Origin of the sequence: Erwinia pyri (genome assembly GCF_030758455.1) — a bacterium.
Taxonomy (GTDB): Bacteria; Pseudomonadota; Gammaproteobacteria; order Enterobacterales; family Enterobacteriaceae; genus Erwinia; species Erwinia pyri.
In genome coordinates, this window is the sequence record NZ_CP132354.1 from 115,343 (window position 1) to 170,034 (window position 54,692).

60 protein-coding genes and 3 pseudogenes (2 of these 63 running past the window's edge) are annotated in these 54,692 nt (G+C 51.2%); 26 read left to right on the top strand and 37 right to left on the bottom strand.

The window, feature by feature from the left end; translation table 11 throughout:
* From Q3V30_RS22005 to Q3V30_RS22015, 3 genes and pseudogenes are all read left to right on the top strand, one after another.
* Positions 1–374 carry the 3' portion of a TetR/AcrR family transcriptional regulator gene (locus tag Q3V30_RS22005; RefSeq protein WP_306213396.1) on the top strand. Its footprint begins 205 nt before the window's first position, so only the last 374 of its 579 coding nucleotides appear in the window; its start codon lies beyond the left edge, outside the window; the stop codon is at positions 372–374.
* A gap of 179 nt (positions 375–553) precedes the next feature.
* Positions 554–1,729 (top strand): annotated as a pseudogene (gene umuC, locus Q3V30_RS22010) (translesion error-prone DNA polymerase V subunit UmuC); the annotation flags it as partial.
* Between the two features lie 124 nt (positions 1,730–1,853).
* The gene (locus tag Q3V30_RS22015) at positions 1,854–2,054 is read left to right on the top strand and encodes a hypothetical protein (protein WP_306213398.1); all 201 of its coding nucleotides are present in this window, start codon (positions 1,854–1,856) and stop codon (positions 2,052–2,054) included.
* Positions 2,055–2,169: 115 nt separating this feature from the next.
* On the opposite strand, the gene Q3V30_RS22020 is transcribed toward Q3V30_RS22015, so the two are convergent.
* The 4 genes from Q3V30_RS22020 to Q3V30_RS22035 all read right to left on the bottom strand — a co-directional run bounded on the left by Q3V30_RS22020 (position 2,170) and on the right by Q3V30_RS22035 (position 6,668).
* Complete coding sequence (locus Q3V30_RS22020) at positions 2,170–2,556, bottom strand: hypothetical protein (RefSeq protein WP_306213400.1); 387 nt, start codon at positions 2,554–2,556, stop codon at positions 2,170–2,172.
* 51 nt (positions 2,557–2,607) lie between these two features.
* On the bottom strand, positions 2,608–3,168 hold the full coding sequence (locus tag Q3V30_RS22025) for a hypothetical protein (RefSeq protein ID WP_122460079.1): 561 nt from the start codon (positions 3,166–3,168) through the stop codon (positions 2,608–2,610).
* A gap of 83 nt (positions 3,169–3,251) precedes the next feature.
* The gene (locus Q3V30_RS22030; protein WP_306213404.1) at positions 3,252–3,602 is read right to left on the bottom strand and encodes a DUF4145 domain-containing protein; all 351 of its coding nucleotides are present in this window, start codon (positions 3,600–3,602) and stop codon (positions 3,252–3,254) included.
* Positions 3,603–3,680: 78 nt separating this feature from the next.
* Positions 3,681–6,668, bottom strand: a complete 2,988-nt coding sequence (locus Q3V30_RS22035; RefSeq protein WP_306213407.1) for a Tn3 family transposase — start codon at positions 6,666–6,668, stop codon at positions 3,681–3,683.
* A 167-nt stretch (positions 6,669–6,835) separates the two neighbouring features.
* On the opposite strand from Q3V30_RS22035, the gene Q3V30_RS22040 reads away from it, so the two are divergent.
* From Q3V30_RS22040 to Q3V30_RS22075, 8 genes are all read left to right on the top strand, one after another.
* Positions 6,836–7,477: a recombinase family protein gene (locus Q3V30_RS22040; protein WP_306213408.1), complete on the top strand. Its 642-nt coding sequence runs from the start codon at positions 6,836–6,838 to the stop codon at positions 7,475–7,477.
* Positions 7,478–8,145: 668 nt separating this feature from the next.
* Positions 8,146–8,694 carry a PTS glucitol/sorbitol transporter subunit IIC gene (gene srlA, locus Q3V30_RS22045; protein ID WP_306213411.1) on the top strand — a complete coding sequence of 183 codons (549 nt, stop codon included), beginning with the start codon at positions 8,146–8,148 and terminating at the stop codon, positions 8,692–8,694.
* 14 nt (positions 8,695–8,708) lie between these two features.
* Positions 8,709–9,698 (top strand): PTS glucitol/sorbitol transporter subunit IIB, encoded by a 990-nt coding sequence (srlE, locus tag Q3V30_RS22050; protein ID WP_306213412.1) that lies wholly within the window; start codon positions 8,709–8,711, stop codon positions 9,696–9,698.
* A 14-nt stretch (positions 9,699–9,712) separates the two neighbouring features.
* A complete protein-coding gene (locus tag Q3V30_RS22055) occupies positions 9,713–10,081 on the top strand; it encodes a PTS glucitol/sorbitol transporter subunit IIA (protein WP_306213414.1) in 369 nt (122 codons plus the stop codon).
* Positions 10,082–10,094: 13 nt separating this feature from the next.
* Entirely contained in the window at positions 10,095–10,874 is a 780-nt protein-coding gene (gene srlD / locus Q3V30_RS22060) for a sorbitol-6-phosphate dehydrogenase (RefSeq protein ID WP_306213416.1), read from the top strand.
* Between the two features lie 45 nt (positions 10,875–10,919).
* Positions 10,920–11,282, top strand: coding sequence for a transcriptional regulator GutM (gutM, locus tag Q3V30_RS22065; RefSeq protein WP_306213418.1), 363 nt, complete (start codon positions 10,920–10,922; stop codon positions 11,280–11,282).
* An 89-nt stretch (positions 11,283–11,371) separates the two neighbouring features.
* Positions 11,372–12,139: a glucitol operon DNA-binding transcriptional repressor SrlR gene (gene srlR, locus Q3V30_RS22070; protein ID WP_306213420.1), complete on the top strand. Its 768-nt coding sequence runs from the start codon at positions 11,372–11,374 to the stop codon at positions 12,137–12,139.
* A gap of 3 nt (positions 12,140–12,142) precedes the next feature.
* Positions 12,143–13,105, top strand: a complete 963-nt coding sequence (locus Q3V30_RS22075; RefSeq protein WP_306213421.1) for a KpsF/GutQ family sugar-phosphate isomerase — start codon at positions 12,143–12,145, stop codon at positions 13,103–13,105.
* A 193-nt stretch (positions 13,106–13,298) separates the two neighbouring features.
* On the opposite strand, the gene Q3V30_RS22080 is transcribed toward Q3V30_RS22075, so the two are convergent.
* The gene (locus tag Q3V30_RS22080; RefSeq protein ID WP_187514471.1) at positions 13,299–14,048 is read right to left on the bottom strand and encodes an IclR family transcriptional regulator; all 750 of its coding nucleotides are present in this window, start codon (positions 14,046–14,048) and stop codon (positions 13,299–13,301) included.
* A 117-nt stretch (positions 14,049–14,165) separates the two neighbouring features.
* Here Q3V30_RS22080 and Q3V30_RS22085 point away from each other — a divergent pair, with 117 nt between their 5' ends.
* Complete coding sequence (locus Q3V30_RS22085) at positions 14,166–15,314, top strand: MFS transporter (protein WP_306213544.1); 1,149 nt, start codon at positions 14,166–14,168, stop codon at positions 15,312–15,314.
* A 14-nt stretch (positions 15,315–15,328) separates the two neighbouring features.
* Here Q3V30_RS22085 and Q3V30_RS22090 read toward each other — a convergent pair whose 3' ends face one another.
* Complete coding sequence (locus Q3V30_RS22090) at positions 15,329–15,709, bottom strand: winged helix-turn-helix transcriptional regulator (RefSeq protein WP_306213425.1); 381 nt, start codon at positions 15,707–15,709, stop codon at positions 15,329–15,331.
* A 79-nt stretch (positions 15,710–15,788) separates the two neighbouring features.
* On the opposite strand from Q3V30_RS22090, the gene Q3V30_RS22095 reads away from it, so the two are divergent.
* The 4 genes from Q3V30_RS22095 (at position 15,789) to Q3V30_RS22110 (ending at position 21,298) form a co-directional block, all read left to right on the top strand.
* Positions 15,789–16,796, top strand: a complete 1,008-nt coding sequence (locus Q3V30_RS22095) for a zinc-dependent alcohol dehydrogenase family protein (RefSeq protein ID WP_306213427.1) — start codon at positions 15,789–15,791, stop codon at positions 16,794–16,796.
* 133 nt (positions 16,797–16,929) lie between these two features.
* Positions 16,930–18,915: a CocE/NonD family hydrolase gene (locus tag Q3V30_RS22100; RefSeq protein ID WP_306213429.1), complete on the top strand. Its 1,986-nt coding sequence runs from the start codon at positions 16,930–16,932 to the stop codon at positions 18,913–18,915.
* A gap of 49 nt (positions 18,916–18,964) precedes the next feature.
* Positions 18,965–19,612 (top strand): TetR/AcrR family transcriptional regulator, encoded by a 648-nt coding sequence (locus Q3V30_RS22105; RefSeq protein ID WP_133824184.1) that lies wholly within the window; start codon positions 18,965–18,967, stop codon positions 19,610–19,612.
* Between the two features lie 219 nt (positions 19,613–19,831).
* Positions 19,832–21,298 (top strand): glycoside hydrolase family 1 protein, encoded by a 1,467-nt coding sequence (locus Q3V30_RS22110; protein ID WP_306213432.1) that lies wholly within the window; start codon positions 19,832–19,834, stop codon positions 21,296–21,298.
* Between the two features lie 159 nt (positions 21,299–21,457).
* On the opposite strand, the gene Q3V30_RS22115 is transcribed toward Q3V30_RS22110, so the two are convergent.
* The 3 genes from Q3V30_RS22115 to Q3V30_RS22125 form a co-directional block, all read right to left on the bottom strand.
* Entirely contained in the window at positions 21,458–21,832 is a 375-nt protein-coding gene (locus Q3V30_RS22115) for a hypothetical protein (RefSeq protein WP_306213434.1), read from the bottom strand.
* A gap of 90 nt (positions 21,833–21,922) precedes the next feature.
* The gene (locus Q3V30_RS22120) at positions 21,923–22,636 is read right to left on the bottom strand and encodes a tyrosine-type recombinase/integrase (protein WP_306213436.1); all 714 of its coding nucleotides are present in this window, start codon (positions 22,634–22,636) and stop codon (positions 21,923–21,925) included.
* A gap of 164 nt (positions 22,637–22,800) precedes the next feature.
* Positions 22,801–23,082, bottom strand: a complete 282-nt coding sequence (locus tag Q3V30_RS22125; RefSeq protein WP_306213438.1) for a phage tail sheath protein — start codon at positions 23,080–23,082, stop codon at positions 22,801–22,803.
* Positions 23,083–23,631: 549 nt separating this feature from the next.
* Here Q3V30_RS22125 and Q3V30_RS22130 point away from each other — a divergent pair.
* Positions 23,632–24,522, top strand: coding sequence for a hypothetical protein (locus Q3V30_RS22130; RefSeq protein WP_306213440.1), 891 nt, complete (start codon positions 23,632–23,634; stop codon positions 24,520–24,522).
* A gap of 58 nt (positions 24,523–24,580) precedes the next feature.
* Here Q3V30_RS22130 and Q3V30_RS22135 read toward each other — a convergent pair whose 3' ends face one another.
* The 5 genes from Q3V30_RS22135 to Q3V30_RS22155 form a co-directional block, all read right to left on the bottom strand.
* Positions 24,581–24,874: a hypothetical protein gene (locus tag Q3V30_RS22135; protein WP_128085370.1), complete on the bottom strand. Its 294-nt coding sequence runs from the start codon at positions 24,872–24,874 to the stop codon at positions 24,581–24,583.
* Complete coding sequence (locus Q3V30_RS22140; protein WP_306213443.1) at positions 24,874–25,698, bottom strand: ParA family protein; 825 nt, start codon at positions 25,696–25,698, stop codon at positions 24,874–24,876. Before Q3V30_RS22140 ends, Q3V30_RS22135 begins: the two co-directional genes overlap by 1 nt.
* Before the next feature lie 194 nt (positions 25,699–25,892).
* Positions 25,893–26,066, bottom strand: a complete 174-nt coding sequence (locus Q3V30_RS22145) for a hypothetical protein (protein WP_306213445.1) — start codon at positions 26,064–26,066, stop codon at positions 25,893–25,895.
* Positions 26,063–26,638, bottom strand: a complete 576-nt coding sequence (locus tag Q3V30_RS22150) for a type II toxin-antitoxin system RelB/DinJ family antitoxin (RefSeq protein ID WP_306213447.1) — start codon at positions 26,636–26,638, stop codon at positions 26,063–26,065. The genes Q3V30_RS22145 and Q3V30_RS22150 overlap by 4 nt, the downstream gene beginning before the upstream one ends.
* Positions 26,635–27,015, bottom strand: a complete 381-nt coding sequence (locus tag Q3V30_RS22155) for a hypothetical protein (RefSeq protein ID WP_306213449.1) — start codon at positions 27,013–27,015, stop codon at positions 26,635–26,637. Before Q3V30_RS22155 ends, Q3V30_RS22150 begins: the two co-directional genes overlap by 4 nt.
* Positions 27,016–27,667: 652 nt before the next feature.
* On the opposite strand from Q3V30_RS22155, the gene Q3V30_RS22160 reads away from it, so the two are divergent.
* Together Q3V30_RS22160 and Q3V30_RS22165 are read left to right on the top strand one after the other, a co-directional pair.
* Positions 27,668–27,955, top strand: coding sequence for a hypothetical protein (locus Q3V30_RS22160; protein WP_306213451.1), 288 nt, complete (start codon positions 27,668–27,670; stop codon positions 27,953–27,955).
* 116 nt (positions 27,956–28,071) lie between these two features.
* Positions 28,072–28,320: a hypothetical protein gene (locus Q3V30_RS22165; RefSeq protein WP_306213453.1), complete on the top strand. Its 249-nt coding sequence runs from the start codon at positions 28,072–28,074 to the stop codon at positions 28,318–28,320.
* Between the two features lie 257 nt (positions 28,321–28,577).
* Here Q3V30_RS22165 and Q3V30_RS22170 read toward each other — a convergent pair whose 3' ends face one another.
* From Q3V30_RS22170 to Q3V30_RS22180, 3 genes are all read right to left on the bottom strand, one after another.
* A complete protein-coding gene (locus Q3V30_RS22170) occupies positions 28,578–28,904 on the bottom strand; it encodes a hypothetical protein (protein WP_306213455.1) in 327 nt (108 codons plus the stop codon).
* A gap of 94 nt (positions 28,905–28,998) precedes the next feature.
* Positions 28,999–30,057 carry a hypothetical protein gene (locus tag Q3V30_RS22175; RefSeq protein ID WP_306213457.1) on the bottom strand — a complete coding sequence of 353 codons (1,059 nt, stop codon included), beginning with the start codon at positions 30,055–30,057 and terminating at the stop codon, positions 28,999–29,001.
* Positions 30,058–30,091: 34 nt separating this feature from the next.
* Positions 30,092–30,760, bottom strand: coding sequence for a DinB/UmuC family translesion DNA polymerase (locus tag Q3V30_RS22180; RefSeq protein ID WP_306213459.1), 669 nt, complete (start codon positions 30,758–30,760; stop codon positions 30,092–30,094).
* A 239-nt stretch (positions 30,761–30,999) separates the two neighbouring features.
* On the opposite strand from Q3V30_RS22180, the pseudogene Q3V30_RS22185 reads away from it, so the two are divergent.
* Together Q3V30_RS22185 and Q3V30_RS22190 are read left to right on the top strand one after the other, a co-directional pair.
* Positions 31,000–31,341, top strand: a pseudogene (locus tag Q3V30_RS22185) (TIGR03747 family integrating conjugative element membrane protein); the annotation flags it as partial.
* 125 nt (positions 31,342–31,466) lie between these two features.
* A complete protein-coding gene (locus Q3V30_RS22190; protein WP_306213461.1) occupies positions 31,467–32,225 on the top strand; it encodes a hypothetical protein in 759 nt (252 codons plus the stop codon).
* A gap of 144 nt (positions 32,226–32,369) precedes the next feature.
* On the opposite strand, the gene Q3V30_RS22195 is transcribed toward Q3V30_RS22190, so the two are convergent.
* From Q3V30_RS22195 to Q3V30_RS22210, 4 genes are all read right to left on the bottom strand, one after another.
* Positions 32,370–32,612: a DNA polymerase III subunit theta gene (locus Q3V30_RS22195; RefSeq protein ID WP_306213463.1), complete on the bottom strand. Its 243-nt coding sequence runs from the start codon at positions 32,610–32,612 to the stop codon at positions 32,370–32,372.
* 210 nt (positions 32,613–32,822) lie between these two features.
* Positions 32,823–33,731 (bottom strand): hypothetical protein, encoded by a 909-nt coding sequence (locus tag Q3V30_RS22200; RefSeq protein ID WP_306213465.1) that lies wholly within the window; start codon positions 33,729–33,731, stop codon positions 32,823–32,825.
* Positions 33,732–34,963: 1,232 nt separating this feature from the next.
* Complete coding sequence (locus Q3V30_RS22205) at positions 34,964–35,275, bottom strand: HigA family addiction module antitoxin (RefSeq protein WP_306213467.1); 312 nt, start codon at positions 35,273–35,275, stop codon at positions 34,964–34,966.
* 11 nt (positions 35,276–35,286) lie between these two features.
* Entirely contained in the window at positions 35,287–35,583 is a 297-nt protein-coding gene (locus Q3V30_RS22210) for a type II toxin-antitoxin system RelE/ParE family toxin (protein WP_306213469.1), read from the bottom strand.
* A gap of 1,613 nt (positions 35,584–37,196) precedes the next feature.
* Between Q3V30_RS22210 and Q3V30_RS22215 the strand changes: the two genes are divergently transcribed.
* From Q3V30_RS22215 to Q3V30_RS22225, 3 genes and pseudogenes are all read left to right on the top strand, one after another.
* Positions 37,197–38,213 carry a tyrosine-type recombinase/integrase gene (locus tag Q3V30_RS22215; protein WP_428979282.1) on the top strand — a complete coding sequence of 339 codons (1,017 nt, stop codon included), beginning with the start codon at positions 37,197–37,199 and terminating at the stop codon, positions 38,211–38,213.
* A gap of 212 nt (positions 38,214–38,425) precedes the next feature.
* Positions 38,426–38,827 (top strand): annotated as a pseudogene (locus Q3V30_RS22220) (recombinase family protein); the annotation flags it as partial.
* Between the two features lie 105 nt (positions 38,828–38,932).
* Positions 38,933–39,361 (top strand): hypothetical protein, encoded by a 429-nt coding sequence (locus Q3V30_RS22225; RefSeq protein WP_306213473.1) that lies wholly within the window; start codon positions 38,933–38,935, stop codon positions 39,359–39,361.
* Here Q3V30_RS22225 and Q3V30_RS22230 read toward each other — a convergent pair.
* Genes Q3V30_RS22230 through Q3V30_RS22250 form a run of 5 tightly spaced genes read right to left on the bottom strand, consistent with a single transcriptional unit; the run spans position 39,351 to position 44,071 of the window.
* Positions 39,351–40,859 (bottom strand): conjugal transfer protein TraG N-terminal domain-containing protein, encoded by a 1,509-nt coding sequence (locus tag Q3V30_RS22230; RefSeq protein WP_306213546.1) that lies wholly within the window; start codon positions 40,857–40,859, stop codon positions 39,351–39,353. The two genes, Q3V30_RS22225 and Q3V30_RS22230, sit on opposite strands and share 11 nt — an antisense overlap.
* The gene (locus tag Q3V30_RS22235; RefSeq protein WP_306213475.1) at positions 40,859–41,239 is read right to left on the bottom strand and encodes a hypothetical protein; all 381 of its coding nucleotides are present in this window, start codon (positions 41,237–41,239) and stop codon (positions 40,859–40,861) included. The genes Q3V30_RS22230 and Q3V30_RS22235 overlap by 1 nt, the downstream gene beginning before the upstream one ends.
* Entirely contained in the window at positions 41,239–42,693 is a 1,455-nt protein-coding gene (locus tag Q3V30_RS22240; RefSeq protein ID WP_306213477.1) for an integrating conjugative element protein, read from the bottom strand. Before Q3V30_RS22240 ends, Q3V30_RS22235 begins: the two co-directional genes overlap by 1 nt.
* An 8-nt stretch (positions 42,694–42,701) precedes the next feature.
* Complete coding sequence (locus Q3V30_RS22245; RefSeq protein WP_306213479.1) at positions 42,702–43,676, bottom strand: TIGR03756 family integrating conjugative element protein; 975 nt, start codon at positions 43,674–43,676, stop codon at positions 42,702–42,704.
* Entirely contained in the window at positions 43,676–44,071 is a 396-nt protein-coding gene (locus tag Q3V30_RS22250) for a TIGR03757 family integrating conjugative element protein (protein WP_306213481.1), read from the bottom strand. The genes Q3V30_RS22245 and Q3V30_RS22250 overlap by 1 nt, the downstream gene beginning before the upstream one ends.
* Before the next feature lie 192 nt (positions 44,072–44,263).
* Here Q3V30_RS22250 and Q3V30_RS22255 point away from each other — a divergent pair, with 192 nt between their 5' ends.
* Positions 44,264–44,644: a hypothetical protein gene (locus Q3V30_RS22255; protein WP_306213483.1), complete on the top strand. Its 381-nt coding sequence runs from the start codon at positions 44,264–44,266 to the stop codon at positions 44,642–44,644.
* Between the two features lie 15 nt (positions 44,645–44,659).
* Positions 44,660–45,214, top strand: coding sequence for a hypothetical protein (locus Q3V30_RS22260; protein ID WP_306213485.1), 555 nt, complete (start codon positions 44,660–44,662; stop codon positions 45,212–45,214).
* Between the two features lie 166 nt (positions 45,215–45,380).
* Here the strand turns inward: Q3V30_RS22260 and Q3V30_RS22265 are convergent, their stop codons facing one another.
* From Q3V30_RS22265 to qatD, 11 genes are all read right to left on the bottom strand, one after another.
* Positions 45,381–45,779 carry a hypothetical protein gene (locus Q3V30_RS22265; protein ID WP_306213488.1) on the bottom strand — a complete coding sequence of 133 codons (399 nt, stop codon included), beginning with the start codon at positions 45,777–45,779 and terminating at the stop codon, positions 45,381–45,383.
* Positions 45,776–48,640, bottom strand: a complete 2,865-nt coding sequence (locus Q3V30_RS22270) for a conjugative transfer ATPase (protein WP_306213490.1) — start codon at positions 48,638–48,640, stop codon at positions 45,776–45,778. Before Q3V30_RS22270 ends, Q3V30_RS22265 begins: the two co-directional genes overlap by 4 nt.
* Positions 48,640–49,056: a TIGR03751 family conjugal transfer lipoprotein gene (locus Q3V30_RS22275; protein WP_306213492.1), complete on the bottom strand. Its 417-nt coding sequence runs from the start codon at positions 49,054–49,056 to the stop codon at positions 48,640–48,642. Before Q3V30_RS22275 ends, Q3V30_RS22270 begins: the two co-directional genes overlap by 1 nt.
* A gap of 11 nt (positions 49,057–49,067) precedes the next feature.
* On the bottom strand, positions 49,068–50,603 hold the full coding sequence (locus Q3V30_RS22280; RefSeq protein ID WP_306213494.1) for a TIGR03752 family integrating conjugative element protein: 1,536 nt from the start codon (positions 50,601–50,603) through the stop codon (positions 49,068–49,070).
* Positions 50,593–51,510: a TIGR03749 family integrating conjugative element protein gene (locus tag Q3V30_RS22285; RefSeq protein ID WP_306213496.1), complete on the bottom strand. Its 918-nt coding sequence runs from the start codon at positions 51,508–51,510 to the stop codon at positions 50,593–50,595. Before Q3V30_RS22285 ends, Q3V30_RS22280 begins: the two co-directional genes overlap by 11 nt.
* Complete coding sequence (locus tag Q3V30_RS22290; protein ID WP_306213498.1) at positions 51,510–52,166, bottom strand: PFL_4703 family integrating conjugative element protein; 657 nt, start codon at positions 52,164–52,166, stop codon at positions 51,510–51,512. The genes Q3V30_RS22285 and Q3V30_RS22290 overlap by 1 nt, the downstream gene beginning before the upstream one ends.
* Positions 52,163–52,528, bottom strand: a complete 366-nt coding sequence (locus Q3V30_RS22295; RefSeq protein ID WP_013199769.1) for a TIGR03750 family conjugal transfer protein — start codon at positions 52,526–52,528, stop codon at positions 52,163–52,165. The genes Q3V30_RS22290 and Q3V30_RS22295 overlap by 4 nt, the downstream gene beginning before the upstream one ends.
* 13 nt (positions 52,529–52,541) lie before the next feature.
* Positions 52,542–52,943: a TIGR03745 family integrating conjugative element membrane protein gene (locus tag Q3V30_RS22300; RefSeq protein WP_306213506.1), complete on the bottom strand. Its 402-nt coding sequence runs from the start codon at positions 52,941–52,943 to the stop codon at positions 52,542–52,544.
* A 31-nt stretch (positions 52,944–52,974) separates the two neighbouring features.
* Positions 52,975–53,217 carry a TIGR03758 family integrating conjugative element protein gene (locus Q3V30_RS22305; RefSeq protein WP_306213507.1) on the bottom strand — a complete coding sequence of 81 codons (243 nt, stop codon included), beginning with the start codon at positions 53,215–53,217 and terminating at the stop codon, positions 52,975–52,977.
* Positions 53,217–53,540, bottom strand: a complete 324-nt coding sequence (locus tag Q3V30_RS22310) for an integrative conjugative element protein, RAQPRD family (protein ID WP_306213509.1) — start codon at positions 53,538–53,540, stop codon at positions 53,217–53,219. The genes Q3V30_RS22305 and Q3V30_RS22310 overlap by 1 nt, the downstream gene beginning before the upstream one ends.
* Before the next feature lie 495 nt (positions 53,541–54,035).
* Positions 54,036–54,692, bottom strand: partial view of a Qat anti-phage system TatD family nuclease QatD gene (gene qatD, locus Q3V30_RS22315; RefSeq protein ID WP_306213511.1) — the 3' portion only. Its footprint extends 141 nt past the window's final position; the window shows 657 of its 798 coding nt (coding positions 142–798); its start codon lies beyond the right edge, outside the window — the gene reads right to left on this strand; it ends in the stop codon at positions 54,036–54,038.

Genomic DNA, 54,692 nt, shown 5'->3' on the forward strand with positions numbered 1-54,692 from the left:
CTGGCGTACTGGAATCTGCCTCTTCCGCTGATGAAGCGCTGGTTGCCTGGCTGCGCGATGCGGTGGCGTTTGTTCGGATTTATAGTGGGGTAGTCACGTTGATGGCCACTGCGCTTTCAGACGCCAGTTCAGCCTTGCATGCTTCATGTGAAAACCTGCGCAGCGCTGGCACACGCCTCTTGACGCGCGCACAAGCTGAGGGAAGGGCCGACAAGAATATGACAGGCAGCGATATGTTCGCGCTGATTGGGGCGCTAGGCTGGATTGGCGATCAGGCCTCGTACTCCGCGCGCAGCGATTATCTGTTTGATGTCATCGCCAGCGCAATTCTGACAAATCGGCCAGGACGTGATGTTGCGATTGGTACGATCTAACCGTATCGCCAAACCACTCCAGGCCGGACGTTCGCTTTGGGCTGATAGCTGCCTCTGACTATGGCCTTCAGGAGAAGTTTGTAGCGTGGATGGAGCTGAAGTCGTGGAAATGTTAGTAGAAATATTTATTTAAAAATCAGTAAATTAATAATAATTAATAGTTAGTCTCATTCAGATACAATGACGGCTGTGTTATTGCCCGCAGCGCAACCGCAAAAAAATACATCAGAATGGGCGAGCCATGGTTTAAGATTAAAAACGAACATTATCCTGAGAAAATATTTATATTTTCAAGTAATTACGCTCTATACCACTCAATGTCTCAGCGCGTAATGACGGCACTGGAAGAAATGACGCCGCGGGTCGAGCAGTACTCAATCGACGAGATGTTCCTGGATCTGACAGGCATCGATTCCTGCGAGGACTTTGAGCACTTTGGCCGGCGCCTGCGATCTCATGTACTGGCCACGACCGGCCTGACAGTGGGATGTGGCCTGGGCCCCACCAAAACCCTCGCAAAATCCGCTCAGTGGGCAAGCAAAGAATGGAAGCAGTTCCGCGGGGTGCTGGCTCTCATGCCGGGGAATCCCAGACGCACTCAAACCCTTCTGTCCAGGCAGCCCGTAGAGGAAATCTGGGGTGTAGGCCGGCGCATCGGTAAACGCCTTAACCAAATGGGCATAGAAAATGCCCTGCAGCTGGCCAGCGCGCCCCCCGCCCTCATCCGTAAAAACTTCAGCGTCGTGCTGGAGCGCACCGTGCGTGAGCTCAACGGCGAATCCTGCATTCCTCTTGAGGAACTGCCCCCGGCAAAACAGCAGATAGTTTCCAGCCGCTCTTTTGGTGAGCGCATCACCCTGAAGTCATCTATGCAGGAAGCGCTGTGCCAGTACGCGACGCGCGCGGCTGAAAAACTCAGAAAAGAACGTCAGTTCTGCCGTCATATTGGCGTATTCATCCGCACCTCCCCGCACGCGCAGGGAGAGATATTTTACGGTAACAGCGCCGGAGAGAAGCTCTCTCTGCCGACCCAGGATACGCGTGACATCATTGAGGTGGCCATGCGATCGCTTGACCGCATCTGGCTGGAAGGCCGCCGCTATATGACGGCGGGCATCATGCTTGATGACTTCACGCCGAATGGCGTGAGTCAGCTGAACCTCTTTGATGACAGTCAGCCGCGGGCAAACAGCGCACAGCTAATGAAAGTGCTGGATGGCATAAATCAGTCGGGACTGGGAAACCTGTGGTTTGCGCGTCAGGGGGTAGATAATGAATGGAAAATGAAACGGGAGCTGCTTTCGCCAGCATGGACGACCCGGTGGGAGGATATTCCTGTTGCACGCGTATTGTGAGTGCTGGCAACCAGTTTCCTTTAGCTTCGTGAACATTGCGCTGATTTAATCCGCTGACCGTATACGATAGTAACCTGACAGAATATTATGAATATCAACTGACTTTATAAATGAGGAACTATAAATGAGATATAACCATGCGAGAGGACCCGTAAGCTTTGATATAAAGCGTAAACTGGTTGAGCTTATACAGACACATAAGGATGCAGATTCACTGGCAGAAGATATCATTGAACTGATTGCTGTAGGCAGAAGCGATCCAGATGGTTTCCGCGCTGTCAGTACTGAGCTGGACAGGATGAAAAGCCTTGACCTGAAGAAATAATGGTCAAAACCATTTTACTTAAAAGCCGGAAAACAAACCACAAATGTAATACACGTGTATTTCACAGGAAATACATTTGTGCGAAAATTAAAAACCCGCCGCAGCGGGTTACACATTAACCGATTCGTCGCAGCCTCGGTGAACCTGCCAGCATGCCGGACTGACGCTCAATAGCAGCCTGTGGCTTCCAGTCACTGTGATCGCGACGCTGACGTCCCGAGCCGGTCACCATTTCCCTGAGTCGTTCAACAGGCGTGCGTTGCTGCTGACCGACATACACAATACGCATGAGAGACTGCATCATCACATTGCTTACGCTGTCAGCACTCTTCAGGCCATGACGGTCCGGGCGTGAAGCAACCAGTTCATCAAGCACGGCGCGATATTCACTGGTAAAGTCACCGTATGTCAGAGAGGCAGGGACAGAACCAGCACTGCTCACATCGGGCGCTGCCGGCCCGGCATTACGCTCAATAGCAGTTTTCAGTTTCAGTATGGCCATAATCCCCCCTTAGTTATGTTTATTTTAGCACACAAGGTGCTCACAAAACACTCAGCCATCCATCCGTTTGACTAACACCTTCGCCCGAATTTTGCAGCCACGCTTTTCTCTGTTCTCATCAGCAGCACTGAGCTTATAACCCTGCGAACGGTAAAGCGGCACAAGCGCTCTGTCAGGCTGGCTGACCATTACCGTCTGTGCTCCGTATGCCTCCGCAAAGCTTTCCGCTACGATCATCCCTACCGGCAAAAGATAACCACTGAGCGGATTCGGGAACGGGTTAGATTCGAGGTAGCGCAAAGTGACGTTGATACGGCGGCGGGATACGCGGGCAAAAAGAAGGCCGCACAATTCATCACCACACCAGATACCGACATCAATTTTGTCCCGATTCTGAACACGTCTCGCCAGCCAGTTAAAATCTATGCCCAGAAAAGCACGGTCGGGATGCTGGCGCCACGCCGGATGTACAATAGCCCAGTCATCAGGGACTATCTTATCGAGACGGATAAGATTCACCGGCAACACGTGCCCAAAGTTATCGTCGATAGTCAGGATGGCCAGCGCCAGCGCCTGTGCCCTCTTTTGCCTGTGTTCCTGAAGTGTTGCCATTGCGACCTCAAACGCATATCAATACATACAATTGTATTACATTTGTATTCGAATTGAAATACATATGCACTGCAATTTTTATGTTATGCCCGCTTTGTAAACGCGGTTTCAAGCCTCTCCACGATATCCGAAAGGTCAGGTGATACGTGACAGAATTTTTTAACGATTGCCTCTAGTACCTGACAGGCTTCTTCAAGATCCTGGTGAGTAATATCATTTCCGTGACTGCCAGCGTTCCCGACAGCCTTAAGCGCATTAATGGCTGCAGCGTCATCTCCGAACAACTTCAGCCCGCTCTCAATACGGCGGTGAAGATTGTTTGCAACAGAGACACCCATGACATCCATCAGTATCTCAAGAAGGCGTCTGATGGCATTTGCCGCTGCGGCATTGCTAACCGTAAGCAGTGAAGAAATGACGTTCATCTGCTGCATAATTTCGGGCTGGCAGCCTGCAGGCAGCAAAAAAAGTGGCAGAGGGGGTGTAAAAGGGGTCAGTTTGGATATCGAAAATTATTGTACGTTAAGGTTGTTTTTTGACCTTTCTACTTTAGCTGGCCTCAGCCGACGAAACTTACCGGAAGCCGGTATCCGGTTACTCTTCCAGATATAATCGCCTGTCAGATTGATGTGTTCCCAGCCTAGCGGGGACAAATGCGACAGCAGTTGCTCGTTGATCTTCACCCCTTTACGCTTCAGGGCATCGACTGCTCTTTCCATATAGACGGTATTCCACAGCGAGATAGCTGCCGTCAGCAGCGTCAGTCCACTGGCGCGGTAGCTCTGATTTTCCGGTTTTCGGTCCCTGATTTCACCCAGCCGATGCAGGAATACCGCACGCGCCAGCGCGTTACGGGCTTCTCCTTTATTCAGTCCCGCCTGTACCCGCCGACGAAGTGCTGGATCGCGGAACCAGTCGAGCATAAACAGCGTTCGTTCAATACGGCCAATTTCCCTCAGTGCTTTGGCAAGTCCGTTTTGCTTGGGGTAGCTGGCAAGCTTTTTCAGCATCAGGGATGCCGTCACGGTTCCCTGCTTTATCGAGGTTGCCAGACGCAGCACTTCACGCCAGTGAATTTCGATCTCTTTCAGATTCAGGCCGGTTGTTGATATCAGTGACTGAAGCGCCGGGTATTGGCCAGCTTTCCCTTTGATAAACAGCTTCTTGTCATGGAGATCCCTGATTCGCGGACAGAACGCAAATCCCAGCAGATGCATCAGGGCAAAGACATGATCGGTGAAACCAGCGGTATCGGTGTAATGCTCCCTGATTTCCAGGTCGCTTTCGTGGTACAGCAAGCCATCGAGAACATGGGTTGAATCCCTGACCCGGCTGATTATGCAGGTGTAAAACGGGCTGTATTGATCCGAAATATGGGTATAAAACTGACGTCCAGGCTCCTGCCCATATTTCGGGTTAACCTGCCCTGCGTAGCGGCCTGAGCTACCTGTTCTGAAATTTTGTCCGTCTGATGATGACGTTGTTCCGTCACCCCAGAATGCCGCCAGCGGTCTTTTCCCCTGCGCATTTACCAGCTCGGCAAGAGCGGCTGAATAGGTTTCATCACGGATGTACCATGCCTGAATCTCTTCGAGTGATGATTTGGTGCTCCCGGGGCAGGCTTCTGCCATTCTGGTCAGGCCAAGATTGATGCCATCCGCAAGAATGGTGGTGAGGAGCAGGCGGGTATCGGGACGGATAGTGTCATTTTTTATATGCGAAAAATGTCGGGTAAACGTCGTCCAGCTGTTTACCTCATCGAGAATTTCCGTGATTTTAGGTCGCGGTAGCATGCTGTAAACCAGCTCTGCCAGCGGTGAAACCTGCGCCGGAACGCAGTTATCCAGCGGAGAGACTTTTACGCCCCTGTCGGATATTTTCACATCGGGCAGTTCACCAAGGGCAGCCATGGCATTGACCTCTTCAAGTCTGGACTGAAGCAGGGTCATACGGCTGGTAATGTACTCATGATAATCAGCAGATACAGGCAGTGGCAGCGCCGGTGTGAGTTTGTCAAAGTCCTTTTCGGGTATGAGGTAATCATCAAAATTTTTGTAGCGGCGCGAGCCTTTGACCCAGATATCCCCGGAGCGCAACGCCCCCTTAAGCTCGCTGAGCGCACAAAATTCATAGTACTGCCGGTCAATACCCGCAGGTGTAATCACCACCTTGCGCCAGCTTTCAGGGACAAAATCAAGCGGCGCTGCCGCCGGAACTTTACGTGACTGCTTCCGGTACATCTCCTTGATCACAACCAGTGCATCAGCCAGAGGTTGCGCTGCCGGGGTTGCGACTAACTGTAAAGCGGACAACATGCGCGGGGCATATTTCCGTAATGTGCTGTATTTCTCGGTAATAATATGCAGCGGGTCAAAATTATTTTTTCTGGCGAGATGGCGTGTTTCCTCCAGACTGGCGACAAATTCAGGCCATGGCAGTATGTTTTCTATTGCGAGCCAGGGATCGCCACCGGAATCACGGGCATCAGACAGCGCCTGACCGACATCGATATACTGCCTCAGTTTTGACTGGATCAGCTTTCCAGTCTGCTGAAGGCGCTCAGCCTGTGTTCTTTTGGCTTTGCTGAAAAGGCTGTTCAGCATTCGCTCATGCAGCTCAATCACTTCGTCTGTCAGTGTTGCTCTGGCTTCTTCAAGCACGCACACCAGAGTCGCATGACGCCGGGCTGCTGAAAATCGGGTCAAATCCCGGCTACTCATCTTTCGGCCTTCCCGCGCCAGTTTCAGCAACCGGTTCTGGTGAATGGCACGATCTATACCTTCAGGTAATGCCAGCGATTCAATGCAACTGAGCCGATCAAGATGTTGCAGCACGTTCTTACCATTGATTTTACCCGGCGGTTGCAGAAGCCATGTCAGCCTGGAAGGCTGATTATCTGATGACTCAAGTAAACGATCCAGGGCATCCCTGTGAGCCGGAGTTAACGGGGCATTCAGGGTCTGAAATACGATTTTATCGCCGCCTGTCATGGCCTCCGCACAGGTACGCTCCACGACATCAATCGCGGGGATTATCACGTTGTTCTGCCGGAGCCAGACCAGTAACTCTTCGGCCAGGAGAATGCCTTTATCGGTGCGTGTCGCCATCGACAGCAGGTGTCTAATACAGTCATGCTGTATTTTGCCTGTGAACGCCTTTACGCCAAGATAGCGGTACAGTTCAGTTAAATGCTCACGCCGGGTCGTTTCCCTGCCGGAAAGGTAAGCAGGCCAGAGATCCCCGGTAAGCTTTAGCCTGCTGGCGATATGCTTCAGCAGCGCATCAGAGGGTGGGATTTTTTTATCCGGGGCAAAGCCGACATTTTTCAGATAGCAAAGAAGGACGGCAAAACCAAAACGGCTGGCGGGTTTACGGTGAGCACTGATAAGCGCCAGATCATGCTCACTGAAATACTCCATTCGGGCCAGCGTTAACTCATCGTCCGGTAATGCCAGTAATGATTCTCTTTCCGACAGAGAAAGGATCTGCCTCCTTGCCATATAATTTCCCTCATAAATTATTCGATGCGGTATTTTTAACAAAAGTGGTTATCGCATAAGGGTACACCCTGACGCCATAACCAAAACGTGACGACACACAATGAATGACATAACCTATATGCGATAGATTAAATGCGATAACCTACATGCGATAACACGGTGAAAAAATGTTCATCAGAGCTTATTTGAGAGCATCGACGGAAGATCAGTTCGCCGATCGTGCTAAAGAGATGCTGGAGCAGTTCGTTCAGGAGCGAGGGCATAAAATCGGCAGTTACTACCGGGAAAATATCAGTGGCACAAAACTTGAGCGCCCGGAACTGGAACGCTTACTGAAGGACAGTCACCAAAATGATATTTTACTGGTCGAGCAGATAGACCGTCTGACACGTCTCAGCAACAGCGACTGGATGGCGCTAAAAAAACAGATAGAACAACATGAGCTGCGAATTGTCAGTCTTGATGTGCCCACATCATGGCAGGCACTGTCAGATAAGGACCCTTCGCAGGCCGACCCGATCACCCGCGCAGTAATAACCGCCATCAATAACATGCTTATCGATCTGATGGCCGCAATGTCACATAAGGACTGGCTGAGCCGCCGCCAGCGGCAAAAACAGGGAATCGAGCGGGCTCATACAATTGGAAAGTACCGGGGTAAGCAAGCCGATCAGGAACGGCATCAGAAAGTCCTGTACTACCGGCAGGTAAAGAAACTGAGTATCCGGGAAACGGCGGATGCTACAGGCTACAGTGCTTCACAGGTTTGCCGGATACAAGCGCTTCATAAAAATAATGAAACTGCCTGAAAGGCTGGAACGGTGTTTATTTGCAGTCATGGCGTAATAGTTAGCGCCCTGTAACAACTTTTGTGATTAGCAGCCTGACGCATCATCTATGTAAGGAAAGTCCGCTGTGTGCCAGAAGCTGACATTACAAACAGGAGAGTATGTCACTCAATGGTGAGCAGGTCAGCGGTGCTGGAAAATGGTACTCAGTATCAATCTGCTGCACGGCTATATGAATTTAAAGTCGACTCATCAGTCTGAGGCAGTGAACTGATAGCTCATTTGGTGGCTTGTCAATAAATCATGCTCATGACACATACCCACTCTTTATTAAAAATCATTTTTAAACAGTGGGTTAATTAGGGAAAAATATTAAATCTTTCGCTTCTGACTGCAGTGCGACAGCCAGCTTCATAACTTTCAACATACCACTCCGTTAGGTAATACCTACCCCGCAAAAGGTATCTCAAGGCACAAAACCTTTGCTGCCTCTATCACTCCTCCGGTAACCCCCCTCATTATTTTCCGATAAACAAATGAAAGCTTTAAGCTTTCATTTGTGCTTTCATAATGAAAGATTTTATAAGTGTTTTGTGATCTATTCGGCTTTTATTGTTCTCATTTCGATTTACCTTGTTCTCGCAGTGAATAAGAAAGTGAATCTGTTCTCTACGCGAAGGGGTTTCAAAATGATTGAAAGCATCACACACGGAGCCGAGTGGTTTATCGGGCTCTTTCAGAAAGGCGGGGAGGTTTTTACAGGCATGGTGACCGGCATTCTTCCGCTGCTTATCAGCCTGCTGGTTGTCATGAATGCTCTGATTGTGTTTGTCGGGCAACGCCGCATTGAGGCGCTGGCCCAGCGCTGCGCCGGTAATCCGGTGTCACGCTATCTGCTGTTGCCGGTTATCGGCACCTTTGTTTTCTGTAATCCCATGACGCACAGCCTGGGCAGGTTTATGCCGGAAAAATACAAGCCGAGCTATTACGCCGCCGCCTCCTACAGCTGTCACTCTATGAACGGGCTGTTTCCGCACATCAACCCGGGCGAACTGTTTGTCTATCTGGGCATAGCTAATGGCCTGACAACGCTTGGCCTGCCGCTGGGGCCGCTGGCTGTCAGTTATCTGCTGGTCGGCATGGTCACAAATTTCTTCAGGGGCTGGGTCACCGATCTCACCACGACCATCTTTGAGAAAAAGATGGGCGTGCAACTCGACCGTCAGGTTCGTTTATAAGAGCGGAGTAAAAGATGACTGACACCATTACCGTTAAAAAGGGCGAAAGTGGCTGGGGTGGCCCGCTCAACATTACCGTTACGCCCGGAAAAAAAATTGTTTACGTCACTGCAGGCACCCGGCCGGCGATTGTTGACCGTCTGAGCGAAGTCACGGGCTGGGAAGCCGTTGACGGCTTTAAAGAAGGCGAGCCACCGGTAGAAGAAATTGGCGTGGCGGTCATCGACTGCGGCGGTACGCTGCGCTGCGGCCTTTATCCCAAGCGACGTATCCCCACCATCAACATTCATGCCACCGGAAAATCTGGCCCGCTGGCGCAGTACATTACGGAAGATATTTATGTATCTGGGGTACACCCGCAGGACATTCAGGCCGGTAACGGTGCGTCTTCATCAGTGCCTGTACAGCAGCCTGATCCTGCATCCGCAGGCAAAGGCCGCGACTATGACACCAGTAAAAAAATCACCGAGCAGAGCGACGGACTTCTGGCGAAAGTCGGCATGGGAATGGGGTCAGTGGTTGCCGTTTTCTTTCAGGCCGGTCGCGAAACCATCGATACGGTACTGAAAACCATTCTGCCCTTTATGGCGTTTGTCTCAGCCCTGATCGGGATCATCATGGCCTCCGGGCTGGGCGATTTTATCGCGCACGGCCTGACGCCACTGGCCAACAGCCCGGTCGGGCTGGTCACGCTGGCGCTTATCTGTTCTTTTCCGTTGCTTTCACCGTTCCTCGGCCCCGGTGCCGTTATTGCACAGGTCATCGGCGTACTGGTGGGCGTACAGATTGGGCAGGGGACCATCCCGCCTTATCTCGCGCTGCCGGCGTTGTTTGCTATTAACTCGCAGGCGGCCTGCGACTTTATTCCCGTCGGATTGTCGATTGCTGAAGCCCGCCAGGAAACGGTCCGCGTAGGCGTACCCTCCGTGCTGGTTGGTCGCTTCCTTACCGGTGCGCCGTCGGTTCTTCTTGCCTGGGCCGCATCCGGGTTTATCTATCAGTAAGTGCAGGAGCAGTTATGAAAACCGTATATGAATCCACCTTTATTTCTGTCGGGTCCTGTGCGAACGAGTCCCTGGAAGACAACTTCATCATTACCTTCGGGGAGGGTGCTCCCCAGGACATTGCGGAGTACTGCTTTATTCACCGTACGGACGTGAACGACGGTAGTGCATTTGATGCCGGCTCCGTGCTGACTATTGGAGAACAGGAATACCCGGTTACGGCCGTTGGCAGCGTGGCCCGTGAAAACCTGCGCGACCTCGGTCATATCACCGTGCGGTTTGATGGCGCCGGACAGGCTGAGTTTCCCGGCACCGTTCATGTCGCAGGCAGTGCGCCGGCGTCAATTGAACCGGGCCAGAAGTTTCGTATGTTGAGTGAATAATCAGGAGATGAAAATGGATCAGGTTGCTGTAGTCATCGGTGGTGGCCAGACGCTGGGTGCTTACCTGTGCGAGGGGCTGGCTGAGGCCGGCTATAAGGTGGCGGTTGCCGACCTTAATGAAGACAATGCAAAGAAGGTTGCAGGCGCAATCAATGAGCGTCATGGCGCAGGCTGCGCGCTGGCCTTTCGGGTAGATGCGACAAATGAAGAGAGCGTGATCGCGCTGGCCCGTAAGGTTGATGCAGATTTAGGCCGGGCTGACCTGCTGCTTTACAGCGCCGGCATTGCCAAAGCCGCGCCGATCACGGAATTCGGACTGAGTGATTTTGACCTGTCACTGCAGGTGAATCTGGTGGGATATTTCCTCTGCGCCCGCGAGTTTTCAAAGTTGATGATCAGGGACGGGATCAAAGGCCGCATTATTCAGATCAACTCAAAGTCCGGCAAAGTCGGCAGCAAACACAATTCCGGCTACAGCGCGGCCAAGTTTGGCGGCGTCGGGCTGACGCAGTCGCTCGCGCTTGACCTGGCCGAATACGGCATCACCGTTCATTCGCTGATGCTGGGCAATCTGCTGAAGTCCCCGATGTTTCAGTCGCTGCTGCCGCAGTATGCGGAAAAGCTGGGTATCCGCCCTGACGAGGTTGAACAGCACTATATCGACAAGGTCCCACTGAAGCGTGGCTGCGACTACGAAGATGTGCTCAACGTACTGCTGTTCTATGCAAGCGACAAGGCGTCTTACTGCACCGGACAGTCCATTAACGTTACCGGCGGACAGGTAATGTTCTGACAGGAAAGCCGGCAGCGCTGGCTGTCGGCTTCAGGAGGAGGAAGTATGGATCCTGTGAATTCGCTGATATGTGTGGCCGCCCTGGCGTGGACGACACAAATAGCACTGGGCTGGCTGCAGATAAACCGTTTTAACCGGGCGCTTGCGTCGCTTTCCGACAGCGGGTGGGTGTGCATTGGCCGTTCGGCAGGGCGCTTTAAACCCCGTGTGGTACTGGCGATGGCCGTCAGTGATGATGGAAAAATTACCGGGAATTTTGTGATGAAGGGACTCACGGTTTTTGCGCGGCCTTATACCGAAGACAACCTGAACGACAAATTGCTGAGCGAAATCCGGCCTGAAGTCATATTTCCTGCGAACAAAGCGCTAAGTGAAGCCCTGGCGTTAGCGATTTCAAATAAAAGATGATAGCTTTCATTCTGAAAGATACTCTTTTGCATCAATGGTCATTTCGTACGGGATGCGAAGGGTATTCTGAAACAGAAAAGGAGCTCTCTATGAAACCGATACAACGTCAGGCGCAAATTCTTGAATACCTGCAGCAGAACGGGCGTACGTCAGTGGAAGCGCTTATTGCCCACTTTAATACGACCGGCACCACCATCCGAAAGGATCTGACCCGACTTCAACAGGAAGGGGCGGTGATCCGGACGTACGGGGGCGTGATGCTTAACCGCGATGAAGGAGACCAGCCTATCGACAGAAAAACGCTCATCAACACGGAAAAGAAAAAACGCATCGCCGCGCGCGCCGCATCGCTTATCAGTGAGGGGGATTCCCTGATATTCGATGCGGGCAGTACGGTTTTGCAGATGGTGCCGCACCTTGCGAAATTCAATAATATTACCGTGATGACCAACAGCCTGAGCATTGTCGTTGAGCTGAATGAACTGGATAACGATCAGGTTATTCTCATGCCAGGTGGCACCTATCGCCGTACTTCAGCATCTTTTCATGGGAGTCTTGCCGAGTCGGCTTTCAGCCAGTTCGGCTTCGATACGCTCTTTATCGGAGCTGACGGTGTCGATATGAATGCTGGCGTAACGACGTTTAATGAAGTCTTTGCCGTGAGCCAGGCAATGTGTAATGCCGCAAAAAAAATCGTCCTGCTCGTCGACTCTTCCAAATTCGGCCGGCGCAGTCCCAACGTGGTGTGCAGTCTTGATGCCGTCGATGTGCTTATCACTGACAGCGACATTAGCGATGACGTTCTGGCGCAGCTACAGGAAAAAGGTATTGAGGTTCTGATTGCTGGAGAAGAGTGACCGATGAAAGAGCTGATACTCAACGCGGCCCGCGAGACAATTGAAACAGAACTGCTCGAGGCGGCCAGCCTGACACAACGCCTGGACGATGATTTCCTGCAGGCCTGCCGTTGTATTCATGCCTGCAGCGGTAAGGTTATCGTCAGTGGCATCGGAAAGTCGGGCCATGTGGGCCGAAAAATTGCAGCGACGCTTGCCAGCACCGGTACGCCGGCGTTCTATGTTCATCCCGCCGAGGCGCTGCACGGCGACCTCGGCATGATTACGTCAGGGGATGTCGTGGTTCTGATTTCATATTCAGGACACGCCGCAGAGTTTCGCCGGATGATGCCGCTCCTGAAGGCGCTTCCGGTCAGCGTTATTGCGTTCACCGGTAACAGCGCTTCGCCGCTGGGTGAGGCAGCTGATTACTGCATCAGTATTCACGTGGAAAAGGAAGCCTGCCCGCTTGGCCTTGCGCCAACCTCCTCTGCAGTGAACACACTGATTATGGGTGATGCCATGGCTATCGCACTGATGCGGGCACGCAATTTCAGCGAGCATGATTATGCCCGGACTCATCCGGCGGGGAGCCTCGGCACGCGTCTTCTGTGCCGGGTCAGCGACATTATGCGTACGGAAACGAAAATCCCGCTGGTGACCATGACTGCCACCGTACATGACGCACTGTTTGAACTGACGCGTACCGGGCTGGGTCTTGTTGCCGTAACGGACGAAGGGCACAGGCTGTCAGGTATTTTTACAGACGGCGATCTGCGCCGCTGGCTGCTTAAAGGCGGCACGCTCAGCGCGCCGGTGCAGGATGCGATGACCTCGCCTGGTTTTGCCCTCTCAGCGGGTCAGCATGCAGCCGAAGCGTTGGCTTTTTTCCAGGAGCGGAAGATATCCGCAGCACCCGTGACATCTGATGCCGGACGGGTTATCGGTGCCATTAACGCGCATGATATTCGCGAAGCCGGGATCTGATCTCTTTGCTGATTCTTACAGAAATTAAAAAAGTAATGAATGCGGAATCGAAAACCAAAGCTACTCATCAGCTCAATGATTTCAAAGTCGATTTATCAGTCGGCGACTTTGAAATGATGACGCATTTGATACGTGCTTAGCCTGGCGGCTATGTGTCAGAAGCGGACGTTACTGACACTCTTATATAAAATAATCAGCCTGAAATCATAGCTTCAATTTCCGCTTTGCATTTCATCAGAGATACGATGAGAAACTCCTTTTTTTCCTCAAACCGCAGGGACGGCACGGCAACGGAGACAGCATACAACTCGCTCAGGGAAGACTGTATATGAACGCTGAGGCCGCATACACCCTGCGCATGTTCTTGATAATCTACTGCATGTCCCGCCTTTCGCACTTTGGCGACTTCAGCAAGAATATCTTCCACGCTGCTTAATGATTTTTGCGTCCTGATTTCAGGTGTATGGCTATAAAACGATACTATCTGCTCGTCTTCCAGACGGGCAAGCAGCGCTTTTCCCGGAGCGGTACAGTGGCTAGGGAAAGCGGTTCCAACCGGTGAAATGACACGCAACTCCTGATCGGAAGCATACTGACTGATGAGCAGCGCATGGGCACCACGCATAACGCTGAGATCGACGGTTTCCCGCGTCCGGCGCCCCAGCATTTCCATAGGCGTACGCGCCAGAGCAACCACATCCGTATGCGCTGAAGCCGCAAGTCTTGTCAGCGCAGGACCCAGCCGGATAAAACCTGCCGCACTCAGTAAAAGTTCTTCAGCCTCCAGTGAACTGACCAGCCGGTGTACCGTCGTACGCGGCATTCCGGTATAACGCGACAAAGCGGCGATCGTCAGCCCGCGAGGATGTTCTTCAAGCGTCCGCAGCAGCAGAGCTGCCCGAACGATAACACTTGTACCCGAATCAGCAGATTTGGCCGGCATGGAGACTCCTTACTTTCAACTTACATTTTGCGCATTGACATCATCGGATAGAAGTCAGAATACTATATCCGAATGGCGGACGCTATCGTCCGAATATCGGTCATTATGGAGCAATTTATGTTACAGATAAATAAAATTGGGGGGGTTACGCTTCTGGCCGTGGCCTGCCTGACAATTATGGTGGGATGCGTAATCGTGCCGGGACTGACCAGTATTTCTGATGCGCTGAACGTGAAAGGTGCAGAGAGCTGGCTTGTTACCCTACCGTCTCTGGGAGTGGTGCTGCTTGGACCGCTTGCCGGTAAATTCATCGAGCGGGCGGGGCTTTACAGGGCACTGTGCCTCGGGCTTTTCCTGTACGGCTTGTTAGGTTCAGCCGGTGCATTTCTTTCCGGTTACATTACAGTCTTTGCCGATCGCTTCCTGCTGGGAGGGGCGACGGCGCTGATCATGACTGCAGGAACGGGTCTGATTTCAGTATTTTATAATGGGCCAGAACGTATGAAGATGATTGCGCGGCAGGGTATGTCGATTGAGCTGGGCGGCGTCATATTCCTGTTTATCGGCGGGTTACTTGCCGCTGCAGGGTGGCGCTGGCCGTTCGCGCTCTATTTATTTGCCTGGCTGATGCTGCTGATGGTACTGATGTTTGTTCCGCGACCTGACAACAGAGCGGAGTCTGAACAGATTAAAATGGATGTCAGCCAGGGTACCACTTCACCAGCCGTTCTGATGACCTGGGCAGCCGCGCTGATGTCCATGATTGTCTTCTTTACCGCCATTGTTGTCTTACCCCTGCACCTGCATAAAATGGGAAACACCGAGTCTCAGACGGGATATTTTCTCTCATTTGTTTCTCTGGTTGCCGTCTGTGGAGCCTGGCTGATGCCGAAGCTGGTAAGCCGTTACAGTGATTTTTCAACCTTATCCATTGCTTTCGGCTTTTACGCGCTTGCTCATCTGATCTTTGCTTTTGCGTCTTCCATGCCTTTCCTGATCCCCGGGGGAATCGCACTGGGACTGGGATTCGGTTTTTCCGTTCCCCTGGTAAATCACCTTATTGTCGAGCTCAGCAGTAACGCTGTGCGTGGAAGAAATCTGGCACGGCTATCAATGGCTATCTTTCTTGGGCAGTTTTTGTCCGCGTTCATGGCTTATCTTCCGGGTACCACTTCAACCGTATTTTTATCCGCTGCGGTAATCGGTGCGTTATTTTCATTGTTTATAAAATTTCGCGCGCCGGCCAGAGTCGCATCCAATACATAATTCACCGTCCGGCTTCATGTGCCGTCAATGTGGTTACTGATCCAGTCGGTCAGCCTTTCAATATGTGCCGCCGCCTCACGTCCCGGAGCGGTGAGCGCATATTCAGTATGAGGCGGTAAAACGGGATAAACCTTTCTGTGGACCAGGGACGCGCTTTCGAGTTCCTGCAGCGTTTTTATCAACATTCTGTCGGTAATTCCGCCCATTTTACGTTTCAGCTCTCCAAAACGATGAGTACCATCCATGAGGGTTATCAGCGTCAGGGTTCCCCACCGGCTTGTCAGGTGACTGAGCAGCCTTCTGGAAGGACACGTCGCATCAAATGTTTCTCCGTTACGTAACCGGGTCGACAGCACATTTTTTTTTACATCAGCAGGTTCAGAGAATACAGACATTTTTGTAGGTACTTATCCTGGACGTTAAAGAGGGCTAAAGTCATAGTTTACTCTATCGGATACGGGGAAAACCTTCACGATGAAAGCTGTACTCCTTGGCAATGAAGCGGGCGTAGATAATATCGCCTTTACAGACGTTACCGATCCGGGCCAGCCATGCAAAGGTGAAATACGCGTCCGCATTCATAATGTCTCGCTTAACTTTCACGATTACAACGTCGCTGCGGGTACCCTGCCCGCGCAGGCGGGTCGTATCCTGATGTCTGACGGCGCTGGAACCGTCGAAAGCGTCGGAGAAGGCGTCACAGATTTTCAACCCGGGGATGCGGTGGTATCAACATTTTTTCCGGACTGGGACAAAGGAGAGTGCCCACTCGCCGGTTTCAGCCGAACGCCCGGAGACGGCATTGATGGATATGCCACGGAATACGTTGTCCGTCCCGCCCGTTTCTTCACGCATTCCCCCGCAGGATGGACGCATGCCGAGGCGTCAACGCTCCCTACCGCAGCACTGACGGCCTGGCGGGCTTTGATTACCGAAGGCGATCTGCGCCCGGGGGAAGATGTTCTTATCCTGGGCACCGGGGGCGTATCCGTTTTTGCCCTGCAGCTAGCAAAAATGACCGGAGCCCGGGTCTGGGGCACGTCTTCCTCTGAAGAAAAAATGGCCTGGCTGCGTGATCAGGGTGTTGCCGGTGTAGTTAATTATCGTAAAGAGCCGCATTGGGGTAAAAAAATCTTCGAGCTCACCGGTGGACGGGGGGTTGATCATGTAATTGAAATTGGCGGCCCCGGCACGCTGGCTCAGTCAATTGCCGCAGCGCGCATAGGCGGCCGGATTACGCTTATTGGCGTATTTACCGGCATTGCCGGAGAAGTCCCTACGGCGGCAATAATGAGCAAGCAGCTAACCGTCCGGGGCATCACCGTTGGAAGCCGTGAGCATCAGAAAGAGATGATCCGCGCTTTTGAAGCCTCTGATGTACGTCCCGTTATTGATAAAGTTTTGCCGCTCGGGGAGCTGCAGGACGCATTCCGGCATCAGCTTGCCGGTAAGCATACGGGTAAAATTGTCATAGAGATTTAACAAGTCAGGCCAGCGGAAGCTGGCTTTTTTTGCACAAAATGCGGCATGGATCGTGGTCCGGCAACAAGCAGATTGACTTGTAAACGATCCGCTTTAGAATTAAATCATCAATTGATGATTTAAAGAGGGTGTGATGAATAAAGTGAAACCAGCTGGCCCGGAAGTTTCACGACGCTCGCTACTGGCGGGTGCAGTGGGAATGGCCGTTACACATATGATGATGCCGCGACTGGCATTTGCTCAGAGCGGCAGTACAAACGGGAATCGTATCGTGCAAAATACAAAAATTTATGGCGACAGCGCTTATTCTGTCTGGTATCGGCGTCCGCTGCCTCTTAATGCTCCCCGCGCTCGCTATCCCGGATTTTCTCCCGGCACGACTCTGCTAAAAAAAGGGACCATCCGGCGTGAGGGGGCAAAACCACTGCCCTGTGACATCATTTTTGAGCGGGACGTTGCGCTTAAAATGCGTGACGGTACAACCATTTATACGGATGTATTCCGCCCGGTAGCGGAAGGGAAATACCCGGCCCTGGTAGCATGGAGTCCCTATGGAAAAGAGATAGGCGGTCAGTGGCTGGATGATATACACGAGCGCTCCGGCGTGCCGCTGGAGTGGGTCTCAGAACTTCAGAAGTTTGAAGGCCCCGATCCGGCTTTCTGGGTCAACGAAGGATACGTTATTCTGAATCCAGATCCACGTGGGGCTTATAAATCTGAAGGTCATATCTCTTACTGGGGACGGCAGCTGGCTGAAGACGGTTATGATTTTATTGAATGGGCCGCGCAGCAGTCCTGGTCAAGTGGAAAAGTGGGGATGGCAGGAAACTCCTGGCTTGCCGTCTCGCAGTGGTTTATTGCAGCCGAGCAGCCTCCTCATCTCACGGCTATCGCGCCCTGGGAAGGGTTTGTCGATCATTTCAGAGAGACGGGCAATCGTGGAGGAATACCTGCGCCAGCATTTCCTGAAGTCATACTGAAATCTTTCGCCGGTGAGAACCTTGTCGAAGATCAGCCCCGGATGATAGTGGAAAAACAGCTGATGGATGCCTACTGGGAAGACAAAAAGGCAAGGCTTGAGCGTATCAGCATCCCGGCGTACGTTGTCGCAAGCTATACCAATCACGCTCATACCCACGGATCGTTTGCCGGTTACCGTCAGATAGCTTCAGAAGAAAAATGGCTGCGGGTTAATAACACAAACGAATGGCTGGATTTTTATACGCCCGCCTATTCGCAGGAGCTTCTGGCATTTTTTGACCATTATCTCAAGGGCCATAACAATGGCTGGGAAAACACCCCTCGCGTGCGTATCTGCGTCCTGGATGACGGCGGTACAGATATTGTTGACCGGACTGAAGACAGCTGGCCACTGCCCCATACTCAGCTGAAAAAAATGTTTATTACTTCCGGCGCGCAGCTCAGCCCTCTGGGTCAGAACATACCGGCGTCTCTGTCCTATGACGTTTCCGGTGAAGGAAAAACGGAGCTTCACTTTACCTTCACGCAGGATACAGAGCTCACAGGCTACATGAAACTGAAGCTCTGGGTTGAAGCCCAGGGGGCTGATGATATGGAGCTTGAGGTTGGCGTTGAGAAACGAAGTAAAGACGGAAAACCGTTTGAACGTCTGCTGGGAGAAGGCGTGAAAGGACCGGTGGTCGCATCCGGTCTACTGAGGGTTTCCCAGCGCGCGCTTGATCCCAAGCTGTCAACTGAAACAGAGCCATTCCACACGCACACCCGTGAAGAGAAGCTGCACGCTGGGGAGATTGTACCTGTGGAAATAGGTATCTGGCCGATGAGCATGCTTTATCATGCAGGTGAAAAACTGGTGCTGACCATTGCCGCACACCGCCCAATACCCACAAGTATTGACATGGGGTTTGGCTCTGCCGTCATTGAACTGCCAGCTTCCGGAGGAACCTTTATGCCAGGTGAGAAAATTAAACGTATTTCCCTCGGCGGTCCGGCGTCAACGCTTCTGCCATTTGTCAGTGAACAGCAGGTAGCTACCCCGGTGAGCCGGAATGCAGGCCGGCATATCATTCATTTTGGTGGAAAATATGACAGTTACCTTCAGATCCCGGTTGTGAGTAAAATGGGCATGGTATTTTGATCAGTAAAAAGCACCGGCCTGGTCCGGTGCTTATCAAAAACGGAATCACATGAGCTCACAAGAAAGCAGACCTTCAGTACGGGGTCGCCGCCCCGGCGGGGCAGTATCAGGGCGGGATGCGCTTCTTCCCGTAGCTACACGTTTTTTTTCACAAAATGGTTATGACGGTACATCTTTACGAAAAATCGCAGCTGAAGCCGGTGTGGATATGGCTCTGGTGGCGCGCCTTTTCGGTTCAAAATCCGATCTCTGGAATGCGGTTCTTGAACATCTGCTGGATAAGCAACGGCATCATCTTGAAGAAATCAGTGCAATTGAACACTCGTTCAGTATCAATCCAGCTGAAGGGTTTCGCCGGTTTATCCGCCACCTGACCGCTATCAGCGTGGAAATTCCAGAGTTTCCCTCGCTGCTGCTGAACGAGGCGGCGAGGGGCGACGAACGGCTTGAATACCTTCTCCTGCATCTGGTTACGCCGTTTCGTGACAGCTGTCTGCCCGTCATCAGACTGGCGATGGAGAAAGGCATCATCAGAAGTAATCAACCCTCGCTGACTTTTGCATTAATGATTTCAGCAATTTCGTTGCCTTTGATCACTCCAGGTCTGATCGATCCGGATGCCCCTCAATCCACCTCTCTTTCCTCTGATATTGCTGATGAGGCTATACGTCTGTTCGTTGTCTCTGAACATTCCTGAACCACTGACCTGTCGCATAAGTGCGCCATGCTTTTAGCAGGTGGCGTCTCAAAGAGACCGGCGATGTATGCAGGCAAACCCGTAAAAAAGAAAACGCTCACGCAATATATCATCTGTTGATGATATATTGCTGCTATACATGATGCCCGTCCCGGTTTTACCCGTCGGGACATCATAAAATTTTTCGTTAGCCTGATTATGTCAAAAGAGGAGTAAGCGATGAAAAACGGAATGCTGGCGTTAGGTATGACTGCAGTGATGAACATGGCCACTGCAGCTGACGTTCCTGATAATTTTCTGTGGGGGGCAGCTTCTGCTGCCTATCAGGTTGAGGGAGCAACAAATAAAGACGGTAAAGGCCGGTCTGTATGGGATTACTATCTTGATGAGAAGCACCTGGCCGGCCCCGGCATATCGGGGAGCGTTGCTATAAACTTTTACGACCGTGATCAGTACCTAAAAGATATCCAGCTGTTTAAAGAGCTCGGGCTGAACAGCTACCGCTTCTCTATCGCCTGGACACGTATTATCCCGGACGGGCAGGGGCCCGTAAATCTGAGTGCGGTTGCGCACTATCGGCAGTTCATTACCGACTTAGAGGCTGCTGGAATAAAGCCTCTGGTAACTCTGTACCACTGGGATATGCCTGAGTCGCTGTCTGCTGCGGGAGGATGGGAAAACCGGGAGTCGGTGGAATGGTTTCAACGTTATGCTGAGGTTATCTTTGCTAACTTCTCCGATCAGGTTGACCAGTTTGTACTGATTAATGAACCAACCGTTGAAGTTGCAACAAAAATCATGGCCGAGAAGCGGCTGAAAGGTGAGGAGCTTACACTCCCTCCTATTGTTCCTGCTGGTCCCTATCTCGAAACTTCCCTGAAGTCCTATAACCATATTCTGCTGGCCTCCGCAGCAGCAGCGGAGAGTTTTAAAGTAAAAGGCTACAAAGGCCGGCTAGGAATTGCTCTGCCATTTTTCCCGGTACTGACGACAGAGAACGCATCGGATGAAGACAAAGCTGATGCCAGACTTGTTGACGGCATTCTTAATCGCTGGTTCCTTGATGCCATGTACAAAGGAAGCTATCCGGCCGATGTACTCAAGCTGGCAGCAGACCGACACCTGAATATTGACGTCCAGCCCGGAGATGCAGAACGCATTCATGATGCGGGCTTGGGTTTTCTGGGCATTAATTACTATGCACCTTTCTTTATTCGCCATCAGAAAAATGCTTCAGAAGTCTATTCGCCCGAAATAATCTTCCCGAAAAATGAAAAGCTCGCCTTCAATGGCGCAGTAAGACCCGATCAGTTTTCCGCCCTGCTTGAGCGCGTGCGTGATGAGTACGGCAATCCACCGGTCATCATTACAGAAAATGGTGCAGGGTTTGAGGGTGAAGATCAGTTGACGAATGGAAAAGTGAACGATGTAAACCGCTGCCTGTATCTGGTAGACCACATCCATGCAATGAAGGAGTCGATTGCAAGGGGCGCTAATGTACAGGGTTATCACGTCTGGTCCAGTCATGACAATCTGGAATGGTTGAGTGGCTATAAAAGCCGCTTTGGCATGATATACGTGGACTATTATACCCAGAAGCGTACACCAAAACTCAGTGCGGAAATCTATGGAAAAATCATCCGCGGTGAAAATATCCGCGATGCTGACTGTAAAGCGGCAAACTAACTTCTGAATCGAAAGCATTCTGTTAGCCTGGCTTGGTCAGCCAGGCATTGATTAAAATTAACTGAGTCTGATGAGCTGTAGCTTATTGTGAGCAGTTTCTGATGAAGGTCCGCTCCTCGCTGAAAGCTGCCTGTCAAAGTGGTCAAGCTTTACCACAGCTCAGACGTATAAAAAAACCACCTTAACGTACAATAATTTTCGATATCCAAACTGACCCCTAAAAGATCGGGCAATATATAGTTCGCGGAACCCAACATCTTCATCTTCCTTTGCCCACTCCCGATAACCCTCACCGCTGACTGAAACCTTCTCAGCGCATTCATCACGATCACATTCCAGGATGCAGGAAAATACAAACTTAACTTTGTCCGGGTGAAAATCATCCGGATCATCAAAATCCCGGGTCTTTGCAGTTTTATAACTTTTAAACGTATCACGTATAATTCTGAGTGACTGGTTTAAACAGGACGGGCAGCGCCAGTCCGGGCATTTACTTTTAGTGAAAGGAGCATACGGTGGAGGGGATTGCTTCATTCGATATCCTTGCTGATTCTTCCTTACGGAATCCGTTTCGGTGCTGAATTATGTCATACATATGAAATACACATGGAATACAAAAGTCATTCATTTTCGGGTAAGCATACCTGCATAATCCTGCGCATCCAGACTGAACCGGATCCCCAGCTGCGGCGCCACGTCCAGCGCAAAAACCTTCAGGTACTGCTCAGTGCTTTCATAGCGCTCGTGTCCCATATAGGTCTGGACCACTTTCGGCGGCACGTGATTCAGGAACAGGTGCATTGCAAAGCTGTGCCTCAGCGTTCTCGGGCTGACCGGCGTGACAGCAAAAGCAATGCCGGCCGCACCGGCTCTGTCAATCGCCTGCTGCAGCCAGCTCCATGCCGTTTTCCGCGTTACCGCAAACAGCGGGGTGCGCCGCCCGGGCCGGAACGTGGCAAGATAGCGATGCAGCTCCCGGACGAATGCGCCATCAAGGAGCGGCACCACGCGGGCGACCTTCTCGTCCTTTGCCGGACGTCCCCGGCCACGGCTGCGCTGCTTGAGCGTCCGCAGGCGGACAAACGGACGCGGACCGTCCAGCTGCAGATCTTCCGGGGTCACCATCAGCGCCTCGGTGATGCGCGCGCCGGTGTTCCACAGAAACGCAAAGAGCATGCGCTGGCGCTCGTCATAAAAGCAGCTGAGCAGCACGGCCACTTCCGGCGCCAGCAGGTACTTTGGCAGGTCGGGCTGCAGCAGCGCCATGCCGCGCAGGGCGAGTGCCGTTTCCCAGCTCTGCGCGGCTACCCCGGTGGTGCCGGCTGCAGGCATCAGCATGACATACTCCTGAACTGCATTTGTATTACCTCTGTATTACGGATGAACCACATAAGAAATGCAAAGGTCGTGTTACCGGGATCCGGTGCGTACCTGAATGCGTACACATATGCATGACAAATAGAATACTTTTGTCATACATAAATCACGGCTGGGCCCATGTTTCAGGGCGTGAAGCCGTCATCCTGTTCCGGTTCCTCATGAGCCGGGCGACCACCAGTAGCCTCCGGATACTCCTCACGCCAGCGGTCCAGCGCGGCTGCCGGCGCAGCCGGATAGCACTGCTCAGAAAGACCGCCGGACCCGTTCAGCCACAGCACCAGGGTGCTCCCGTCCCGCTGCGCAAGGGTGAGCACGCCGTTCTCCAGGAGCGTCAGGCGCTCTGCCGGGGTGAGCGTAAGCCCGCCCGGGCTTACCGCCGGGATGTCTTCCAGTGATAATGTCATAGATACCGTCCTCGTCTGAGACTGTCAGTGGCCGCAGGCGCCACACCATAAATGTAATACACGAGTAATACACCGGCGCGCTGGGCGAATTCTTTTACTTTCGCAGGGGCAAAGCCCGCCAGATTTCAAAATCCGTAAATCGTCCTTCTGACGCCTATTCTGCCCCCGCACAGGCACCGGCGCCACCGGAATAAATCGCGGGCGCGCAGAGGGCAGGGTAACAAAACCCGGTATATTCCGGTATCTGTTACGCAGTAAAAGCGCGGCTCCGGCACCGATCGGCCAGGATTAATGCGCAGAATGGCCCCGCGGGCCTTGCCGCGTCAGGGTTCAGGCAAAAAAGACCGGGAAGGGGAGGGCGGGTAACCGTATGCCTGTTTTGTTACATGAGTGAAATGTCGTACTATAGAAATGAGATGTCAGAACATGTATAGCCTCAGACCACAAAACCGCAACAAAAAGAAACTCACTTTCTAATAAAAAAGAGAATCAAAATCAGGTATTCCGCATATCTCTATCTGGGGATAATTTCTTATATTAAGGAGATCTATGTCAGGAAAAATCGCTATTACTATTCAGGAACTTAACACGAAGGAGATGGTTACAATACTTTCTCCCACACCGATCAGTTTACTTGATTCTGCATATCCCGGTTTAACTCCAGAAGCAAGAAAACAGATCCTGAAAGAAAAATATAAAAAAAGAGTTATAGCCGATGGTCTTGAAACCGGCCATATCAAGCTGACTGACAGGGGGTACACATTTAGTTCAAACCAGACAGCAAGTTCTTTTGCTGGCCTTGTGTTTGAAGCTTACCTTGTAGACAAATTCAACCAAAATGAGGTAAGTAGATTACGTGCTTTTCAGTGGTGTACAGAGAGGGCTGAGGGATGGTCTATAGCGACGTTTAAAGAATACAAAGCAGTAGGAACCGGATTACTCTCAACCAAAGCGAATTTACTCAGTCATTTCGAGCCACAAAGTAATGCAGATATATTATTTATACGTCGAAATCCGGCCAGCAATGTTATGGAACCCGCCTTAATCCATAATCAATCAAATACAGCTGCAATTCAGGTGAAAAGCATACGTTCAAATTTCACAGATGAGATCGTTAATAAAGTGCTTTCAGGTAAGTACCGTAGGGTCATTACCATGCTGAGTGACGAAACAGGCAGGCCTTCTTGGGTAATTTGTCATAACATATTGCTGCAGAAAATGCGGGCAGGGTACATTACACAGTATGAATATGCTGATGCGATAAGTCGGATTCAGGGACCAGAATACTTTAATTTGGTTCAGAGAGAAATCGATGAATACTACGAATATATTCGCGACTGGCACCGGGGCACAGTTCATCCAACGGAACATATTACTGAAGCAGCCTCACAAGAAATAGTTGAGTATAAGTATGAAAATGGCCTGCTTGTACCAGTATAAGCAATTCGTAAAGCTTTAAAAACAAGGCCGCAAACGCGGCCGTTAAATGCGAAAAAAGTTACAGGTATTCTTTCACCATTTTTACCAGCTTTTCAGGTCCGGCCTGGTTGGCCAGATAAAGTGCCGCACGCAGGATGGTTGAATCGGTAATGGTTTTGCTTGGCGCCAGATCCTGAACGGCACCGGTTAGCTTTGCACACATCAGTTTTTCATCCGCCGTCAGGCGAATCGTTTTCGGCGTCTCGCTGGTCGTTCTGTTACGTTTGGTTCTCACATTGGTCAGCCGGCTTTCCTGCTCTGGCTTTGCTGCTGCAGGCCTTTGTACCTGTGGACGTTCAAGTTTTCCGGCCATCAGTAGGCTCCTTCTTTAATAGAAATGATTTCTTTTGCCATCGCCCGGTAGTCGTTCAGTACCAGTGCGCCACGCTTGTAAAAATAGAGGGGTTTGCATACCACCTGAGCCTGAGCAATGTTTTCATCTGCGCGAATGCGGGTTTCCAGTACGTTATTTTTGAAGCGCTCATTGCCTTCAAGTTCATCCTGCAGGAAAGTGTTCATCTTCTTTTTTGAGCTGTTAAATTCGTTACGGAACAGGCTGTAGTGAGAGAACTGTTCTTCTTTAATCTCATCCAGATAGTCCAGCACGGTTTCGGCTCCGGTCAGTGAGAAAGAACCGCCATCAATTGGAATGATAACGTGATCGGCAACATACGCGGCATTGGTTGACGACAGGTTCAGCGCTGGCGAGCAGTCGATAAGGATAAAATCGAATTCACTGATAACAGGTTTGAGGTGACGCAGCAGAATCTTCTCGCGATGTGGTCTCGCCATACTGTTTTCCATGACGCGCTCAAAAGAGGGGTCTGACGGAATCAGGAAAAGGTCTGGAATATCCTCTTCCCCGTTTTTTGCAGGAATAATGACATCACGCACATCGAACTTTTGATTATTGTATAAATCGCATATTGTCGGACCAAACTGAGCATAGAATTTTCTGCCATGCGTCAGCACTTCTGTCGCGTTCGCCTGCTGGTCTGCATCGATGACCAGTACACGTTTCCCCATCTGCGCCAGAGCCACTGCAGTATTAGTCGTAGAGGATGTTTTACCTGGACCACCTTTGTTACTCATTGCGGCGATGACGAATGCCTGCCGTTCATTCCCGTTGTCAGCCATCTAAGACCCCCTTAGTGTAATTCTAAAGTAATACATTTGTAGTTCCACTATCCTGATTTCCTCTTATGAGGTCAAGAAAAATAACATACAAATGTATTACACATGAAATACACAAATTAGGAGCAATTGACTTTTATAGGCAGGCTTCAGACTTCTGGAATTGCGAACATTATACAGTCGTATCAGGAGGTGACTTAACGCCTGCGCCGGGCAGCAGAACGTCGTTGTGCGTTCTTTCTGCCTGACGGACGGCTGTCAGCAAAGATGAAGCAGAAAAACGCGGTCAGGGCGAAAATGACAAGCAGCCAGAATAAGAGGTCGCCGCCCGTGAACCCGGTGATGTCCTCTGCCGTTTTCTGAATAATCATACCGGCCTACCTGTTTCGTCAGACTCCGGGAGTTCGTACAGATCAATCCAGGTCGCCAGTTGCCAGTAGTAACGACTGAGCTGTCCCGAAACGGAAGTCAGCGTGGCGGACAGGTCAGGCGCCGGACTTTCAAGCGCAAGAACAGCCCGCTGCAGTTGTTCTGCCATCCACTGCCAGTAGATACCCGTATCCTCGTCGTCTGTGTGGGGCAGCGGATCGCGACAGCTGACGCCGGCCATAAATCCAATGTTCCGTTCAATGTCCTGCTGCAGCTGCCGGCAGCGGTGCAGACAGTGCCGGGCCATTGCCGGTCGTTCCGGCGCTTCGGCCGGCAGTCCGGCCACGCTGCTGAGCAGCCGACTGACGGCACGCATCTGCTGCAGCAGGTTACGGTAAACGTCCTCCGGGGATTCCGACACCGGCCGCACGCGGTAGGGCAGTTGCCGGTGCTGGACCAGGTACAGATAAAGATGGGTGATCGCCTGCGTCGAACTGACGCCAAGTTCGTCCAGCACAGCTTCGGCCTGCGCCTTCAGCTGATCGTCGAGCCGCACTGTAATTGAAGCTTTCATGGCGCTGTCCTCTCTGCTTTAGGGTACCGCCAGGCAGAAATAAGTTCACTGTCGGAGGCATCCGCATCCAGCCGGGTTACGGATCCCCATAAGGAACGAACCATAACGTCTTCATCCTTTTTACGCTGCTCTGAAACATAGCGCGCATAGAGGCAATCCCGAAGATCGTAGCGCTGCTGAATGCTCAGCCGCGCGTCTGCTTTCAGAGTCTTGAGCTGCCCGTTACACCAGGCTATTGCATCGGGCAGCCGGGGTGCGGTATCAGCCAGCCGGGTAACGCCATGCAGAGGCAAAACCTGGCTGTTACCGGTTTCCGCCGCTGCGGCCGGCAGCACGGTGGCGAGCAGAAGCGTCAGCAGTGTTTTGCTGTAAGTCATGTTCGTATTCCTGATAAGGGTCAGCTGATCGGATTAAGCTGCAGGGTTAAAAAGGTTCGCCCGAAAACATTGATGCAACCACCCGGAAGGCGATGTAGGTACAGCACGCCACCCGGATAAACAGGAAAACCATTCCCGGCTCAATTTTCGTCATAACGATCTCCACCTGTTTCGTACTGCAACATTGCAGTACAGCATCACCTTACACCCCGGCCGGATGTACTGCAAAATTGCAGTACAGGAAATTAAATACCAGATGCGGTTCTGCCACAGTGCGGAAAAAACGTAAATACCGGTAAAACCAAAATCAGCAGGGAAGGGAAGGCGGGGCAGCAACGGAGCCGCAGCGTGCGCAGACACTATATGTAGTGACTTGGCCAGCTGACGGAGCCACTACATATAGCGTTATCCACAGATTCTGGGGATAAGTAGGCCGGTTGCGGAGAATGCCGGAAAACCGCAACAGCCGCGAAAGGGACCAAAAAACGAGCGACTGGTGGTTTTGTCCTATGTAATACCGGTATGACACCAGACGCATACGTGAGGCTCACATGACACCCGTTACCCGGACACGGGACGAACCGGCTGCGGCCACTGAGGCGGCGTTAATGGCAGGCCCGGACACCTGCGCCCCGGACAGGAGGACTGCGCCATGACAACCAGCCACGCTGTGCGGGTCCGCACCGCAGACGCCAGATTTACGCTGGCCAGCACCCGGCCGGGTGACTATACCGCCCAGACCGCTCAGGCATCGGCTGTCCTTGAGAAACTGGCCGTCCGCCTGCATAACGACGGTGAGCGCATCCGGCCTGCGGTGCTGGCAGTTGCCGGCATGATGTACGAATGGTGGGAACAGGGCGCAGTCGGCACGCAGGACCCGCGCAAGGACGCTGACCGCGCCCAGTTGCAGGCGATGGCGGCCGCGCTGAGATCGTCCTGAACCATCGCGTGATGGTCCTGAAGCCGTCAGGAGAAGAAGCTCAGGCTGCGCCAGCGCAGGGTACTGCTACAATACTGTGATGCGGCTGTTTAACCAGAACCGGAACGGAGATAACCATGACCATACGATTTGTATTCAGCGGAACAATCCTTGCCGAATCCTCTTCGGATCGCGTGCCTTCCGTGGGAGATGAGGTGACGATCAGAACCGGAACGTATAAAAAGGGACTTGAGCCCGGCACGCTGATTTCCTTCATCGTCAGCGATGAATTCCCGCCACATTACGACTACAGCGCCGGCGGCGAACCGGTGATTTATATTGACGTAAATAACTATACCGTCAGGAGCGGACAGGCTGAGGATTAGCCTTCCGACACGGCTATCGTCTGCCTTTACATCCACGGCTGACGAGCCGGGCAGGCTGCTGGGGTCACTTAACCAGACGAACGCGCCGGCGTCAGCGCATGACCTATCATGTAAAGGCCACCAATATAGAAGACAGCGACAATAACGATGGCCGTCACGTCTGTCAGGTCGCTCTGCTGCATCACTTATTCACGGCGTACACCTCACCGCTCATCGGGTCACTGTTTCCCTTGTCTGATCTGTTCATAATGGTTTCCTTATTCCTGGCCGGAAGAGTTCGCCGCCGCCAGTTCGTCCGCGAACCGCTGTTCTGTCCGCCGGCGTATCAGTTTCTTTGTTGTGTTTTCCCAGCGGCTAACCGTCTGCGCCGTGCTCCAGTCAGGGTTATCGATCTTGTGCTGCACCATCTCTGGCGTAAAGGTTTCCAGCAGGACAAGAAACGCCTGCGGCGTACTGGCGCCACCGTGACGCGCGAGCAGCTCCGACACGCAGTGACGGGCTTCCATGTCGTAAAAGCCCTCTTCGGGGAAAAGATAATCGCCCAGCCTGCCTGAATAGCCCTGAAAATATTTTTCCGATTCCATTGCAGCCCTCTGGCCTGTAAACGCTGAGCCTGATTACGCTCTCATGAAGCATCTTATCTCAGTATGCAGCCCTTATCCAGGCTGCTACAGAAATTTAGCGTTCAATACTATTTTCATCGAGATACATTGCCCGCTTAGTACCCATGACTTCCATTACCAAAAGGTTTTGGATAAACCTCATAGTTTTATCTGTAGCCTCTGGTAAAAATAGAGAGGCGGGCACGCCAGAAAGCGTCAGCATAAAGCATAGGTTATTGAGAACATTAATTAACCTCAAATAGTTTCCCTTTGTATGGTATTCAGGCATAAAGCCATGCAGTATACTGTGACGATTAAGCTGACTTATACCTTTATCCCTGATTGAATTTTGATAAAGATGATTCGCAATATAATCCCTGCTATTAGCGACCATCTGATAGCGTTCATCAAAATTCAGATAAAGGTTTTTGCTTCTTACGCAATCTGGTGCCCAGTCATAATCTTTCAAAACAACACCATCTATATAATAACGCATCCAGCTATCATATATCCCCAGAAGATAAGAGACAGCCACCTCATTATCTCCGGCAACTCCAAGTTTTTCACCAAGTGCTCTAATAGCATATTCAATACACGGCAGCAGGGAGGTAATGGAAAGGCGATAAAATCCCAGGCAATAGGCTTCAACCGTCTCTCTTATCTGCACAAGACACGGGCTTAAATCGCTAAACTTACTATAGTGATCAATTGATAGTCTGGCGAGCATAGAAGGTGGGAACATCGCGGCAAGCGCCATATCACCCTGTTTTAATTTTTCTTCTTTATCTGTTACCTTGATAATTTCCTGTGATAACGGGCCAAGTACATTCATTGGAATATAGGTAGGTATAATGATTTCAGCCTCACTGAAAGCATCGGCGTAAAATTTTAAATTTTCTTTTTTAAGGTTTAAAGCGGATTGAGAGGGTATGAACATTTTATAGTCTAAACAGCAGATGCAAAAACCGTGCATTTCTTCCATAGCCCGGACTCGCGCGGGGTTAGATGAATATTTTCCTACACCAATAATTTTGTTCAGAACTTTGTCTAGTTTGTCTTTATCGTCACATCCGGGATTCACTTTCTTAAACTGGCGGTAAATTTCTCTAAATATTTTTTCTGTCTGAACATTCATCCAGTTTATCCCTCATCGTTTACATTCAGGTAACTCATTTGACAACAGGTAGCTCTGCAAGGCACGTAGTGTATCTAGGTAAGAGCATTTCACGTTTCATTAGCCATGAATTATCTGTCCCCTGACCGGCAAACCAGATTTTACCCAGACCGGATTTATTTATCTTATCAAGAGCAGCCATGAGTTCATCGGCATTCGCGCGCGGAAGCTGCTCACTGAACATATCGAGCTGCGCCACGCCGGACTGATAAAAATCACCCAGCATGATACCTGCCTTAGCGTAGCGATATCCCTGCCGCCAGATCGAATCGAGCCCTCGCATAGCGAAATTGATAATGTCGCGCGTATCACTGGTTGGATACTCACTGATGAGGGAGGCTGTATTGGCATACTGAGGCTCATGACCATAGCGGCCTGTGGCAATGAATATACTGATATGCCGGCATTTAGACCCCTGCTCGCGCAGTTTTTCTGCCGCCCTGGTCGCATACATAACTACTGCGTGCTGAATGTCTTCAAGCTCTGTTATGCGTTGTCCAAATGATTTTGAACAGACAATCTGTTGTTTAACGGGAGGCACCTCCCCAAGCTCGATGCAGGACTCTCCGTTCAGCTCCCGGACCGTTCGCTCCAGAATGACGCTGAAGTTCTTCCTGATCAGGTTCGTATTGGGGGTTCGAGGGCCAATGATGTAAAAAACCACGCTACGCGGTTTCAGAAATCTATGTTGATACGATCCAATCTCTAAATGACCAAAATACGATATTCGAAACCGATTTTGCGCCTCATATGTGCAGTTAAAAAAATTTGATATTTCATAGAGTAAGCCTCTTAACGTGGTTTTTCGCGCGGTTGGCCCTCAAACCCCTAAAAGCCTTTAAGTTAGACAGGTAGTTAGTTTTTCGTTCTTTATGATAAACAGGATGGCTTGCCCGGGGAAACTGGCTCGCCGGCTATCTGCAGCAGTATCTGCTTGCCAGCGTCTGGGTGACCGTCGTGACGCTTGTCCGGGTCACGATACTGACGCTTTCCATTCCGCTGTTTGTACTGGTCATCGCCGTTGCCGTGGTGGAGGGGCTGGGGCGCCGCGATCTGCGTCGCTACGGGGCGGGCTATGAGCCATCGTTTTTATATCATCGCGCAAAAAGGCTGATTAAGCCCGCGGTATACATACCGGTGATGGCATACCTGTCGTGGCCGTCAGCGGTCTATGCCAACCTGCTGCTGCTTCCTGCGGCCATTATGCTGGGACTTGCCATTACGTTAACCACCGCATCGTTTTAGAAATATCTTTAAAAATCAAAACTCTTCCTCTAAGGGCTTTTAGATTCGTTTGTCATTCATTAAAATATTAAAGTTTTCTTACTAAAAGTCGATTAAAAGTACAAATGTGACCATCTGGGTTATTTATGAAACGTGTAATTTTAGGGATTATTTTTTTTCTCACGCCGCTGCAATTATGGGCAGCGGAGAGCGAGTATCAAATAACTGATATCTGTCGCGCAACGTTGAACGATATGCTCCATCGAGATTTAGAAACAATGAAGGCTACGTTACTAAATGATGGCTCTGCACGAGTACAATATGTCCGGCCAAATGACGGGAAATCTTTTTCCTATCGTTGCCGTTCAATAGATGGCGTGTCTATTGGTATCCTGCATGAAGACATCACTGAACCCCGCTGGTATGGCGAAGAGCCTGAAGATGTACAGAGGAGCTATCGCATAATAAACGGCAAGCTTATTATCAGAACCATTACTAATATTTCCAAAACTGTGTCAGAAGAAGTCTACTCCCATGTTGAATTCCCTGTTGGCCCTAAGATTGAAAATAATAAGTCTGCATTTCTAGAAAGCTATGGGACCAAAATAGCTGAAAGCTTTGCAGGAAAAAAATTAAAATTAGGCAAAGCATACCAAGTTATTACTAAGCCATTAAATAGTTATAGAATTGATTTTGAAACCTCTGCGAAGGATTTGTTATCGCAATCTGGGGGAGGAGATGACGATGCCATTTATAGCGCTAATCAGATTAAAAATGAATCATGGCATCAAGCCTTTTGCACACAGGAATTAAAGAAATTTATGGCTTCTAATCATATAGATATGATTAGTGGCTTCATAAGTAACAAAGGCGAAAATGAATTAATCTCACCTTGTCTTAATTAATTTTTAAGAAGTTACCGGCAATAAAAACTGCCTTCGTGCGCTGCTATGATGCTGAGGATTGCAATTACTGTAATCACATCATCTTTTAAAACATACCTTTGATCTCCCTGGGCCCGCTATCGCGGGCCTTTCAGTCGGTTCAGGTCACTTGATTTCTTCTTTCTGATATACCGGGTCGTTACCCCGTGGATACTGCTGGCCTATTTTTCTGTAGTGCTGAAGTCGTTCATTAAAATATTCCCTGAGATCAGCAGGCTGTTGCTGCTCCACCTCTCGCGGGATCACCGGCTGGTTCAGACGCTCTTTGTAAGCCACTCCCGAAGCCGCTAAATCCACGTTAATACGCTCACGCTCTTCTTTGTTTCGGGCTGCCAAGTTATGCGACATGGATGTATCCTCGATAAGCCAGTTAATTTACCTGTGATGAATGCTTAACAGGGGTCAGTTTAGATATCGCAAGTTATTGTACGTTAAAGTGATTTTTGTACCTCTGAGTTGTGGTAGAGCTTGACCACGTTGACAGGTAGCTTTGAGCGAAAAGCGGATGTTATACCGAAGCATCAATGGTCAGAGCATATCTAAATAAGTCTTAGCGTTTCACTTGAAATATTTAGCATTAAAAAAATGAACTATTTCCAAATCACGTTTAATAAGTTCATTATTTAGTAGCTCAACAGCCTGTCGCCTTAGTTTATTCAGCTCGTCAGTAAGTTCACGCGAATGGATCTCTATTACATTCTGATGCTGAATAATTATCCCTTCAGTCATGCCTATTGTCGCAATTTCTCGAGATCTTTGCAGATAGGACCCTGCTATTGTTAGATTTTTTATTTTAGGTCTAGGAACTCTGCATTCATCGATAATATATCCAGTTCGATCTACTAAACGACCTGTAGCTATGGCGTTCTGTGTGTCAGCCATAGCTTGGATAAAGTCGGCGGACTGGTTTTCGCAATAAAAAGAGGTCCTTATCGCAGGTCTATCGAAAGCTTGACTAAGCAAAAGCAGATAATGATCCAATTCATTGTATTTATCGCGATACTCTAAAACATCCTTATAATATTTATACATTAAATCTATATGCTCGTTGAGGAAATCCTGGTAGTCATCCCAAAACAATAGCGATACCTTAAAAGGCAGGCCTGACTGGTTTTGCATACGAATATGGCCCTGTAAATCTGCATCCCGAGGTCCGGTTGTTGCAATGATAAAATGATCTAATTTGGGGAAAAATTTTTTCGCTGAGTCTATTTCTATATCAATTTCTGCAATGGTCAGTTGTTTAGACGGAACTTCGAAATGCTTTTTTTTCTTACACTGAATGCCTATTGATTCATGCGATATGTTATTGGTGCCATAGATATCAACACCTGCCTGAGCTTGGCCTTGTCGTCCGTGCCTTTGTGCATATTCGTCCTTCCATAGCTTTTTCGCATAATCAAGAGTGAGTCGTTCAAAGTCCTGCCAATTCGCAGGTGGTGCTATTTCTACTTCAATTCCTGACATAAATCCCTCCCATGAAAAATGATACCCGCAACTTACGGCAGCATTAGTAAAGCATTTTTGTGAAGCTCTATACCAGTCCAACCTTCTTCCACGTGATCTATGCAATGTAGAATTAGCAACGCCCGCTATTGGCACTAAGCGGACTTGGTCATGATCTCAAAAGAGTTTCATCGTCTTAGCTAATAAGACGGGCGAGCAGTGCGCAGTCTGTCCCTGAATGCCGCTTCAGCGGCATGGAGGCGCCAGCTGGTGCTGAAGAGAATATAATTGCTCACTGGCGCCGTGACGCGGCACAGCCGCCCTGTATTGACAGATTCCACCAATCCAACCTCCCTCCCTGCAAAGCCAGACCCGCTAACCGCCATGAAGAAGTCTGTAGTGCGCCGTCGGAGTGGTCCGGTCGCAGACCGGGCGTATCTCCGCGTTAGCGCCTCTGGCGCTTACGGGCGTGTTCTCATTCCTCCCAGCAATATCTCTCAAAGCGACACTGGAGCTTAGTTACAACACCCATTATAAAGCCACACTGTTCCGGGCCTTTGGCCCGGGGCGGGGCGGCTTCTCAGTGGGGGGAGAGGGGGTCTCTGAAGTCTCCCGTGACTTTCTCAGGCTGCCACGCAATTCATTTGCTGAAACGATGTATGCCTTGTGCCACGAACCCGCTCGTGGAGCTACTAGACGTTTTGTTCTGGGCTGAAGCAGTGGGAGAAGTTGCCCTGAGTAAAGCGAAGGGAGCTATCCCGATGCCTTGCGTAGCGGGCTCCGGATACTTTTTCTTTAAAAAGCATGTTTTGTTCAGAAGTAATATTCGAAATTAATGCTTTAGAAGAAATACTTTTCGAAGTTAATGAGGTTGTATGAAAGGTTTAAAGTTCTGCTTCGAAATTAATTAAGTAATGAAAAGGATTGTTCCCTATTCTTCGGAATTAATTATATAAATAATGTTCAGTGGGATCAGAAAGTAGTTTTAAAAAGGCAGAAAAAAGTACCGACAGGTATCAGGATGGCGGGTTCCCCAGATTATGGGCCGGGGGTATGAGGTTATGCCAGATCCGTGTATCAATAAGTTTCTTTATCGCTTTTCAGCACGCTCCGGGTTTTTGTCCCAAAGAAGTGCGGTGCTGACAGCCTGCCAGGCATGCGAGCCTTTTTCCTGTCCGGCAGGCTGAACGCGTGCAAACTACCAGGATGACAAATCAGAGGGTCAGATAACGCCTGTGCCTGACCCTTAACATTCATCCCGCCAGAGAGTTAAGCATCAGCGTGATCGGCTGAAAATGTCGCTGAGCTGTGATCTGACGCGCTTCCCAGCGGTCATGTGCTGCCTGGACATTGATCCAGAAATCATCATCTGTCTCAAATAATCCGGCCAACTCCGATGCTTCTGTAACGCTCACGCGACGGGTGTTATTCACAATCTGGCCCACGACTTTACGGGAAACGTTCATCGCGTCCGCAAGCTGCTGATGGGTGATATTGAGCGGCTTCAGAAATTCTTCTGAAAGCATTTCTCCGACGGTGGTCGGTTCTGCAATACGGGTATCCATAAAACCTCCGCTTAGTATTTATGTGGATCGAGGTACAGGCCATAAGCGTGACCTTCACGCCACCGGAAAATCAGCCTCCACTGGATCGACACACGGATGCTTGACCATCCTTCCAGGTTGCCTGCAAGCCGCTCATAGTTATTGCTGCGCGGCGCAAATAGTGACTTTTCAGTACTGGCTGCATCGAGCAGGGATAACTTGCGGCGCAACGGGCATTCTATTGTTGCAGGTATATCTCCTGCCCGCACATTGTCAAAATAAAACCGGGCCAGTGAACCGGATTCCCCTTCCCTGAAACTGCCAATCATCGTACGCCCCTTACGCTTTCCGACTGAGTTCATATTACCATATTAGACACTGAATGAAACTAATATGGAACAGAATGGGCTAAAAAAGTTACTTTATGTGCTTTTTATTTCAGCAACTTTTTATCTTTCAGCCGACTTTACTGCGTGGTTACACAGTGGCATAGTCGGATCACAAGACACGTTGATTCCCCAGGATGACCGGTTGTTTCTGTGAGTGCCCCGCTTTCGTCGCAGAAATCAGGGGCTGCAAAAGGCAGGATTATCCCTCCCTTTTTTCATTCAACCCGTTTTTACCTTCAGGTTATACCTCACATCCCAGTCACCACTGCCCGGATAATCCCTGACCTTTTCTATATCCACCACATTCTCCGCCTGATGATTCATTACCATTATCCTTTCCACTGCCTGAAACAGTGTCTGGCCCTCTTCAAGCGGGAACCACAGATTGCTGTTATTTCCGCTGAGCGCGAATAATTTTTTGCCTCAGAATGTTGACACTTTTCTTCATCATGCAAATAATTATTTGAATATCGGCTTCGATGAGTCTGTTATTGCTGAGCTGAATTATGCCAGTGCAGCTTATATGGTTAATAACAGGGTAAATTTAAATGAAATAAGGGGGCATTCCTTATATGAAATTATATTGATAGTTTAAACCTCAAAAAAATATTCTATTCGGGAATATCATTCCCGTTATTTGTCAACATAAAATAAACCCCATAAATGCAAAAATGAACTTGAATCGCTAAAGTCTACATTAATGGAGGATTTAAATGATGTAGAGACTGCTGAATTTATCGCTCGCTGAGATAAAATGAAGAGTGAATTGCGTTATAACAAAAATGTACTGAAATTTTTGAGTTAATAGATTTCCAAAAAACAAGTATAAGAAGCCATCAATCAACTGCTAAAACAGAGACCTTCTCCTCCTGATGAAGACTGAGATATCTTTAGTTTATTAACGTTGACTGCTGTCTGTCCGGCCAGCGCATGCGGAAGTCCTGTTATTCTTCCGCACGTCCTTCCCCTGCCCACTCAGTACAACATATAATGCTCCATCAGCGGCACCTGACCACTATAAGTTATGGTCTGCATGAATTTGCGCGCCTTAAAGTCTGTCCGGTCGGCTTTTATTTGTGCGGAATTTACCTGCCCAGCGCAGGGACTTCCGCAACGCATGTGCGCCACCTAATAAATATTCTGCTTGACTGACCGATTAATCATCAATTACGGAAATTAAAAAGCTTAGTAAAATATCTATCTCATATAATTATGTATTTATCAGTCCAGTCTTCTCAGTCCAGCGCTTTGCCACCAGGGCGTATTGGTCATTTCGTTAATTTCAAGTAATCAAGCAGTTATCAACTAAAACAACGTATATCCATGCTCTGCCAATACAGATATGCAGTACAGAAAACTGACTTCGTATAATAGTATTTATACGAAGTTAGGACAGGAGCATCCATGTTGCGATAAGATGGGCGCATTCAGACGGCGCAGAAAATCGGCAGCGCTACGCGAATTCTGGCGGGTTATCTCCCTGCTTTTATCTCAGAATTCACGTAGCGCGATCATAACAGTTTCGTTCATTAAACAGGCAAAAAATGATAAAAATGACTCAGCTGGCGACGCTTGGTTCCAACGGCGATGCGGATATCCGGGAGCGGTTAAAAGAATTTGTTCAGGACAGAGAGGCGTTTTCGCCCAATACCTGGCGACAGCTGCTGAGCGTCATGCGGATCTGCAGCCGGTGGGCAGATGAGAATCAGCGAACTTTTCTGCCTATGTCTTCTGCCGATCTGAGGGATTACCTGACCTTTCTGCAGGCCGGTGGACGGGCTTCATCTACAGTTAACGCACACGCCGCGCTGATTTCGATGTTACACCGTAACGCCGGACTGACGCCGCCTAATCATTCGCCGCTGGTTTTCCGCACGATAAAGAAGATAAACCGAACGGCTGTTATAGCGGGCGAGCGTGCCGGGCAGGCCGTTCCCTTCCGGCTACCCGATCTACTGGAGCTCGATGCGCAGTGGTCAGGCTCCTCCCGGCTGCAGGAAACCCGCGATCTGGCTTTTCTGCACGTAGCTTACGCCACACTTTTGCGCATCAGTGAGCTGTCGCGCCTGCGTGTGAGAGACTTGACGCGTGCGCAGGACGGCCGCATCATTCTTGACGTGGCGTGGACTAAAACCATCGTACAGACCGGCGGGCTGATCAAAGCGCTCAGCACCCTGCCTACTCAGCGGCTGGCGGAGTGGATCAACGTTGCCAGACTGGCCGGTGAACCAGATGCGTTTCTGTTCAGCCCGGTACACCGTTCTAACCGGGTTTTCATGTCCTCTGATGCACCAATGAGTACTCGCGCCCTTGAGGATATCTTTACACGAGCCTGGCGGACGTCAGGTATAGCTGGACAGACCAGAATCAACAAGAATCGCTATAACGGCTGGAGCGGACACAGCGCCCGCGTCGGTGCCGCACAGGACATGGCCGGACAGGGGTATCCTGTTGCGCAAATCATGCAGGAGGGAACGTGGAAAAAACCGGAGACTCTGATGCGTTACATTCGCCACGTTGACGCGCACAAAGGTGCTATGGTGGACTTCATGGAAAAACATACCGGCTGATCCACGCTTTTATATACCACGTCGGTCTGACCTGTCGTGCAGGATGATTCTTATGTCCGCTACACAGCGCCCCGCATAACAGCGGGAGTTATCCACAGGAAAAGTGAACAACCTGTGTACAAACAGGTACAGATTTATCCAGTCTGGTGAGGTTCAGATCATTCTTACCAGCTGCTGTTCTAGCAAACAATACAGTTCTTCATCAGGCGAGAAAGGGGGATTTGCGGCTGAAATCTCTTATTAGCGAAAAGCACCTCTCTGTCATCAGCCTGGATTTACCTACCAGTCATGCTGCACTGGAAAAACATGTCAGTGACGATTTCACCGCCGCAATGCTGCATGCGATTAATGGCATGATGTTAGATATGTTGGCTGCGATCGCGCGTAAAGACTATCAGGACCGCCGGCGTCGGCAGGAAGAAGGGATCGTAAAAGCAAAGGACAAAGGAAAATTTAAAGGAAGGCAGCCTGACCTGGCGCTTCATCTTAACATAATCAGGCTTCGGGTAGAGAACGGGCTTAGCATCCGCGATACAGCCTCTTTATGCGGAGTTCCAGAACGAACTGTTATTCGCATAGCGAAAGCTCATGCGGAACAGCAAACATGGTCGTAAAGTAGCGGGAAAAAAACAAATATGAACTATTCAGGTCTGTCTTTGAAGATAAGCAGTAAAAAGGCTTACTGAACTAGTGAATTTTGAAATTGTAAGGTGTGAATTATGGAAAACTCAGCTTTCAAAAGGGGAGCTATTGCAGCTGGGCTCTGGCTTAATTTCTCAAAAGGCGCGAGGGCGGCTGATGGTGTTTGTGCGGCATGGGCCCTAAGACATGGACTACCCGCGTTCATAGGGCGCCTGCCGGTTCCCTTAGCCTGCTTTGCGATTTTAAGTGTCGCTGTAGTCTTTGGCATTCTCATTGGTACAATTGTGATCCTCTGCGGCATATTCATTTATATGCTGTGTAATATCACCTTAAACACTGCCGTAGAGCGAGATAATCAAAATACTGCCTATGGAGGAATGGTAACGAGGGGGTTGGAATTTATACCGGTTCATCGAGGCCAGGGGCTACATCATCCAGAGTTGACAATTCCGAAGATGACGAAGATTAGAGGGTATCCATACCCTCTAATCGAAATTACAGCTTAACGGCGTTTTTGGCCGTGTTCACAGCTTCACCTCCCGCCTTCTGCACGTCGTTTGTGCCTGTTTTATATGCTGAATCTAAAGTGCCGCCAATTCGGACGCCGGCCCATGACAGGGCACCCATCCACACGGCGGGCAGCACCATGAACATTGTTGCCATTACAAAGTTCATGATCAGGTCATCGGAACTGTTCTGAAATCCAGCCATATTAAAGCTGCTATGCGTGTCAGAGCTGTATAGCGCTGTCAGTAGCCAGCTGTCGAGCCAGCGAGCCAGCTCCCACCAGAACGTGAGGAAGTTCAATGCAAAGAGCACAAACGAGAGCGTTATGACAGTTTTAATCTCATAGGCAGAGAATGCCAAAATAAGCGGCAGAATCACGACAATAGCCATGAGCAGCACGGCCTGGACCATTGGCAGCGCCTGACGCATGGCATCAAAGGCCGGGAACGCCGCCAGACTGCCTAATGCGGTGCCGCCGATCGCCGCTACACGGGTAACGGAGTTATCAAGCGTGAAATCGGCGTTACCACCGTAGCCGGCATAAACGTGTCCGTCCTGTGAAACCGTCAGGCTCTCCGGGCTGACAAGACGGCGAATAATGGCTTCCCTGTAGTCAGCCGTATTGCCTCCAATCATTGTCATGGCAGCTGACAGGCGGGTCCATAATCCCGGGTCAGCCTGATCGACTACGCGGGCCTGCAGTCCGGTATCTGCTTTATTCCACCATTCACTACAGGTCGGATACCCACCCCGGCCTGTGTCCGGTCTTCCGCTGTCACGGTTTTCGTTCCAGGGAAACTCTGCCCGGGGCGTTTTCGATTGCAGGCTGCTGTAATAATTACTGAGGAAGGTTTTACTGCCGACCCACTCAATATCACGTAGCGTGGCTTTGTCTTTCGTCTGGCCCTGATCCTGACGTTTCCACATATACAGCGCGAGCGAATAGCAGTCGTTGGTAAAGTCCTGCAGCTCTTCCGCGAGAGCTTTATTGTTAATCCGTGTGTGCTGAACTTCAAAACGGAGCTGACGCATGTCCGGCCGGCAGGGGATAGTGGCTACAGACGCCTGCGTGATCCCCTTTGCCAGCTTGTGAATCAGATACCACCACACCGGCGCGGCCGCTGTCTGATCGTTAATGCTTGATATGACCGGTGAAAAACCCGTGTCATCGGGTGCTTTTGGCGTCCACGTACCGCAACTCTGCGCGCGCGACGTGTCATATTTAATGGTACTCATGTCCACATTAATCAGCGGCATGCAGCAGGCGATCATGACCAGAAAGGAGCTGTAAATGGCATGCTCCATGCGGGGTATGGACAGGACACCCTTATTTCCCTCATCTTCGCCTTCTTCACGCACTTTCAGCCAGATGCCGATAAGCCGGAAAGCGACAGGTACAGCAAACAGTCCGGTTGTGATCAGTATGTTCCAGAGCCCGTTGTTAACAACCCAGCCGAGCAGGGTAAGGAAATACTCAAGGTAGCTGTTAGTCAGCATCATGACGCTCCTGTGCCGCCGAGCAGCACCAGTTCACAGACAACGGCAAAAATGACGCTGACAGCAGCAATGCGAATTAGCGGCTGGCGGTATCGTGGACCGAAGCCTGGCGCCCGGAAAATTTTCACAAACCCCCAACCCAGCGCACCATAAACAGCCAGACGCCATAACAACCAGCAATACCGGGCATGCTCCATCCAGTCACGGAATGCAGCGGCCTGAGCCGGATTTTTAATAGATCTGTCCGCGATGACGAGCCCTGCCAGCAGGAGTAGCAGCAGAGCACCGACAGTACAGATAACGCGAAGCAGAGCAGGGTGTCGCTGGAAAACTGAGGCGCGGTGTAACTCGTTTTCTTTTTTCATCGGCTGTGCACTCATCAGTTGTTTTCCTTTTCAGGTACGGCCAGACGATTAACGCGGCTGTCAGTGCTGTCATCGCTCTGCGTCTGAGGATTACTGTTAACGCGCCCGTTTTCCCGCTCGATGATGGTGAGCACAGAATTGCGTGACAGCTCACGCTTAAGCTCCATTTCATTCCGCAATGCCGTGATCTCACGATCGATGGCCGCAACACGCCTGTCCCCTTCTTCAATAGCCGCATTCTGTGCCGCAGCGTTAGGTTCAGACATGCCGGTAACAATCATGCGGCGCATGATCAGCGCGGTTTCAACCGTGTCTGCCATCGAAAGCTCACCGGCGAGGCGGGCGGTCAGGGCGGCGTTGTCAGGGTCTCTTTGCAGTGCTCTGATAACACCTGCCGTAATGGGTAAACTGCCGGTTTTAAGATTTGCCAGATTCGCTGCGTTAGGCTGCTCGGTGCCGTTTACCAGTTTTACCAGCTGCTCGGTGTTTTCTTTTGTAGTCTCTTCCAGAATGGGCGCAAAACCGGTGCCGGCCTGCGTCGCGCCCGGCTGCTGTTCGTCATCACCACTGGTGCACTGTGAGGCATCGGTGCAGGTGCGCAGAGAGCTGTCTCCCACCACCTGGACCACGGCTTTAGCCGCTTCTTCTGCGCTGGCATATTTTCCACACGCACCGCCGTTGCAGCTGTTGCTGCTGACCGTGTCAGCGCTCAGTACCGGCAGGCTGTTCATCATGTTGAACCCTGCAGCGGTCAGGTCGTGGGTTGGCCGGATAGCCTGCTGTCCTTGTCCTCCTCGCTTCTGCCCACCAATCCAGTTCTGGCCTGAATTACCCTGCAGCTTGTCCGCTGAATTATTCACGCGGACAGCATCTGCATCTCCGCTGTTAACAAGTGAGCGGTACTCATCCATTACCGCGCCCTGTGTCCATTTGTTGTTGCCGGCAAAATCCATCATGCGCCTGGACATGTTCTGGCAGTTGAGCTGTGCTTTATCAAAGGAGACGTTTGCCTGCAGTACGCCATTCGTGAGCATGTCGTACAGGCCGGGATTAGCACGCTGAATAATCATTACCGGCAGGCTGGCTACTGCACCGGTGGCGTTCTGAACCACGTCGCCCATCAGGTTTTTAAAGCCGTTTGTTACCCCGTTGAGCTGATTACCAACGGTTGTTTTCAGGTCGAAATTACCGCACATCAGATCGCTGCTCCAGCCAGCGCTCATACCGACTTTACGCATGTTGCTGCGCGTCGCCGGCTGTGAAATTACCGACCCGCCGCCGAGCGTATAATAGAGCTTGTCAGAAACAGCGCCGCTGACATCTTTTCCATAGCCTATGACGCTGTTATTAACGGAGGGTAGTGAGATTCCAAACGCGGTGGACTGATTATCGTCGGCCGCCTGCGCGGATACCGCTACCGTTGCGATGAACAGTGCAAGCGCGGCTGGTTTTAATTTAATTTGTGACATTGTACCTCTCAGAAGTCAGTTGAATAGAGGAAGGTCTGGCCGCGTCGCTTGCAGCAGCTGTAGGGCTGCCAGAGCGCGTACGCTTCGTTGCCGTCCTGAGCGATGGGATTTGCACCGTCAGGAAAAACCGCGCAGGAAACTGAAAGCGTGGGTGACAGGCGCTGCCATTTATGATTGGCCGTGCCCGTGTTTTCCTTTACCTTTCCTGGCGGCCAGTAACCGGCTTTGTGGGTGCCTTTCAGTACTTGGTAAACGTGCGGTTGCCCGGAGCGGGTGATAATGTCTGCGACGCGCTGAGCGACCACGGAGGACGCTTTGTCATCGTCGGCCTGACTAACGAAGCCTGAGCGGGGATAAATATTGCCCCACATGTTCGCGCTGGCCTGGCTACCCAGTTCACGCAGCCCCGGGACCAGCGCTTCCGGATAGAGCGATTCAGGCAGCCCCGATCGCCAGACAAGTGAATCCAGCGTGCTCAGAAAGTAAGGATTGAATGGCGTGGCGGCCGTATCGCACGAATACCCGGCAATGCTGCCACCAATGACGGAGGTGGCGGGGTGGCCAATTGCATCGGCGTATTTGAATTTGATGTTCGACTTGCGCTGTCCGGGATTTTTAATATCACCGGCGTTGCCGCCGCCAGCGGGCGCACCGCTGGTTAGCGCATTATCGATCGTACCGGATGCTCCGCTCATAAAGGCCATCTCGGTCCATGGATTTCCGCCGGGTCCGGTGTAAGTGGATACCACCACTTCAGGGATAGAATGCGTCACCTTGACGGAGGTTTTCACCGAACAACCAAACGGCGTACACATCAGCCAGTAACAGATGCCACTGACGCGCCAGCTGATACAATCCTGAGTGATGGCGCTGGCAATAATGTCGGCAGTATTAATGGCCGACACCGTTGCCGGAGCCGCCGCTACAGCGAGCACCGAGGCAACGCCGGCCGCATTTAAATGTGATCTGAGCGTTTCGCGCATCAGTGACCTCCGCGATTGCGTAGCATTTCAGCGCGGGCTACGTCGGCTGTGCCATAAACCACATACCGATCCTCGAAAACGACGGCGGGGAATTTATGTAGTCCAATCTCCCATGCGTGCACCACCTGCCGGTACGCCTGAGCAATCTGCTCCTGCTGCTCGTCCCATTGCGGTGACTGGAAGATCTCGCGGGCCTGCCGGGCGGCCAACTGAGGATCTGCAGCCAGTTTGCCGAAAATTGAATCCTGCAGGCGGTCGGGGCCATCAAGCCAGACAACTGAAGCAGTTTCAGTCAGATTCTGAGGTGGATGTTCAGCATCGGTATAAACAACGGTGTCAGCCAGTAGCTGAAACGGTATAAACAGGAAAAGTGATTGCAAAAGCCTGAGTCGCATAGCGGATCTCCCTCACGGTAACAGGTCATCAGAGTGGCAGCGCTCGATCAGGGATTCAGCAGTAAACTCTTTTTGAGAAGTGAAAAATTTAGTTGTTATGGAAAATAGCTATTAGTTAAAATATAAAAAGGGTAATTTATTATTCTGCAAATATTAAATTTAGAGACCTGTTATCACTTTGAGGTGAATCTTATGAAACTCGATTTTTTCAAACCTTTAGTTGAGCCTAAAGAGTATCACCCTAACTTTGAGAGGCTTCTGCCTGACACCTATAGCAATGCAAAGAAATTATTTAATGATTGGGCTTCTGGCTTTGATGATAGAGATGGAAAGTTGGTTAAAGAGTTTCAAACAACTTTCAACTCAACGTTCTGGGAGGTTTATCTTTATGCTACTTTCAAAAAGATGGGTTTTAATATAAACCTTTCTAACGCATCACCGAATTTCCACATCAATAAAGGCAATGCAGATGTTATTGTTGAGGCGACCATTTGCAATTCAGCTGTCGGGAAAGTTCCAGAGTGGGATCGAACGGATGAATATCTAAGTTCAATTCCAAAAAGGTTTTGGTAACTCAATAAAGAAGCTATGATAAGGATTAACAATTCTATTATATCAAAAGTTAAAAAATATGAGAAAAGCTACAGCCAATTATCACACGTAAAAGGAAAGCCATTTGTGATTGCTCTAGCTCCTTTTGAGCAAAGGTTTTTCAATCTTCAAAATGACCGTCCCATAAGGGCTGTGTTGTATGATGAATACGTTAACGAAGACATATATTTAGATCATCCAGAACTTTTCCCAGATGGCCCTCCTGTTGAAAATTTAGGTTTTGTTGGGAAGGATAATGGGGCAGAAATACCCCTAGGGATTTTCAATGATAGTCAATATGAATGCTTGAGCGCTGTAATATTTAACAATGCAGCCACTTTCAGTAAACTTCAAGCTTTAGCAAATAAAAATGGGGAAAAGGTAATGATCAGTTCAACATGGTCGACCCCACCGGCTGGAAAGCCAGAGCATATTGGAGGGTGGCCTTCAGAATATAAAGAGAACATAACCGATGGGCTTATGGTATTCCATAACCCATTTGCTAAATACAAGATCGATCCAGAAATTTTTCGAGCCGAACGAATTTATTAAATATATCCTTGCGATGAGGAATGGACTCTAATGTTTGAGAATTACGAAGACAGGTTATTAACAAGGACTGCCTATACGTTTTAATTCTTAGCTAAAGACTAGCGTGTTGCATTGGAATAATTTATTTAAGAAACCGGTCTCAATGACCGGTAATGTGCGGATTGTATTATGAATCTGAGAACAGTGAGTTAATCCAGAGTGTCAGGAAAACCATATCTGCTGCATCAGGCACATTGATGTACCAGCGCGGTGAATCAAACTCATGATCCAGCGGGAAACTGGCACGGCCTTCCTGCGTCAGCAAAATATCTGCGCGTTTTCCCCTGCTGTCCTCAACATGCACCGACACACAGCTGCTTTTACCAATACGATGCGGGTTACAGGTGATCGTGACCGGTGGCTGAAGGCGTGCCCTGAGCGCGTTCTCCATTGCGAAAAGTCGCTCAGAGGTCGTTGCTGTCATCGCAGGTTCACCTTGCGGATGAAGGCTGAACATGACAGGGACTGGCGTTTCATCCGGCGCAGGCCGCTGGGTCACAGGTTGCGCATACTTAAGCTTAATCATGCAGTCAGCACCTCTCTCTTATCATTGTTTTCGGGCATCCCGGCCCCGTCAGCCGTCATCAGTCCACGCAGACGATCCAGTTTTTTCCCTACGAGAATAGCAGCATCCAGCTCGGAACAGTTATGTTTACGCATCAGCGCCTTACGTTCGGCTTTCTCTTCTTTCTCTGTCATTCCCAGCGCGAGGTAAAGGCTGGGCGGTACAGCGCGGAACAGCGCTTCAATTTTTTTCGAGAGCACCACGCCTTCGGTATAGCACCGTGAGAGCTTACTGGCGGAAAGCAACACGGCTTTTTGCTCTTCAGAAAGCGTCCGGAAACGGGCAATATCCTCCACCTCTTTTTTCGGCATCGTCAGGCAGATCCACCATTCCGCCATGTTCAGCATCTTGCCAGCTGCGTTCGGGTAATCCTCCAGGTTCTGCGTGGCAAGCCACAGCCATGCGCCAAGCTTACGCCACATTTTGACCACTTTAGTCATATAGGGTGCGAGAAGTGGGTTAACCGTCACAACGTGCGCCTCATCCACGGTGAAAACGATATCGCGCTCAAGATACTGGTCGCGCTCGGCAATGTTGTTAATGGTGTTGGTCAGCGACACCATTGTCAGCGCCATCTGCGCCTCATATCCCTCCCGGGCAAGGTGCGCAAGGTCAATAAGGGTAACGTCAGCCTCAGGCCACAGTGAACCTTCCTGGTTGAAAAGCTCAGCTTCAAAGCTGCCCTGCTGCGTAAACATGCCCAGCGATTCAGCCATTTCCGCCGCTTTCGCCCGGCGGGTTTCATTACGCACCTGCCCGCTACTGTTTTCAGTCTCCAGCGAGATAGCGTTGAGGGCATTCTGCAGGTCGCCCGGCAGCATCTGGCGGTTTTCATCCAGGGTTTTACGTGCTGCCATGAGCAACGCTTCGCGGATCATCGCGCGGTCGGCGCGTTTCAGCGCGGCATCTTCCTTCGGATCACCACCGGTGATCATCATTCGGGCAGAAATTTCCATTTCCCCCAGAATGTCGCGCTTGCCGTTTTCATCATCATCGTCCGGGTCGTCTTCGATATCCGGCAGATCACTTTCATTGATCGCCGGGGCGGGCGCGTCGCTGTCAAACAGCTTATGCGCATCAGCAAAGGGCGGCAGCGATACGCCACTGCCGGGTTTGACACTGACTTTGTTAACCGTGAGGCCCAGACTTTCAAAGTAATCTGCGGTCAGCCCGAAGCTGTTGCCCGCCTCTGCAATGAACAGGCGCGGACGGTGAACGGCCATCAGCTGGCAAAGCATCGAGCAGAGCGTGGCAGACTTCCCCGCCCCCGTCGGTCCGAACAGCAGCATGTGCGCATTCTGAGAGCGATCGTCCTTATTCAGCGGGTCAAAATCCAGTACATCACCGCCACGATTAAAGAAGCTGAATCCTGCATTACCGGTTCCGGTTTCACGACCTGTCACCGGCAGAAGCCCGGCAATGTGCTGGACCCACGTCAGGCGGGTATACCAGTTTTTCTTATCATGCTGCGGATTAAAGCCCATCGGCAAAGCACGTAGCCAAGTATTCAGCGGACCGGTTTCATGTTCAGGACGTACCGGCTGCAGTCCTTCGTTCAGCAATACGGTGCTTAGCTCGATGCGCTTACGGTTCATTTCGGGCATGTCTTTTGCCCGCAGGAAGAAGGTGATGGCCGCGCGGTAAAGTTTGTGCCGGCTGCCCAGCAGCTCCTTCACAGCCGTTACGTCCTGACGAACGCGGCCTGATTCGGTATTCTCGCCGATCGCGTTTTTCGCCAGACGGTTAAATTTCTCTTCCAGGGTGTCCTGAGGTTCGGCCACTATCGTCATGCAAAGCATGGTGCCCTCAGGAAACGTGTCCATCAGCGCATTTATTTTCTTCTCACCACGGCTTTTTTCGCCGGTCAGGGTGCCGGGTTCCGGCGGCTTGCGCAGCCGTTCAACGGAAAGGGCACAATGTGCCATGTTATCCAGCCACCACACGCCGTTTTCCACGTCTGAGCGCGGCGGAGTGAACAGCAGTGTTTCTGCAAAGTCATTCTCAGTGGGTATCATTCCGGCAGGCGTGTCGCGGCTGTCCTGATAGGCGGTCGCGCGATAAAATGCCTCTCTGTCCATACCCTCAGGCGCAGGATTGAACATCCGCAACAGCCAGGAATGCACCTGCAGGCCGTTCTGGCGCGTGCAGTTGATGTTGACGCTGGAAAACGCGCTGCAGAGTCGGTCGCACGCCTGATGCAACATGCCGATCGGGGACATTAAATCGCCGCTGTTTTTCGTGGCCCAGCGGTAAATCACCATGCGCGTGCGGCGCTGCTGGCCGCGCCACGGCTGGCCGGTAATGAGCTTATCCTCAAAGAGCCCTTCAGGACGGGCAATCCCACGCATGTGCCGCTCAGTTTCCCTGAGCCACGCTTCCGTAAATTCACTGCCCTGCGCGTGCGGCTTGACGTAACCGCGCAGACGGTCAAGGTAGGCGTCCACGTTATTTTCGTCCTGACAGTAGAACTGTACGATCCACGGATTATTCGCCAGATCGTCAAAGCTGTCCTGCAGCGCATCCTCCACCACGTCGCGGATTTTCTCCAGACGCTCGTCAGGACGGCCTTCGGTTGCCGCCGGCGTCACTTCAAAAACCGCACCCACGGACAGGCCATCATCGAGCAGCAGGCACTGCTCCTCATCCAGAAACTCGGCCCACGGAAGAAAATCAACGATGGACGGATTGTGTGAATAGACGCGCTTTTCATCCGCCTGTGACATTGCGCCCGGGCGGGTCACCGGCTCCGGAGCATCTCGCTCTGAAACGTCTGAAAGGTTAGCGGGTTTTGCTAATGATTTAGGCTTAAACAGTCCAAACATTACAGCGCCTCCGTGCGTTCGCCAGGCATCGCGTACTGCGTCTGGTCATAGAAGGGGAACACGGTGCTGTAACCGGGCACGGGCGTATTCCCCTGTGCCAGATGCGGGAATACGAACATCACCATGTCAGGGTTGGGCAGGCGCGGGAACTGCTGGCTGATCTCAGATTCCTGCGTGCGGCTGTAGCTGCGATCGTCACTGAGTGCGGCCTGCTGCTCGCTGTCCGAAAGCCCACGGCGCAGCGTGCTGCGGGCTTCACTGCCGCGTGAGGCACCAGATTTCCCGTCCGTGCCTTTCCACAGCTCCAGCATGTTGCTGTTGCCCGGCGGCAGCATTTCATCTTTGTTTGTGGAGCAGCCGGCCAGCGTGCTGGCTGCAATAATCATGAAAATACCGAATTTTGCCGTAATACTCATGGTCATTCTCCTCAGTCCAGTCCGCCGGTTCTGCCGTCTTCACCAGGCATGGTGAAGTCATAACGGACGCGCCGCCCTTTATTTTCGTAATCGATCGCCAGTTCGCGGGTAATGTGTACGGCGAGTTTTGCCCCGGGCTGCACGTAAATAGCATCAAAAGTCTGCCCGTAGCGCTGTTTGACCCACTCGATGATTTCATCTGAGCTGCCCGAAATAGCCTTACCTAAAACGGCCTGTCCCGCGTCGCCGGTCAGGGTTGAGGTAACGCCACCGTAGGCGTTGGTCTGGCTGGTCTGCTGATTCTGACCGATTGCGTCTCCCGCTGCGCCCGCCGCGCCCAGCAAACCAATCGTTGGCAGATAGCTTGAAGCGTTTGATTTGCGCGTACCGGAGATACACGGGATCCCGTTTTCATCTGAAATCCAGCCGATGCCGCCACTTGTGCCGGTCTCTTTCCCGCCGTTCTGGTTGCCGCTATTGCCGCCTTTGCCGCTGCGGTCCGGTTTCGGCAGCGTACGCACGGTGCCGTCGGTGAAAACAAACGTGACGCTGTTGACCTGACCACGCACGCAGGACAGGGTCCAGTCGCCGGAGGTGGTGCCGGAAACAATAGCCCCCTCAACGTCGGGCAGTTCGATGCCGTTGGCCGTCAGGTTGGCTTTGCCAATGAGCACTTTAAAGGGATACGGATCGGTAACCGTGCCATTGATCGGCACGCGTCCGAGCAGCGCCGTCATCGCGCGGCTGCCAATCAGCGTGGAGTTCTCCGGCAGCGTATAAACCGGTTTGGCTTCCTCTTCTCCACCTTTTTCAGACGTAGAGCCCTTAACCTGCTGCTCATAGCTGCCTTTTTGCTTCGTCAGGGCATTTTCGCTGAGGAACGACGTCGGGAATTTAGCTTCACCGGCGCTGCTGGCCGACGCGCTATTATTCTGTGATGAAGAAGTGGACGGGCTGTCCTGCGGTGTGACCCACATCAGGCCATCACTGCCGGAAGTCGGGGAATTTCCGCCGCCGCCACTCATGCCGTCGAGGCCCAGACCCAGTGGAATATCGCCGTCCTGGCCTTTCGCCTTGTCGGCAATACCCTTACCGGCATTCTGCAGTTTATTCGTCAGCTCGTTGATTTTTGAGGTCAGGACGTTCTGCTGCTGACGCATCTGATTCTCACGCGCGTGATAGCTTTTCTCCACGCCCTGAACTGCTTCATTGACCTGGCCTGAAACGTTGGTGTTGTGCTCGCGCAGCTTTTCATTCTCGTCCAGCAGTCTGGTATTTTGCTTATTCAGAGAGTCCTGCTGCTGACGGACAGCGTGAAGCGAGCCCACTATCGTTTTCAGCGTATCCTGCGGCGTGTCGCCCTCAATGCCGAGCGCCTTGAGCTCCTGCGGTGACAGATTTTTCAGTGCGCCGTCTGTCTGCGCGTGTGCAGCCTGCGCGGCGGGCTCCTGCGGTTTGCTGTTATAGCTTTTCACCGCAATGAATCCGCCGCCAACCAGAATGGCCGGAACCAGCACTTTAACCAGCCCGTTTGACTTAATTTTCATAGCGGATCACCTTCTGGGCAGCGCGGGAAGTGGCTTTACGGGCAATCGAGGGCTCGCGCACAAATGCTTCATCGGGGCGGCCGGACGTGACCAGGTAAAGCGTGGTGGTATCTTCCGGCGTGCCAGCGGCACCCAGCCAGCGATGCTGAAAGGTGGCCGTCACAAACTGGCCCTGCAGTTCGCGCGGGTCGAGAACCACTTTCTGTGACGAGCTGTTTCGGATCCTGAGCGCTACCACGGTGCGTCCGACCACACCCCAGCCGGCTACGGGTGACACCGTCACGGGAGCCGACGGATATAACGTTGTGATACGTGATGGAAGATGTGGATTCACCGGGTGAACACCCGGCACGGCTTCAACGGTACGCACCGGTGCATACAGATTCTGGGCTGCGTAACGCGTCAGCAGCACCGGAATGGGAGCTTTATAACTGACTTTTTTACGCTTCGTCTGCTGACTGCCGGCATCAGCACTGGATTTTTGGCCTGCACCTTCGGTCGCGCTGCTGAGCGTGCTGACGTCTCCGCTGTAAACGATTTTGACCGGTTCAGCTGATGCAGTTGCGGTTGTACGAACGTCCAGCAGGATCACTTCGCCACTTTCCATGTCCTGCAGCTGCAGGCGGGTCTGGGGGAAATCGCCGTCAGCTTTGAGATACACCGCACCGCCGGTACTTTGCACGCGCAGCTTGCCATTCAGCGCCGGTGGAAAACCCACGCGCACGTTTTTATCAACAAAGATCACGCGCTCCTGACCCGTTTTAAGCGGTATCTGCAGCGGAACGCGTTCCCATTTCATCAGTTCATCCGCATGTGCCTGAGAGGAATCCATCATGATGGCCGGCAGCAGGGACAGTGATAAAGCAATCAGGCATGCGCGGGAGCCTGAGGTATATGATGGGTTCATCAGAACATCCCCTTATTCTTGGGTTTTGGCGCTTCTGGCGCAGCAGACAGACGCTGCGGAATACCGTCATAACAATCCAGTGCCATGCCAAACGGATTTGTTTCAGAATCGCCGTCCCAGCGCACAACTTTCAGCGGGTAACGCACCATGGCGCGTTTTACCGGCTCGGTGAGGTAATATTCGTCAGCAACCAGATCGAGTTTTACCACCCAGTTATCGCGATCGATAACCTTCACGCTTTCGCCTGAATAACCACGGCCGGGAATTTCGTAAACGACGCGGACGCGATCGGTAAGCTCATTTTTATCGCCGCGCACCTTTGCATCCTCCTCAAGAAACGCCTTGCATTGGGGTGTCAGATAGGCTGAAAGCGACTGTATACGCGCGGGATAATCCACTTTGCCGTTTTTAGGCCAGGCGTTGAGCTGCTGAAAGATGTAATACGAAAAACCGTATACGGTTGGAGGCGGGATTTCCCACCAGGGGCGCGTGCTGCCTTTGCGCAGGTCAGGCGGATTATGGATGGTCAGCTTTTCAGGCGCTCGCATCCAGCCGCACATCGCGGTAACCAGTAACAGAAGCAACACTACGCAGGCCGCCCGCAGGGTAAAAATATGCTGATCGCGGCCCTTAACCGCGTGGCGAAAACGACTCATTTTGTACTCCTGGAGTTCTTGCTGCGTCGCAGGGACCAGCCCCGCGAATCAATAATTAATCTGGGATCGCCCAGCCCCATGCGGCGTTTTTTCAAATCAAACCGCTGCCAGAGAAACGTATCGGGTTTGCCTCGTTTCTTGCTGGCAAGCCATTTGCCGCCAAAGGCAATGAGTACAAGCGGGAAAAGCAGCGTGCCGGTTGGAATAGCAAGCCAGCCGAAAACAAAAGCGAAGGGCAAAGACAGCACGAAACCGGATAACGCGCCAATCAGCGCCGCCAGCCCTAACTCGGGGGTGGTAAACCCCCGAAATACCACTGGCTCAGCGTTCAGGCGATCCGGTAAAAATCTGATGGTCGCCATAGTGATGTGTTCCTCAGGCGATAATTTCTGCAGACTTGCCCAGCAGCCAGATAACAGCAACCAACATGACCACACCGACAACGACGATGGAGCCGAACTTGGTCCAGGTCGCGCGGTCATTACGAACTTCACCGAACGTTACCAGGCTTGCTTCAGCAACTTTGAAGAAGGCGAATCCACACACGACCAGACCACCGAGAATCAGCCCGTCCTGCAGGTGACCACTCAGTGTGCCCATCAGACCAGTACCCGTTCCGCTTGATGTTGGGCCTTCGACGGTTGGCAGGTCGGCCAAAGCCGGTTTGGCAGCCATGGCGCTCAGCAGGCCAGCTGTCAGAATACGAGCCCATACGGATTTAGCTTTAGCCTGAGCGTTAACGGTCACGCGGGTTACTGCAGATACAAATTTAGACATGATTTCACCTTTAAAAAGAGTTGGTTAAGGGTTAACTGCAAAACATCCAGATACTTACGACTAACAATAAAACGGTGCGAACAGCGGCTCTGCCCATCGCGGCTTCCTTCAGGCGCTGATTGGTCCAGCCTGAATAAACATCAACGATTGCCCATGCTGCCCAGAAGAAAAGAAAACCGATCAGCAGCGCGAGACAGACCAGGTGCAGCAGATTCGGCTCCACATTTCCGGAAGCCGCTTTAAAAGCGGCTTCCTGTGCAGCGGTCATCGCCATCAGGGACGCTCCCGGCGATAATTCCCCGCCACGCCAGACAAATCTCGCGGCTGAGCACGCGTTGGTTCCAGATAGCGATCGATGCCAGCGCTGATGGTCTTCAGGTCAGAATTTGCACGCTGATAATCGAAGAAATAGCGGCCACGCTCTGACGGATCAGCCTGGACTGCGGCAACACGCGCCCGCTCCAGCGACACCTGTACCTGAACGATCATCCGCTGCGCGGATGCAAGCTCGTCTTTCTCAGATGCAGACGCGGGAGAGGTCAGGCCCAGCACACCGCCGCATAACAAAAGTCGTGTTGCCGGACGAAAAGATTTCATATGCACCCCCAGTGGTTGTTGTGTGGGGTAAGCATGCGAAATCACGCTGATAAGTTCAGCCGTTAACTCTTTTTGGAAAAATGAAAATTTAAAGACCAGCGCGAATGCCGGGTTGAATGGGTTTAGAATATATTGTGTGTTGTAACTAAAATGATTGACTGGCGCACCGCTATACGGCTTACCTGCTGATGGCAGACACCTGAAAACAAGTTTCAGATGTCTCCGCCCAGCTCTGAAATAACACGACTAAATTGATAAATTTTTTTCCGGCGCAGTAAATAAATGGGAGGCTACTTATAATGCCTGCAGTAAAGTGCGTTGGTATCATCGCGGTGAATGCAAGAGAGCAAATGCGAGCGATGAGATAGGGGGCCGCTTGGAAAACGGAAAACATCCTACGCTAAGCCTGTGTCTTAAGCAGGTATGACGGGCCGCTTTGTGCCAAGAGCAGACATTGTAAAAAAAGAGGTCCATTCGGCTTGCTTTATAATCCTTTCAGATCTGAGGCTTTTGTACGCGAAGCACGCTGCTTGTCACTAGGGTGCGAAGATTATGGAGAATTTTCACGGCGGCATCCGCATCAGATTGCTGGTGCACAAGCGCAATTTCATGCACCGTTCGCGGCACATCGCGTGGGCGTACCATTTTTTCTTCATGAAGCACAAATGGTCCGTCTGTCTCCGTCAGGATGCGATCAAAAGGCAACAGGGAAACCAGTTTGCGATGTCTGGGAGACCGCATCATCTCTTCGTTCACAGAGAAGTAACATCCAAGCTCCACCGCCCGGCGCGCCTCGGAAACACTTCCAGTGAACCAATGCAGGACAGCTTTGCAGTTTTCCGTGATTCTGGTGTTTTCCAGATGCCCCAGGACTCTGCCCGCAGCACGAACGCTATGAATACTCAGGATCTTATCACCCTGCTCAGTACAGGCGTGCAGAATACGCGTAAATACCCGCTCTTGAGCCTCAAAGTTGCGATAAAAGCGCGGGCCAGCATCCAGCCCGATTTTCCCCACGTAACGAGCGGAAGGAAGATAGCGCTCCAGCAACGTTATCTCCTTCTCACGTTCAGCAATCAACTGGGGATGAAGACCGAGTGCGGCGCGAACGTGAGAAGAGTCGGCCGTTAATTCGCGATTCCGCATCCACGC

What these genes read in the sequence shown, in the direction of transcription:
- Q3V30_RS22015 (WP_306213398.1), top strand. Translation starts at nt 1,854, where the DNA reads ATGAGATATAACCATGCGAGAGGACCCGTAAGCTTTGATATAAAGCGT.
- Q3V30_RS22020 (WP_306213400.1), bottom strand. Translation starts at nt 2,556, where the DNA reads ATGGCCATACTGAAACTGAAAACTGCTATTGAGCGTAATGCCGGGCCG.
- Q3V30_RS22025 (WP_122460079.1), bottom strand. Translation starts at nt 3,168, where the DNA reads ATGGCAACACTTCAGGAACACAGGCAAAAGAGGGCACAGGCGCTGGCG.
- Q3V30_RS22030 (WP_306213404.1), bottom strand. Translation starts at nt 3,602, where the DNA reads ATGCAGCAGATGAACGTCATTTCTTCACTGCTTACGGTTAGCAATGCC.
- Q3V30_RS22035 (WP_306213407.1), bottom strand. Translation starts at nt 6,668, where the DNA reads ATGGCAAGGAGGCAGATCCTTTCTCTGTCGGAAAGAGAATCATTACTG.
- Q3V30_RS22040 (WP_306213408.1), top strand. Translation starts at nt 6,836, where the DNA reads ATGTTCATCAGAGCTTATTTGAGAGCATCGACGGAAGATCAGTTCGCC.
- srlA (WP_306213411.1), top strand. Translation starts at nt 8,146, where the DNA reads ATGATTGAAAGCATCACACACGGAGCCGAGTGGTTTATCGGGCTCTTT.
- srlE (WP_306213412.1), top strand. Translation starts at nt 8,709, where the DNA reads ATGACTGACACCATTACCGTTAAAAAGGGCGAAAGTGGCTGGGGTGGC.
- Q3V30_RS22055 (WP_306213414.1), top strand. Translation starts at nt 9,713, where the DNA reads ATGAAAACCGTATATGAATCCACCTTTATTTCTGTCGGGTCCTGTGCG.
- srlD (WP_306213416.1), top strand. Translation starts at nt 10,095, where the DNA reads ATGGATCAGGTTGCTGTAGTCATCGGTGGTGGCCAGACGCTGGGTGCT.
- gutM (WP_306213418.1), top strand. Translation starts at nt 10,920, where the DNA reads ATGGATCCTGTGAATTCGCTGATATGTGTGGCCGCCCTGGCGTGGACG.
- srlR (WP_306213420.1), top strand. Translation starts at nt 11,372, where the DNA reads ATGAAACCGATACAACGTCAGGCGCAAATTCTTGAATACCTGCAGCAG.
- Q3V30_RS22075 (WP_306213421.1), top strand. Translation starts at nt 12,143, where the DNA reads ATGAAAGAGCTGATACTCAACGCGGCCCGCGAGACAATTGAAACAGAA.
- Q3V30_RS22080 (WP_187514471.1), bottom strand. Translation starts at nt 14,048, where the DNA reads ATGCCGGCCAAATCTGCTGATTCGGGTACAAGTGTTATCGTTCGGGCA.
- Q3V30_RS22085 (WP_306213544.1), top strand. Translation starts at nt 14,166, where the DNA reads ATGTTACAGATAAATAAAATTGGGGGGGTTACGCTTCTGGCCGTGGCC.
- Q3V30_RS22090 (WP_306213425.1), bottom strand. Translation starts at nt 15,709, where the DNA reads ATGTCTGTATTCTCTGAACCTGCTGATGTAAAAAAAAATGTGCTGTCG.
- Q3V30_RS22095 (WP_306213427.1), top strand. Translation starts at nt 15,789, where the DNA reads ATGAAAGCTGTACTCCTTGGCAATGAAGCGGGCGTAGATAATATCGCC.
- Q3V30_RS22100 (WP_306213429.1), top strand. Translation starts at nt 16,930, where the DNA reads ATGAATAAAGTGAAACCAGCTGGCCCGGAAGTTTCACGACGCTCGCTA.
- Q3V30_RS22105 (WP_133824184.1), top strand. Translation starts at nt 18,965, where the DNA reads ATGAGCTCACAAGAAAGCAGACCTTCAGTACGGGGTCGCCGCCCCGGC.
- Q3V30_RS22110 (WP_306213432.1), top strand. Translation starts at nt 19,832, where the DNA reads ATGAAAAACGGAATGCTGGCGTTAGGTATGACTGCAGTGATGAACATG.
- Q3V30_RS22115 (WP_306213434.1), bottom strand. Translation starts at nt 21,832, where the DNA reads ATGAAGCAATCCCCTCCACCGTATGCTCCTTTCACTAAAAGTAAATGC.
- Q3V30_RS22120 (WP_306213436.1), bottom strand. Translation starts at nt 22,636, where the DNA reads ATGCTGATGCCTGCAGCCGGCACCACCGGGGTAGCCGCGCAGAGCTGG.
- Q3V30_RS22125 (WP_306213438.1), bottom strand. Translation starts at nt 23,082, where the DNA reads ATGACATTATCACTGGAAGACATCCCGGCGGTAAGCCCGGGCGGGCTT.
- Q3V30_RS22130 (WP_306213440.1), top strand. Translation starts at nt 23,632, where the DNA reads ATGTCAGGAAAAATCGCTATTACTATTCAGGAACTTAACACGAAGGAG.
- Q3V30_RS22135 (WP_128085370.1), bottom strand. Translation starts at nt 24,874, where the DNA reads ATGGCCGGAAAACTTGAACGTCCACAGGTACAAAGGCCTGCAGCAGCA.
- Q3V30_RS22140 (WP_306213443.1), bottom strand. Translation starts at nt 25,698, where the DNA reads ATGGCTGACAACGGGAATGAACGGCAGGCATTCGTCATCGCCGCAATG.
- Q3V30_RS22145 (WP_306213445.1), bottom strand. Translation starts at nt 26,066, where the DNA reads ATGATTATTCAGAAAACGGCAGAGGACATCACCGGGTTCACGGGCGGC.
- Q3V30_RS22150 (WP_306213447.1), bottom strand. Translation starts at nt 26,638, where the DNA reads ATGAAAGCTTCAATTACAGTGCGGCTCGACGATCAGCTGAAGGCGCAG.
- Q3V30_RS22155 (WP_306213449.1), bottom strand. Translation starts at nt 27,015, where the DNA reads ATGACTTACAGCAAAACACTGCTGACGCTTCTGCTCGCCACCGTGCTG.
- Q3V30_RS22160 (WP_306213451.1), top strand. Translation starts at nt 27,668, where the DNA reads ATGACAACCAGCCACGCTGTGCGGGTCCGCACCGCAGACGCCAGATTT.
- Q3V30_RS22165 (WP_306213453.1), top strand. Translation starts at nt 28,072, where the DNA reads ATGACCATACGATTTGTATTCAGCGGAACAATCCTTGCCGAATCCTCT.
- Q3V30_RS22170 (WP_306213455.1), bottom strand. Translation starts at nt 28,904, where the DNA reads ATGGAATCGGAAAAATATTTTCAGGGCTATTCAGGCAGGCTGGGCGAT.
- Q3V30_RS22175 (WP_306213457.1), bottom strand. Translation starts at nt 30,057, where the DNA reads ATGAATGTTCAGACAGAAAAAATATTTAGAGAAATTTACCGCCAGTTT.
- Q3V30_RS22190 (WP_306213461.1), top strand. Translation starts at nt 31,467, where the DNA reads ATGAAACGTGTAATTTTAGGGATTATTTTTTTTCTCACGCCGCTGCAA.
- Q3V30_RS22195 (WP_306213463.1), bottom strand. Translation starts at nt 32,612, where the DNA reads ATGTCGCATAACTTGGCAGCCCGAAACAAAGAAGAGCGTGAGCGTATT.
- Q3V30_RS22200 (WP_306213465.1), bottom strand. Translation starts at nt 33,731, where the DNA reads ATGTCAGGAATTGAAGTAGAAATAGCACCACCTGCGAATTGGCAGGAC.
- Q3V30_RS22205 (WP_306213467.1), bottom strand. Translation starts at nt 35,275, where the DNA reads ATGGATACCCGTATTGCAGAACCGACCACCGTCGGAGAAATGCTTTCA.
- Q3V30_RS22210 (WP_306213469.1), bottom strand. Translation starts at nt 35,583, where the DNA reads ATGATTGGCAGTTTCAGGGAAGGGGAATCCGGTTCACTGGCCCGGTTT.
- Q3V30_RS22215 (WP_428979282.1), top strand. Translation starts at nt 37,197, where the DNA reads ATGACTCAGCTGGCGACGCTTGGTTCCAACGGCGATGCGGATATCCGG.
- Q3V30_RS22225 (WP_306213473.1), top strand. Translation starts at nt 38,933, where the DNA reads ATGGAAAACTCAGCTTTCAAAAGGGGAGCTATTGCAGCTGGGCTCTGG.
- Q3V30_RS22230 (WP_306213546.1), bottom strand. Translation starts at nt 40,859, where the DNA reads ATGCTGACTAACAGCTACCTTGAGTATTTCCTTACCCTGCTCGGCTGG.
- Q3V30_RS22235 (WP_306213475.1), bottom strand. Translation starts at nt 41,239, where the DNA reads ATGAGTGCACAGCCGATGAAAAAAGAAAACGAGTTACACCGCGCCTCA.
- Q3V30_RS22240 (WP_306213477.1), bottom strand. Translation starts at nt 42,693, where the DNA reads ATGTCACAAATTAAATTAAAACCAGCCGCGCTTGCACTGTTCATCGCA.
- Q3V30_RS22245 (WP_306213479.1), bottom strand. Translation starts at nt 43,676, where the DNA reads ATGCGCGAAACGCTCAGATCACATTTAAATGCGGCCGGCGTTGCCTCG.
- Q3V30_RS22250 (WP_306213481.1), bottom strand. Translation starts at nt 44,071, where the DNA reads ATGCGACTCAGGCTTTTGCAATCACTTTTCCTGTTTATACCGTTTCAG.
- Q3V30_RS22255 (WP_306213483.1), top strand. Translation starts at nt 44,264, where the DNA reads ATGAAACTCGATTTTTTCAAACCTTTAGTTGAGCCTAAAGAGTATCAC.
- Q3V30_RS22260 (WP_306213485.1), top strand. Translation starts at nt 44,660, where the DNA reads ATGATAAGGATTAACAATTCTATTATATCAAAAGTTAAAAAATATGAG.
- Q3V30_RS22265 (WP_306213488.1), bottom strand. Translation starts at nt 45,779, where the DNA reads ATGATTAAGCTTAAGTATGCGCAACCTGTGACCCAGCGGCCTGCGCCG.
- Q3V30_RS22270 (WP_306213490.1), bottom strand. Translation starts at nt 48,640, where the DNA reads ATGTTTGGACTGTTTAAGCCTAAATCATTAGCAAAACCCGCTAACCTT.
- Q3V30_RS22275 (WP_306213492.1), bottom strand. Translation starts at nt 49,056, where the DNA reads ATGAGTATTACGGCAAAATTCGGTATTTTCATGATTATTGCAGCCAGC.
- Q3V30_RS22280 (WP_306213494.1), bottom strand. Translation starts at nt 50,603, where the DNA reads ATGAAAATTAAGTCAAACGGGCTGGTTAAAGTGCTGGTTCCGGCCATT.
- Q3V30_RS22285 (WP_306213496.1), bottom strand. Translation starts at nt 51,510, where the DNA reads ATGAACCCATCATATACCTCAGGCTCCCGCGCATGCCTGATTGCTTTA.
- Q3V30_RS22290 (WP_306213498.1), bottom strand. Translation starts at nt 52,166, where the DNA reads ATGAGTCGTTTTCGCCACGCGGTTAAGGGCCGCGATCAGCATATTTTT.
- Q3V30_RS22295 (WP_013199769.1), bottom strand. Translation starts at nt 52,528, where the DNA reads ATGGCGACCATCAGATTTTTACCGGATCGCCTGAACGCTGAGCCAGTG.
- Q3V30_RS22300 (WP_306213506.1), bottom strand. Translation starts at nt 52,943, where the DNA reads ATGTCTAAATTTGTATCTGCAGTAACCCGCGTGACCGTTAACGCTCAG.
- Q3V30_RS22305 (WP_306213507.1), bottom strand. Translation starts at nt 53,217, where the DNA reads ATGGCGATGACCGCTGCACAGGAAGCCGCTTTTAAAGCGGCTTCCGGA.
- Q3V30_RS22310 (WP_306213509.1), bottom strand. Translation starts at nt 53,540, where the DNA reads ATGAAATCTTTTCGTCCGGCAACACGACTTTTGTTATGCGGCGGTGTG.